The 57,671-nt window shown below is 63.2% G+C and carries 49 protein-coding genes and 1 pseudogene (1 of these 50 only partly in view); 25 read left to right on the forward strand and 25 right to left on the reverse strand.

The annotated features are described in order from the left end of the window. Window positions 1–638: 638 nt before the first annotated feature. Window positions 639–2,117, reverse strand: coding sequence for a hypothetical protein (locus QCE58_RS23360; RefSeq protein ID WP_250521862.1), 1,479 nt, complete (start codon window positions 2,115–2,117; stop codon window positions 639–641). Window positions 2,118–2,590: 473 nt separating this feature from the next. Continuing rightward, on the reverse strand, window positions 2,591–3,199 hold the full coding sequence (locus QCE58_RS23365; protein WP_250521861.1) for a hypothetical protein: 609 nt from the start codon (window positions 3,197–3,199) through the stop codon (window positions 2,591–2,593). Between the two features lie 669 nt (window positions 3,200–3,868). Between QCE58_RS23365 and QCE58_RS23370 the strand changes: the two genes are divergently transcribed. Then, complete coding sequence (locus tag QCE58_RS23370) at window positions 3,869–4,477, forward strand: hypothetical protein (RefSeq protein ID WP_250521860.1); 609 nt, start codon at window positions 3,869–3,871, stop codon at window positions 4,475–4,477. Between the two features lie 243 nt (window positions 4,478–4,720). Here QCE58_RS23370 and dcm read toward each other — a convergent pair whose 3' ends face one another. From dcm to QCE58_RS23385, 3 genes are all read right to left on the reverse strand, one after another. Next, complete coding sequence (dcm, locus tag QCE58_RS23375; protein WP_250521859.1) at window positions 4,721–6,082, reverse strand: DNA (cytosine-5-)-methyltransferase; 1,362 nt, start codon at window positions 6,080–6,082, stop codon at window positions 4,721–4,723. 791 nt (window positions 6,083–6,873) lie between these two features. Continuing rightward, window positions 6,874–7,356: a helix-turn-helix transcriptional regulator gene (locus QCE58_RS23380; protein ID WP_284502571.1), complete on the reverse strand. Its 483-nt coding sequence runs from the start codon at window positions 7,354–7,356 to the stop codon at window positions 6,874–6,876. Window positions 7,357–7,737: 381 nt separating this feature from the next. Continuing rightward, complete coding sequence (locus QCE58_RS23385; protein WP_008354257.1) at window positions 7,738–9,138, reverse strand: GntP family permease; 1,401 nt, start codon at window positions 9,136–9,138, stop codon at window positions 7,738–7,740. A 307-nt stretch (window positions 9,139–9,445) separates the two neighbouring features. Here QCE58_RS23385 and QCE58_RS23390 point away from each other — a divergent pair, with 307 nt between their 5' ends. Together QCE58_RS23390 and QCE58_RS23395 are read left to right on the forward strand one after the other, a co-directional pair. Then, window positions 9,446–10,900: a sigma-54-dependent Fis family transcriptional regulator gene (locus tag QCE58_RS23390; RefSeq protein ID WP_008354258.1), complete on the forward strand. Its 1,455-nt coding sequence runs from the start codon at window positions 9,446–9,448 to the stop codon at window positions 10,898–10,900. Between the two features lie 93 nt (window positions 10,901–10,993). Beyond that, the gene (locus QCE58_RS23395; protein WP_008354259.1) at window positions 10,994–11,260 is read left to right on the forward strand and encodes a hypothetical protein; all 267 of its coding nucleotides are present in this window, start codon (window positions 10,994–10,996) and stop codon (window positions 11,258–11,260) included. A 4-nt stretch (window positions 11,261–11,264) separates the two neighbouring features. Here the strand turns inward: QCE58_RS23395 and QCE58_RS23400 are convergent, their stop codons facing one another. Then, window positions 11,265–11,834, reverse strand: a complete 570-nt coding sequence (locus QCE58_RS23400; protein WP_250521857.1) for a lipocalin family protein — start codon at window positions 11,832–11,834, stop codon at window positions 11,265–11,267. A 648-nt stretch (window positions 11,835–12,482) separates the two neighbouring features. Beyond that, a complete protein-coding gene (locus QCE58_RS23405; protein WP_008354261.1) occupies window positions 12,483–12,722 on the reverse strand; it encodes a DUF4148 domain-containing protein in 240 nt (79 codons plus the stop codon). A 499-nt stretch (window positions 12,723–13,221) separates the two neighbouring features. On the opposite strand from QCE58_RS23405, the gene QCE58_RS23410 reads away from it, so the two are divergent. Further along, window positions 13,222–13,773 carry an NADPH-dependent FMN reductase gene (locus QCE58_RS23410; protein WP_008354262.1) on the forward strand — a complete coding sequence of 184 codons (552 nt, stop codon included), beginning with the start codon at window positions 13,222–13,224 and terminating at the stop codon, window positions 13,771–13,773. 65 nt (window positions 13,774–13,838) lie between these two features. On the opposite strand, the gene QCE58_RS23415 is transcribed toward QCE58_RS23410, so the two are convergent. Together QCE58_RS23415 and QCE58_RS23420 are read right to left on the reverse strand one after the other, a co-directional pair. Continuing rightward, complete coding sequence (locus QCE58_RS23415; RefSeq protein WP_250521856.1) at window positions 13,839–15,200, reverse strand: hypothetical protein; 1,362 nt, start codon at window positions 15,198–15,200, stop codon at window positions 13,839–13,841. Between the two features lie 178 nt (window positions 15,201–15,378). Beyond that, complete coding sequence (locus tag QCE58_RS23420; RefSeq protein ID WP_250521855.1) at window positions 15,379–17,637, reverse strand: hybrid sensor histidine kinase/response regulator; 2,259 nt, start codon at window positions 17,635–17,637, stop codon at window positions 15,379–15,381. Between the two features lie 784 nt (window positions 17,638–18,421). On the opposite strand from QCE58_RS23420, the gene QCE58_RS23425 reads away from it, so the two are divergent. The 8 genes from QCE58_RS23425 to QCE58_RS23460 all read left to right on the forward strand — a co-directional run bounded on the left by QCE58_RS23425 (window position 18,422) and on the right by QCE58_RS23460 (window position 25,986). Further along, window positions 18,422–18,790 (forward strand): response regulator, encoded by a 369-nt coding sequence (locus tag QCE58_RS23425; protein WP_008354266.1) that lies wholly within the window; start codon window positions 18,422–18,424, stop codon window positions 18,788–18,790. After that, on the forward strand, window positions 18,783–19,406 hold the full coding sequence (locus QCE58_RS23430) for a chemotaxis protein CheC (protein WP_008354267.1): 624 nt from the start codon (window positions 18,783–18,785) through the stop codon (window positions 19,404–19,406). Before QCE58_RS23425 ends, QCE58_RS23430 begins: the two co-directional genes overlap by 8 nt. A 3-nt stretch (window positions 19,407–19,409) precedes the next feature. Then, window positions 19,410–20,351 (forward strand): diguanylate cyclase, encoded by a 942-nt coding sequence (locus tag QCE58_RS23435; protein ID WP_008354268.1) that lies wholly within the window; start codon window positions 19,410–19,412, stop codon window positions 20,349–20,351. 248 nt (window positions 20,352–20,599) lie between these two features. Then, entirely contained in the window at window positions 20,600–21,448 is an 849-nt protein-coding gene (hpnD, locus tag QCE58_RS23440) for a presqualene diphosphate synthase HpnD (protein WP_250436266.1), read from the forward strand. Beyond that, on the forward strand, window positions 21,448–22,722 hold the full coding sequence (hpnE, locus tag QCE58_RS23445; RefSeq protein WP_250521854.1) for a hydroxysqualene dehydroxylase HpnE: 1,275 nt from the start codon (window positions 21,448–21,450) through the stop codon (window positions 22,720–22,722). The genes hpnD and hpnE overlap by 1 nt, the downstream gene beginning before the upstream one ends. Next, window positions 22,722–24,701 carry a squalene--hopene cyclase gene (shc, locus tag QCE58_RS23450; protein WP_250440822.1) on the forward strand — a complete coding sequence of 660 codons (1,980 nt, stop codon included), beginning with the start codon at window positions 22,722–22,724 and terminating at the stop codon, window positions 24,699–24,701. Before hpnE ends, shc begins: the two co-directional genes overlap by 1 nt. A 26-nt stretch (window positions 24,702–24,727) precedes the next feature. Continuing rightward, window positions 24,728–25,384, forward strand: coding sequence for a phosphorylase (locus QCE58_RS23455; RefSeq protein WP_051079095.1), 657 nt, complete (start codon window positions 24,728–24,730; stop codon window positions 25,382–25,384). Between the two features lie 128 nt (window positions 25,385–25,512). Next, window positions 25,513–25,986: an acyl-CoA thioesterase gene (locus QCE58_RS23460; protein WP_008354273.1), complete on the forward strand. Its 474-nt coding sequence runs from the start codon at window positions 25,513–25,515 to the stop codon at window positions 25,984–25,986. Between the two features lie 44 nt (window positions 25,987–26,030). On the opposite strand, the gene QCE58_RS23465 is transcribed toward QCE58_RS23460, so the two are convergent. Continuing rightward, window positions 26,031–27,005, reverse strand: a complete 975-nt coding sequence (locus QCE58_RS23465; RefSeq protein ID WP_175982338.1) for a VacJ family lipoprotein — start codon at window positions 27,003–27,005, stop codon at window positions 26,031–26,033. After that, window positions 27,002–29,662, reverse strand: coding sequence for an MMPL family transporter (locus QCE58_RS23470; RefSeq protein WP_250521853.1), 2,661 nt, complete (start codon window positions 29,660–29,662; stop codon window positions 27,002–27,004). The genes QCE58_RS23465 and QCE58_RS23470 overlap by 4 nt, the downstream gene beginning before the upstream one ends. A 213-nt stretch (window positions 29,663–29,875) precedes the next feature. Here QCE58_RS23470 and QCE58_RS23475 point away from each other — a divergent pair, with 213 nt between their 5' ends. After that, window positions 29,876–30,493, forward strand: coding sequence for a phospholipid-binding protein MlaC (locus QCE58_RS23475; protein ID WP_175982336.1), 618 nt, complete (start codon window positions 29,876–29,878; stop codon window positions 30,491–30,493). 27 nt (window positions 30,494–30,520) lie between these two features. On the opposite strand, the gene QCE58_RS23480 is transcribed toward QCE58_RS23475, so the two are convergent. Next, window positions 30,521–31,159 (reverse strand): response regulator transcription factor, encoded by a 639-nt coding sequence (locus tag QCE58_RS23480; RefSeq protein WP_008354278.1) that lies wholly within the window; start codon window positions 31,157–31,159, stop codon window positions 30,521–30,523. Continuing rightward, window positions 31,149–32,576 carry a cache domain-containing protein gene (locus QCE58_RS23485; RefSeq protein WP_250436190.1) on the reverse strand — a complete coding sequence of 476 codons (1,428 nt, stop codon included), beginning with the start codon at window positions 32,574–32,576 and terminating at the stop codon, window positions 31,149–31,151. Before QCE58_RS23485 ends, QCE58_RS23480 begins: the two co-directional genes overlap by 11 nt. 195 nt (window positions 32,577–32,771) lie before the next feature. Here QCE58_RS23485 and QCE58_RS23490 point away from each other — a divergent pair, with 195 nt between their 5' ends. From QCE58_RS23490 to QCE58_RS23500, 3 genes and pseudogenes are all read left to right on the forward strand, one after another. Then, on the forward strand, window positions 32,772–34,856 hold the full coding sequence (locus QCE58_RS23490) for a carbon starvation CstA family protein (RefSeq protein ID WP_008354280.1): 2,085 nt from the start codon (window positions 32,772–32,774) through the stop codon (window positions 34,854–34,856). An 11-nt stretch (window positions 34,857–34,867) separates the two neighbouring features. Next, a complete protein-coding gene (locus QCE58_RS23495; RefSeq protein WP_008354281.1) occupies window positions 34,868–35,062 on the forward strand; it encodes a YbdD/YjiX family protein in 195 nt (64 codons plus the stop codon). Between the two features lie 79 nt (window positions 35,063–35,141). Continuing rightward, window positions 35,142–35,249 (forward strand): annotated as a pseudogene (locus QCE58_RS23500) (PIN domain-containing protein); the annotation flags it as partial. A 66-nt stretch (window positions 35,250–35,315) separates the two neighbouring features. Here the strand turns inward: QCE58_RS23500 and hpnH are convergent. The 3 genes from hpnH to QCE58_RS23515 form a co-directional block, all read right to left on the reverse strand. Continuing rightward, window positions 35,316–36,470 carry an adenosyl-hopene transferase HpnH gene (gene hpnH / locus QCE58_RS23505; protein WP_250521852.1) on the reverse strand — a complete coding sequence of 385 codons (1,155 nt, stop codon included), beginning with the start codon at window positions 36,468–36,470 and terminating at the stop codon, window positions 35,316–35,318. A gap of 13 nt (window positions 36,471–36,483) precedes the next feature. After that, on the reverse strand, window positions 36,484–37,446 hold the full coding sequence (gene ispH, locus QCE58_RS23510) for a 4-hydroxy-3-methylbut-2-enyl diphosphate reductase (RefSeq protein ID WP_008354283.1): 963 nt from the start codon (window positions 37,444–37,446) through the stop codon (window positions 36,484–36,486). A 94-nt stretch (window positions 37,447–37,540) separates the two neighbouring features. Beyond that, complete coding sequence (locus QCE58_RS23515; protein WP_152563215.1) at window positions 37,541–37,861, reverse strand: hypothetical protein; 321 nt, start codon at window positions 37,859–37,861, stop codon at window positions 37,541–37,543. A 15-nt stretch (window positions 37,862–37,876) separates the two neighbouring features. Between QCE58_RS23515 and QCE58_RS23520 the strand changes: the two genes are divergently transcribed. Next, window positions 37,877–39,079: a glycosyltransferase gene (locus QCE58_RS23520; protein ID WP_008354285.1), complete on the forward strand. Its 1,203-nt coding sequence runs from the start codon at window positions 37,877–37,879 to the stop codon at window positions 39,077–39,079. Between the two features lie 10 nt (window positions 39,080–39,089). On the opposite strand, the gene QCE58_RS23525 is transcribed toward QCE58_RS23520, so the two are convergent. The 4 genes from QCE58_RS23525 to hpnA form a co-directional block, all read right to left on the reverse strand. Beyond that, window positions 39,090–39,608, reverse strand: a complete 519-nt coding sequence (locus tag QCE58_RS23525; RefSeq protein WP_008354286.1) for a hypothetical protein — start codon at window positions 39,606–39,608, stop codon at window positions 39,090–39,092. A gap of 104 nt (window positions 39,609–39,712) precedes the next feature. Then, on the reverse strand, window positions 39,713–41,224 hold the full coding sequence (locus QCE58_RS23530; RefSeq protein WP_250521851.1) for a tetratricopeptide repeat protein: 1,512 nt from the start codon (window positions 41,222–41,224) through the stop codon (window positions 39,713–39,715). Between the two features lie 148 nt (window positions 41,225–41,372). After that, window positions 41,373–43,619, reverse strand: a complete 2,247-nt coding sequence (locus tag QCE58_RS23535; RefSeq protein WP_008354288.1) for an NADP-dependent isocitrate dehydrogenase — start codon at window positions 43,617–43,619, stop codon at window positions 41,373–41,375. A 244-nt stretch (window positions 43,620–43,863) separates the two neighbouring features. Next, window positions 43,864–44,874, reverse strand: a complete 1,011-nt coding sequence (gene hpnA, locus QCE58_RS23540; protein WP_250521850.1) for a hopanoid-associated sugar epimerase — start codon at window positions 44,872–44,874, stop codon at window positions 43,864–43,866. Between the two features lie 161 nt (window positions 44,875–45,035). Here hpnA and QCE58_RS23545 point away from each other — a divergent pair, with 161 nt between their 5' ends. Genes QCE58_RS23545 through QCE58_RS23565 form a run of 5 tightly spaced genes read left to right on the forward strand, consistent with a single transcriptional unit; the run spans window position 45,036 to window position 51,130 of the window. Then, a complete protein-coding gene (locus QCE58_RS23545; protein WP_081851862.1) occupies window positions 45,036–48,182 on the forward strand; it encodes a response regulator in 3,147 nt (1,048 codons plus the stop codon). Then, complete coding sequence (locus QCE58_RS23550; protein ID WP_008354292.1) at window positions 48,179–49,024, forward strand: protein-glutamate O-methyltransferase CheR; 846 nt, start codon at window positions 48,179–48,181, stop codon at window positions 49,022–49,024. Before QCE58_RS23545 ends, QCE58_RS23550 begins: the two co-directional genes overlap by 4 nt. A gap of 2 nt (window positions 49,025–49,026) precedes the next feature. Then, window positions 49,027–49,623 (forward strand): chemotaxis protein CheB, encoded by a 597-nt coding sequence (locus QCE58_RS23555; RefSeq protein WP_250521849.1) that lies wholly within the window; start codon window positions 49,027–49,029, stop codon window positions 49,621–49,623. Window positions 49,624–49,645: 22 nt separating this feature from the next. Beyond that, the gene (locus QCE58_RS23560; RefSeq protein WP_175982330.1) at window positions 49,646–50,785 is read left to right on the forward strand and encodes a hybrid sensor histidine kinase/response regulator; all 1,140 of its coding nucleotides are present in this window, start codon (window positions 49,646–49,648) and stop codon (window positions 50,783–50,785) included. A 48-nt stretch (window positions 50,786–50,833) separates the two neighbouring features. After that, window positions 50,834–51,130, forward strand: a complete 297-nt coding sequence (locus tag QCE58_RS23565; protein ID WP_008354295.1) for an acylphosphatase — start codon at window positions 50,834–50,836, stop codon at window positions 51,128–51,130. Here the strand turns inward: QCE58_RS23565 and egtD are convergent. After that, window positions 51,127–52,095 carry an L-histidine N(alpha)-methyltransferase gene (gene egtD, locus QCE58_RS23570; protein WP_250521848.1) on the reverse strand — a complete coding sequence of 323 codons (969 nt, stop codon included), beginning with the start codon at window positions 52,093–52,095 and terminating at the stop codon, window positions 51,127–51,129. The genes QCE58_RS23565 and egtD overlap by 4 nt on opposite strands. A gap of 373 nt (window positions 52,096–52,468) precedes the next feature. On the opposite strand from egtD, the gene rarD reads away from it, so the two are divergent. After that, complete coding sequence (gene rarD / locus QCE58_RS23575) at window positions 52,469–53,446, forward strand: EamA family transporter RarD (protein ID WP_250521847.1); 978 nt, start codon at window positions 52,469–52,471, stop codon at window positions 53,444–53,446. A gap of 205 nt (window positions 53,447–53,651) precedes the next feature. Here the strand turns inward: rarD and QCE58_RS23580 are convergent, their stop codons facing one another. Continuing rightward, window positions 53,652–54,359 (reverse strand): hypothetical protein, encoded by a 708-nt coding sequence (locus QCE58_RS23580; RefSeq protein ID WP_250521846.1) that lies wholly within the window; start codon window positions 54,357–54,359, stop codon window positions 53,652–53,654. Window positions 54,360–54,510: 151 nt separating this feature from the next. Here QCE58_RS23580 and QCE58_RS23585 point away from each other — a divergent pair, with 151 nt between their 5' ends. Next, window positions 54,511–54,828 (forward strand): hypothetical protein, encoded by a 318-nt coding sequence (locus QCE58_RS23585; protein ID WP_250436180.1) that lies wholly within the window; start codon window positions 54,511–54,513, stop codon window positions 54,826–54,828. Between the two features lie 111 nt (window positions 54,829–54,939). Further along, on the forward strand, window positions 54,940–55,290 hold the full coding sequence (locus tag QCE58_RS23590) for a hypothetical protein (protein ID WP_175982327.1): 351 nt from the start codon (window positions 54,940–54,942) through the stop codon (window positions 55,288–55,290). A 91-nt stretch (window positions 55,291–55,381) separates the two neighbouring features. Here QCE58_RS23590 and QCE58_RS23595 read toward each other — a convergent pair whose 3' ends face one another. From QCE58_RS23595 to QCE58_RS23605, 3 genes are all read right to left on the reverse strand, one after another. Beyond that, window positions 55,382–55,957, reverse strand: coding sequence for a transglycosylase SLT domain-containing protein (locus QCE58_RS23595; protein ID WP_250457969.1), 576 nt, complete (start codon window positions 55,955–55,957; stop codon window positions 55,382–55,384). 105 nt (window positions 55,958–56,062) lie between these two features. Further along, the gene (locus QCE58_RS23600; protein WP_309780447.1) at window positions 56,063–57,472 is read right to left on the reverse strand and encodes a DHA2 family efflux MFS transporter permease subunit; all 1,410 of its coding nucleotides are present in this window, start codon (window positions 57,470–57,472) and stop codon (window positions 56,063–56,065) included. A 117-nt stretch (window positions 57,473–57,589) separates the two neighbouring features. Next, window positions 57,590–57,671, reverse strand: the end of a protein-coding gene (locus QCE58_RS23605; protein WP_250503169.1) for a phosphonate degradation HD-domain oxygenase. It continues 467 nt past the right edge of the window; the window shows 82 of its 549 coding nt (coding positions 468–549); the start codon falls outside the window, past its right edge; the stop codon is at window positions 57,590–57,592.

The raw sequence follows: 57,671 nt of genomic DNA on the forward strand, positions 1-57,671 counted from the left end.
GCTGGTTTCCGACTTCGACAATCAGATTCTCAGCTGAAACCACCACCGCCTTCAATTTCCCGCCTCAACTCCCCCGTACACCACTTCCGACTTTATCTCCGCATCGCCATCAATCATCGGCTATTTGGGCATCCGTGAGCTACGAATTGTAAGTCGTCTGTTATGTTATTCCGCGTGATATAACGAAATATATGGAAGTGGAGCGACGATGTCTCGTGCACTTTCGCGCCACTTCATGGGGTAGGTACGAACCGTACGACCCATCTAGCGTATCGAACGCTTCACAGATACGAGCCTTCGACGGCAATTAATCGTCACCTATAGCGTCGAGGGAGAACTTAAATTTGGGACAGCAGTGCAGGGCAGCTGGCCGGTGCTGCTGCAGTACGACAAGCCTCGCGACACGCCGTTCGCCGTCCGGCTCACTGTGAACTGTCGGCGTTCTGGGCAAACACCCGAGCGCCTGGAGTTCATGCCGTTGATGAGCGCCCGGGTGCCGGCCATCTTGATAAGGCCACGGAGCACACCCTTCCTGCAAGGCGCACTTCCGCACTTTCGAAATTGAGCTGGAGCGCGTCGCTCTGCCCACTCTCGTCAAATGCGTGATGACACGCGATTGAATGTGAGTCGGGAAGGCTCTAGTGTGCCGCGAGCTCTCGAACCTCATTCAGGAGCGCCGGCTTGACTTGCGTTCCGTCGGGCAAGCGCGACGCGTAAAAATTGGCCGCATAGCGCCATTCTCCGCATTCGATTGTGAGGCTGGGCAGATCTCGGCCTTTCATATCGAGTTTCTCCTGCAAATCTATGAACGGATTGAATGCGTAATGCATGACCACGCTGCATGCATCAAACACGTAGACGACTGTGAGTCGATTTGTAAATTTGTAAAGGTGAGGAAGAAGTTTCGACTCCGCGACCCAAAATGCGCGGTTGGGCGTCAAATGTAGATGAAGTTCTTCGCTCTCCGAGCTCCGCGAGAAAAATCGCTCTATGCCCCTATCTTCGGCGAGGTTTTCCATCAGTTGAAGCATAATTTCGGGGAGACGGACTATCAGGCACCGTTCGGAGGGCGACTGGTACGGGTCAACACACGCGACGTGCGTGATTCTTCCGATATAGCAAGTCTGTAATGCCGCAGGGTCGCGCCGAATTGCATCGAGCACTGGATTGCTGTCCCAGCATATCTGCGGCGGCACATGCTGTTCGGCTGCGAAGGTGAGTCTTCGACAGAACATCCAATACACTTCGCTGTCTAGTCCACATGGCGAAGCCAAGCTGGCGCTTGCCTTAATCGCGTCTCGGATAATTTCCTTCGCTTTGAGGCTACTGGCATGAATGGCTAGCAGTACACGGAGCGGAGCGCCCAGCGCCTGCCATACCTGTTCCGCCTCTCGTAATGCGCCGATGTTCCGTTCCAACTTTTCAGTCAATTCAGAAATACGGCCTTGTTGACGAACCTTTTCCGTCAAGATAGGAAAGTCATGGGAAGCGGCACTTACTACACGAGGCGCGGCGACTCTCGACCAATAGTCTTGGCGCCGTCCGGTATCACCGTCCATAAGGTGTCGCATCATTGAGTCGACGACGTCCGTGACAGGGTCGTCTCCTTGGTATGGTTCAACAAAATATCGGTAGTACTCGTACTCCTCGCGATGAAAATTTTCTCTTTCACCCACCAAGCTGTGGTCAGTAATAGGTTCTGGCGAGAAACCGTCCCAATCCAACGCATCCATCTGTGCGAGACGTCGACGGGTTGCCGGCGCAACTTCAGAAAATAAGTCGTTGAAAAGAAGCGTCGCAGACTGAGGGGCCTCGGAAAGAGTAGACTCAAGGTCATCAAAGGTGAGGCGGTAGGCAGTCGCCGTGTAGCCCGGCAGCGAAACTTCACCAGCGTGCGAATAGGCGCTTAACGCTTGATGCGCCTGCGCGCGCGACCTGAGCTCTGCATACGACTTGACCAATTCGGTCAGTGTGGGGAGAAGGCCCTCGTCGTTAATTCGAAGAAAGAGAACTGGAGTCGTCATCTCCAGCATCCAGACGATAGTCGAAGGGACGATTGGGTAATTGCCAGTGGCACTTGATTCGTCCAGGCCAGCGACAATATCGACGATTGTCATGAGCGCCTGTTCGAGAATCTCTCGATGGTGAGAAGAATGAGATTTCACAATAAAACGTGGGTAAGAGGTTTATCTGGCAGCGGTGACCTATCGGATTCACGTTCAACCGGCTGCGGCTCATGGATAAGAGGCCAATCTGTGCCGCTCGATGCGTGCGGATGCTCGGCTGTTCTACGCCTATGACTAAAGAGAGTAGCCTCGCTTTTTAACCGCTTTCGTGAATCGGTCGCATCGGGGCTCCGACATGGCCTTTTGCCGTAGACGCCGGCGCTGCCAGGACACAGACGACGAGCGGAGGCTTCGTCGCCGAGTGACATTCGTGCCGGTGATTGAGGCCGTCAAACGCGGCAGCATTCGCGGCTGTGCTTTCCGTGAAAGAATTCGCGTCCGCTAGCCATGCGGACGCTTCTCTCAAGTGGCTCTTGTGTCATGACGTTCGCGTCATACGTCGTCTTGCATGTGGCGAGCCCCTCTCAGGCTGTCTCGAAGCTTTCGAATGCACGTCTGTCTTCTTCGCGATTCAGGTCAATCACTTCAGAGACAACGATGTGACGGCTCTCCCTAGCGACTAGACACCATGCTTCGACTTCGGCTTGAGTCAGTGGATTGTGGTCTTCCTCAATCGCGGATGCAATCCACATGGATTCGTTGACGTCATCCGTGATGCTATAGATTGAGCCGAGCACGTCGCTGTCAAAAACCCAAAGGACTAGGAAATCGTCGCCAAGACTAGCGTCGGCGCAATGAGGCGCGTTAATTGTGAGCGCAACGACCTCGTTTGCAAGCATGAGGCACGCAATGCGAGTGCCGTCGAGTCGCGGATGAACGTCAGCGAAGATTCTCGAATGCCCGCTGTCTATCCGACTGGGATTGACACCTGGCATCGGTACGACGATGACATTTTCTGTGATGGACCGGGTGGTGACGATACCGAGCACCTTCGAAGGTAATACGTAGCACCGAAAGGAATTGCTTTGCTTCGATTGCTGCTTCATGCGGTTAAAAATGGCCGTGCGGACAGGGTCCTCATCTTGCTCAAACGAAACACCAGATTTGGACTTGCGAATTTGTGTACTAGACATATTTTTAAACGGCGATGCTGTTGAATTGAGTGACCAGGCGCAGATTAAAGGCAGCGGGAGATTTAATCAAGATGTTGAGTAAAATATCCAGATATTTATCTGTTCGCTCTAATTGCGGAGTCAAAATCGCGTTGGTGTTGTTTCAACTTGGCGAAACAATGCACGTTTGCGCGCGTGTAAGGGCGTTGTTTCGCTAAGGTGAAACAATCGGTGGGTCAAATCGAGACTCCGCATCCGTTGATGCGGACCGGCTGACTCCCAGGTTTGCTAGAAACAGGGCTCGAGCGCAGACGACGTCTCCCCACTAAAGGGTCCGTTTGTACAGAAACTTCAAAGGTCGAGCTCGACCGGGTCAGGGAAATGGGGCGGACGGGCCACTCTTTTCCTTGATCTCACCTTCGAATATCGATTAACAATTGTTTATCAATGGACAACCAATTTTGTAAGACCCCTCTGAGAGTAAAGGAATGGTTCTGTTGAAAACATTATTTTCTTCTCTTTAAAATTTGCGAAGAGTGTTATCAATTTGGTTTTGTATAAAGGTCGCCGACGAAGCATCCTCTTATTTGCAAATCAATGCGAATAAATCTATTGCAATGGGCGTTGTAGTTCAATATACTCGCCTCCTTTGGCGTTAGTTAGTGTCGCTGCATTAGTGGGATAAATGTGATGGACTTTAAAGAAACATTAGTTGGCAACGGTTTTACCGGCGTGAATATCGGGTCCATCGAGCGGGCCGGTGATTATGCCTCCCTTTATTTGGAGGCGAAGAGGCTGAAGGCTTCGGCGCCGGTTTTTGGCTCGTCGGTCGATCCGTCGATGCTGGACAGCCTGCAAGGCGCTTCTGTCTTTCGGGTTGGCGCCATTGAGTTTGACGAAATTACCGTCATGACATTGCGAATGCAAAAAGGGTCAGCGCAATTCATATGGCTTGCAGATGCAGCTGATCCAGAGTTTTGGACGATATTCGACAACTTTAAAAAGACAGGACAGGCTGGATTTGCGTTCCGATCTGGTCTCAGCGACCTTTGGTTCATGCCCTATCGCACGAAGGACGTCGGGACAACTGCCATCGACCAGTACCGCAGAAAGGTGGACGGCGGGGACAAGGGGTTTGTCCAGTTGGCTACAGTTCTTATCGCTCGGCAACTCATCTCGTTTGCTGCTGCCAGCATGATCCCAAGCGTTCCCGCCGAGTTTAAACAGGTCAATATCTTGGCGACGCGTCGTGTTAAGTCCGTAGTTAGGACCCTAGAGCGAAGAGCGCCCCTTGAGTGATGGAGAATCTCCGCATGGTGGAGCGGCCCGTTGACCGGCGACGCTGCTCGAGTAGATGTCGCGTCAGACTTCATTCTCGATGCTTTGAATCGAAGGCGGTCACAGGAAGGAAGACACAGTCGCTCGCGAAGGTCCTGTTCTACCGCCAATCAGCTGCGAGGGCGGGGCTGGGTGTTGATCGCCCGCTCTACACGAGGCGACCGGAGCACTCGCCCCTAGAACGTCGGAGTTGACGATGTTGGCTCAGTCGTACTCGGCACCGCTCATATGTCGTTTGAACAACGCTTCGCCGATTCGTGTCACCAGCCCAACAACCAGAGCATTACCCATTAAGAATGCTCGTTTTGTGTCGGAAACATTTGGGTGCTCAGTGAATCCGCGAGGGAATCCGTTGAGCTCTTCAAGCTCTTCGGGCACTAGCCTCCGAAGTCGACCAGCAGTGGTTGCAACAACGTGTTTGGTACGCGACGCAGCTGCTCCGCCTTCGGATGTGATGATGGTCCGAGAGGGAGCGTCAAGGCGGTCTGGAAAAGACATTGCGCCTTCTGTGAATTCGTACGAGAAGCCGTTCTTGTTACGCGGGACTCGTTTGGCGCCTTTGGCCGCCCGGAAGCGTTCTTCAGACTCGTTGCTGATATAAAAGGATTCCGGCACACCGACTGTTCTTCGGACAACGTCACCCAAAGTCATCGGCGTGCTTTTTCCGGTGTAGGGTTGATAGTCTTCGATATCAATCACGCGCGTCTTAGCGGTCCACACGTTTCCCTCGAGCATGAAGCCGCTGTTTGCAAAGCGTGACTTGCCGTTTGATAGCGGCCGATAAGCCATCTGGGTGGCTAAGGGTTCGTCCATCACTGCGAGGGCAGGTGTTGCGCCGTCCAAAGGCAGCACGAGCTTGCTCGGAAATGCTGACTGCAAAATGCCTTCGCGATGCCAGGAAAGTCCATCGATTGCGAGATGGCGTTGCATAGCATGGAAGGCCCCTGTCGAGCTATGATAGGCAACGATGAACACCCTCCGGCGCTTCTGTGGAAGGCCATAGTCTGCTGCGTTCACTACGCGCCATTCAGCAGCATATCCCAGCCCGCGTAGTGTGCTTAACACAGTCGCAAAATCGGCACCTTTGGACGTCGCCGGGGAGGCGATGAGTCGGTCGACGTTCTCCAAGATGAGGTAGCGGATTGGTTGCCCATCGTTTATCCGCTGGATAAGGAGCTGCGCAATAGCCCACCATAGAATTCCTTTTTTTCCGGCTAGACCTTTAGATAGAGATAGCGGCTTTGCGACTGAATAATCCTGGCAAGGAAATCCAGCCGCGAGCACATCAGGTGCGGCCTCGCGGACCATTCTCTGGCCGTCGGAGGACGCCAGGACAGAAAAGATATCTTGATTGATGTGATTCCGTTCGCCCCAACGCGCGACATAGACGTCAGACGCGTGCTGGGCTTTCTGACCCGGCTCAAATTGGTTGCTGAGCGATACCGCGAAGGGCTGTCCATGCACTTGCTCGAGCCCTAGCCTAAATCCGCCTACACCGGCGAAGAGTTCTATCACGTTAAGCCTGCATGCATATTCTGGTGAATCGTAGTTCTGCTGGTTCGACACTTTTCTTCCACGGGAGGATTGCGGAAAAAAGTGAAGAACCGGGTTTTAGCCATGCGAAGCGAAAAGGTGATTGCTTCGAAACTGCGAGTCGACCGATAGGAAGCCGAACGCGCGAAAACTTCGCGCGTCATTCAGGTGGAATCGTCGACGTGGAGATAAGGACAAAAGGACTCGGTGGCGAAGCTCAGCTTGCCAGTGCGTTGCCATAGCAAGCTCAGCGGCGTCATGAGAAATTCGCGTCGTCGACGTTGGGCGTCGTGGAAGGTCCTGGGTCGGTGTCGACTTATGGTCGCATCAGACGTACACGGGTCGGCTACATCAAACGTAAGCGCGATAGAGGAGGGGAAGCTTGCATTCGGCGGAGCCCAGATAGGCAAAATTCAGCGCCGATACTGAGCTACGTGTGCGAAGCCGCCATATTTCGGCTGCGCTCTAAGCGACAAGGCCCTGGTTGCGCCTGCGCTTTTGGCCGATTGAATGTGACTTGCGCCTTAAATCCGTCCAAGACCTCTCCTATGGTTCGCGCGGCGTGCGGACCCGCAGTTTGGACGAATTCTATGTCGGTCGCATGCTCGGCGACACATGGTCTGGGTCAGCAGAGGGCATTTGAGCCGCGTCCGACGACCGCTGGTAAATCTGTACACGACGGAGCTGAGGCGAAAGACGTAACTGGCTAGAGGCGGGTGCCATTTTCGAGGTAGAAGTGGAAAAGCTGCCCCGAACTACGTGTTTCGTCCGTGCGGATGTTTCATGTTAGGAACGGGGAAGTTCTCGTACCGAGCGGCGTCGGTTTATTTACCAGACCGCTCATCCTTGCGCGGCATCAAAAACTTGAACAAGGGCACGTGGAGGTAGGCGGCAATCCCCTCCAGCGTGTCTATCCTGAGATTGAGCGCCGAGCGCTCGATGAGGCCTAGATGCCCCTTTGCTAAACCGAGGTCGAGCGCCATCTCATTTTGCCCTTTGCTGTGTTCCTCCCGATACAGGCGCACGTTCGCAGCAACGCAAATCCGAAGACCGTCAATTCGTCTCTTCGTCGGTGGATCGAAATGTTGAGTCGAAAAAAACGAGCAAGGGTCAACTTTCAGAATGCGAGCGAGTTGACCAACCGTATCGAGCTGCACGTTTGACAATTCGCTCTCGATTCTGCGAATCGTATTGCGACTTATGCCGGTGGCGGCGGCAAGGCCCTGTTGACTGAGCCCGCAGTTGTTACGATGCTGCGAAACTGCATTCGCTAAGCGCGTTCGCGCCGACAGGGGAGCTCTGCCCATAATTGAAAAGGTTTGAAGATTTTCGAGATTTTACACGTGGCGTCTTGGCGCGAGGGGGTGGAGGAACGAGCACGGACGTCAGGGCAAAACTATCAGCGCCTACAACTTCGAAACGAGCGTAGCGCGTCAATCTTTATACGTAAGCGTCTAAGCGACGCATCGAACGCAGCGCTCAGGTGTTAGAACTTAGGGAAGCATTGGACTCGCGAAGCCGTGTCGCTTCGCGGACAGTAGTCGCGAGGGGACAATCAGAGTAAAAAGGGTCGGGATAGCGCGAAAAGAGGTAAGTTGTACCTCTCTTTTCGACCTCTCTTCACTTAAGTTTGACCGCAAACTCAAACTTAGGTTGCGCCGGCAGGATCCGGCATAAACCGAAAAAAATCAAACAATGCCGGTCGCGTAATAAACTGCGATAACAAAGAACACAGCCAAAGTCTTGATGATGGTCACAGCGAAAATATCGCGATAAGACTCGCGATGCGTGAGCCCGGTCACGGCCAGAAGAGTAATAACAGCACCGTTATGCGGCAGCGTATCCATACCACCGGAGGCCATAGCCACAACGCGATGCAGCACTTCCAAAGGAATATGTGCAGCTTGAGCGCCAGCGATAAACGTATCCGACATGGCAGCAAGCGCGATACTCATCCCGCCGGAAGCAGACCCCGTAATCCCCGCGAGTGACGAAACGGAGATAGCCGCATTGACGAGCGGATTGGGAATGCTCTTGAGCGCATCGCTGACCACGAGAAACCCTGGCAAAGCCGCGATCACACCACCGAAGCCATATTCGGAAGCCGTGTTCATCGCCGCGAGGAGCGCCCCCGCAACGGCCGCCCGCGTCCCCACCGCGAACCGCTCCTTCACGCGCGAAAACGCGGTCAGCAGAACGAGCACGATGCCAAGCAGCAACGCACCTTCCACCGCCCAGATCGCGACGACGGTTTTGACAGCCGTCGTGACAGGCGCATGCACGCCCGGCAGCACTTCCGGCGGCACGGTATAGCTCGCGCCATACCACGTCGGAATCCACTTCGTCAGCGCGAAGTTGGCAACGCCGACGAGAATCAGCGGCGCGATCGCGAGCATCGGATTCGGCAGCGACGTCGATTCCACACGCTCCGGCTCATTCACGAGCGACGTGCCGTAGCCTTCGCCCTTGGCCATCGCCGAGCGCCGGCGCCATTCGAGAAACGCCAGGCCGACGACGATAATGAACAGCGAACCGATCACGCCGAGCCACGGCGCGGCCCAGCCAGTCGTCTTGAAGAACGTCGTCGGGATGATGTTCTGAATCTGCGGCGTGCCCGGCAGCGAATCCATCGTGAACGAGAAAGCGCCCAGCGCAATCGCGCCCGGCATCAGACGCTTCGGAATATTGCTCTGCCGATACATCTCAGCCGCGAACGGATACACCGCGAACACGACGACGAACAGCGACACGCCGCCATAGGTGAGCAACGCGCACACCGCGACGATCACCGCATTCACGCGCGACTTGCCGATGTATCGAATGGCTGCGGCGACGATCGACTCCGAGAATCCCGACAGCTCGATGACCTTGCCGAACACCGCGCCGAGCAGAAACACAGGAAAGTAGAGCTTCACGAAGCCGACCATCTTCTCCATGAAGATGCCGGAGAAAACGGGCGCGACGGCAGCGGGATCGGTGAGGAGGACGGCCGCGAGCGCGGCGATCGGCGCAAAAAGAATGACGCTGTAGCCGCGATAGGCGGCGAGCATCAGGAACGCCAGGGCGGCGAGCACGATGATGAACGACATTGAGTCTCCGTGATGGTTGTTCTTTGAAACTGTCAGCGCGCCTCTTCTGGAAGCGCTGCCGGCGCATGGATAACGCACCGCGCGTGCAAAATGCACTTTCCGTGCCAGTGTGCTGAAACTCAGGCGCGACAGGCATCAGGGGAAGATGACATCGCAAGGTTTCAGGAAAATGTCTCCAAACGGAGACATCCTCGTCTATCGAAACAGCTGCATACAGCATTGAGAACTAGTGCAGATGCGGATAGCGGGCGCGTCTCCGGATTGAGATAGTCGTCTCGATATGGAGAAAACGGAGACTTCGGGCGTCATGCGCAACGACTGGATCAACGTGCCGGCGGACTACAGCGACGTGATGCGCCGCGCGATGGAGTCGCTTTTCAAGACCTTCGAGAATCTGAGCGAAGGCACCTTCATCGTCGACGCGGACGCGCGCGTCGTGTGGATCAACAAGCGCTACGCGGCGCGCTTCGGCTTCGACGATCCGCTCGACGCGATCGGACTCGACTGCGAAGCGGTGATTCCGAACAGCCTGATGCGCGAGGTCGTCGCGACCGGCAAGCCGATTCTGCTCGACGTGCTGGAAACGGATCGCGAGCCGCTCGTCGTCACGCGTCTGCCGCTAAAGGACGACTCCGGCGCGACGGTCGGCGCGATCGGCTTCGCGCTCTTCGACGAGATGAAGGCGCTCACGCCGCTGTTCGCGCATTACTCGCGCGTGCAGCAGGAACTGATCGCGACGCGCCAGTCGCTCGCGCAGGCGCGGCGCGCGAAGTATACGTTTTCGAGCTTCGTCGGCACGAGCCCGGTCAGTCTCGAAGTGAAACGTCAGGCGCGGCGCGCGGCGCTCGTCGATTCGCCCGTGCTTCTGCTCGGCGAAACCGGCACCGGCAAGGAACTGCTCGCGCATTCGATCCACGGCGCGTCGACGCGCGCGGGTAAGCCGCTCGTGACCGTCAACGTCGCGGCGATCCCCGACACGCTGCTCGAAGTCGAGTTCTTCGGCGCGGCGGCGGGCGCGTACACGGGCGCGGAGCGGAAAGGGCGCGTCGGCAAGTTCGAACTCGCCGATGGCGGCACGCTTTTCCTCGACGAAATCGGCGATATGCCGCTGCCGCTTCAGGGCAAGCTGCTGCGCGTGCTGCAGGACAAGGAGTTCGAGCCGCTCGGCTCGAATCGCATCGTGCGCGCGGATGTCCGCATCATCGCGGCGACCTCCGCCGATCTGCCCGCGCTCGTCGCGGCGGGACGCTTTCGCGCGGACCTGTTCTATCGGCTGAACGTGCTGACGATCCACGCGCCGCCGTTGCGCGACCGGCTCGCCGATATCGAAGCGCTCGCTTACGCGATCCTCGAAGACCTGTCCGCCGATACGCGGCCGGGGCACGTCGGCCATTTCGTGCTGCATAAAGATGGCCTGCAACTGCTCGAGGCGTATTCCTGGCCCGGCAATGTCCGCGAACTGCGCAACACGCTCGAACGCGCGTTGATGCTGTCCGAAACCGAGCACATCGACGCCCGCGCGCTCTCCGCGTTCATCGATGCGGGGCGAGTGGCGATCGCGGCGCAGGCCGAACCCGTCGCCCAGGAAGGCGACGAGCCGCCGAACGTGTCGTACGCCGACGCGATGGCCGATTTCGAGCGGCGCTTTCTCTCGGATGCGTTGCGCGCGAGCGGCGGTCGGGTCGCGGATGCGGCGGAGAAAATCGGCATCGGACGGGCGACGTTGTACAAGAAGATCGCGGCGCTCGGCATCGCCGTCTGACGCACTTTTGCGAACAGGCGAATTGTCGCGAAAGCTTCGCGTGGCATACTCCCGAAATCGAAAAATAACGACCAAGAATCAAAGGGGTAGCGGATGAAAAGCGCGACGGAACTCGGCAGAAAACTCGGCCTTTCGATCATGCTGGCGGGCAGCGCGTGGGCGCTCGCCGGATGCAGCAGCGCGCCGCCGCTTTTCTCCGCCGACGGGCGTCCGACGCAACAGATTCAATGCCCCGCCTACGGCGGATGGCGCAATTGCACGGACAACGCGAAGGCGCTCTGTCCGAACGGCTACGACGTGCTTGGCCAGTCGACCGAGAACAATCAGAACTCGCTGCTCGTCGCTTGCAAGGCAAGCTGAAAAGTCAGCCTTGCTGCGTTTCGCGCAGCATCGTGACGTCGTAACCGAGCGCGCGCGTGCGCTCGATCAGCGTGCGACGCAACTCCGCCGAAGGCTTCGCCTCGCGCGTCAAAATCCACAGATAACGCCCGGTCGGCTCGCCGACGATGGACCACGTGTAATCGTCGGCGTGATCGAGAATCCAGTAGTCGCCGACGTAGAACGGACCGAAGAACGACACCTTCAGCTTCGTCCCATTCGATCCGGGGACGATCTTCGCGCGTCCTTCCGCCGACCGGTACGGACCGCTCAGCCCGCCTTGCCTGCACGCGTTGACGACGGATACGAGCCCGTCCTCGCGACGCGCGTAGTTCGCCGTGACGGCTTCGCAATTGCGCTCGAAGCGATTTTCGTAACGCGCGAACTCGTGCCAGTGACCGAGATAGCGATCGATGTCGACGGCCTTCGACGGTTCGGGCACGTTGTCGTTGCCGCTTGGGCGCGGCCCGTTCGACGCGCATGCAGCCAGCGTCGCGACGCCGCCGATCAGAGCCAGCGCCGCAGCGCCGTATGCCCAAGGTCTTTTGATGGTCATGTTGCCGGGGTGGGTGAGAAGTACGAGGGCTGACAGAGCAGCAAGTGCCGTTCCGTCCGCCGAGTGGCTCCCGAATTTCCTCACCTCAAGGCATATCCATGACGCGGGTAAATAACCGCGGGAAGCGCAAGTAGCTGTGCCGACTGGGTTTTATTCCTGGGCCGCGGCCTGGCGACAAGGCCTTTTCCTGACTCCCGAATCTGCTCACCTTTAGCGGAGCGCGTCGCGTAGCCGAAGCCGGCGCGTTTCGAAACGATGACCGGGCGGCTCGAAGTACATGCCGCGCCGCATCGTGGTCAAGCAAGTCGAATGCGTTAAAGAACAATGGCTTGGGTGGTCCACTTAAGAATGTGACTGAGCTGCCGAAATTGCTTCGCGATCCCGATGATCCGGCTATAAGTGAGGCGCGGCTGTATCGGCTGGCTCACCGTGGGGAGGCTCCCGAAACGTCTCACCTTTTTCCCTCGGAGCTCACCATCATGCTGCCGGTCTTCGGTCTCATCATCGCGGGCTACGCGTACTGAACGCGGCTTTGCTCTGACCGCGAAAAAAAGCCCGGCGCGGGGGCACCGGGCGAACCACCTTCATTCCGACGGTGGAGGAGGGCCAGTTCAGACTGCTTCCTCTGATTATCGAAATCGCTGCTGTTCAGTGCGCGCTGGAACCGTCGCGCACGCCGGCCTGAAGCTGTGCGTGCCGTTCCTGATAAGGACGCAATTGCGGATAGCTCAGCGCGTTGACCGCATCCAGATCGCCCGCGCGACGCGCGCTCTGTAGCTCCGCTTTCACTTCGGCGCGGGTCTTGCCCACAGGCGTCGATTGCGCAAAAGCGGGCGCGGTGGCGAGAAGCGCCGACAAAACGAGACCGCCGATCAATGAGCTTTTCATTTGAATCTCCTGGATGCGTGTGCGTCGGGGCCGACGCTTGAGAGGCAGTCTAGGAGGATTCCTATTGGACAAAAATACTGATTGAGCCAACACATTGTTGTTCAGAGTGGATGAATGCGGGCCCGCGATGGCAAGTAATCGCTCACTTAATGCGGAGATTTTTACGCGATCAGCAAGGATGCGTTCCGATTCGTACGACCTTTTTGCGCGACTTGGGGCGCTTTGTTTCGTGGTTGAATCAGAAAATTATCGGAATGAAAGTTACTCTCGACTTATCCACAGAAACTGTGGATAACCATGGGGATAGCTCACTGTGAACCGCGTAGTGGCGCGGCGCGAGGTACATTGCTCGATTCATCGCAAAAATAGTCCCGATTGACTGCGCGCATGAAGACGGCCGACCCGCGATGCGCCTATCATGTGCACGCGCGTCGTCGCGAGGACGGCGTTGTCCGGAACGCTTCATCCGCCTTTTCATACCTTTGACGGGGAAGATCTCATGGCCTTAAAGATCGCGGTGGTCGTCGGCAGTCTGCGACAGGGTTCGTTCAACAAGCAGCTCGCGCATGCGCTGGTGTCGCTCGCGCCGGGCGATTTCTCGTTCGAGTTTCTCGACATCGGCAGCCTGCCGTTGTACAGCCAGGACTACGACAGCGACTTTCCCGAAGCCGCGCGCACGTTCAAGCAGAAGATCGCCGAAGCAAACGGCCTCTTGATCGTCACGCCGGAATACAACCGCTCGATTCCCGGTGTGCTGAAGAACGCGCTCGACTGGGGCTCGCGTCCGTGGGGACAAAGCGCGTGGGGCGGCAAGCCGGGCGCGATCATCGGGACGTCGGTCGGGGCGATCGGCACGGCGATCGCGCAGTCGCATCTGCGCGGCGTGTGCGCGTACCTCGACATCGTGCTGATGAATCAGCCGGAGATGTACATCAAGCACGACGAAAAGCGCATCGACGAAAACGGCAATATCGTGAGCGAAGACACGCGCAAATATCTGCAGACGTTCATGGACAAGTACGTCGCATGGGTGCGGGATCGGGCGGCCTGAGCGCTCACCGTTCACACGAAAAAACGGCCCGCGCAAGCGGGCCGTTGTCGTGAGCGGCTCGGAACTCAGACGTGATGATGTCCTGTCACACGATCCCAGCCGTGACGAATCGCCGCCTTGAAGCGTTCCCACGTATCGCCTTCGGGGTGCTTGCTCTCCCAGTCGCGGCGCGTTTCGTATTCCATCTGATCGTCCCAGGTGCGGCTGCGGAATCGATCGTCGTTGCCGAGCGTCGCGCCGTAGCGATACGCGCCCTGATAGTCCTCGTAAGGCTCGCCCGTCGCCGAATACTTCGATGCGTAATCGGCGCGGAAGTCGTCTTCGTACTCCATGAATTCATTGGGCACGTTTTGCGGATTTCCGATGGGTCCGACCGGACCGCCCGCCTGCGTTCCCGCCGAAGCGGCAACCGGATCGGGCGACGATCCCGCCGCGCGCGCCGCGCCCGCCTGAGACGGCGTCGCGGGTTCGTCGAGCGGGCTCAACGGTTCGACGGAGCGCCATTCGGACGCCGTGTCGGTACGCACGCCGGGCAACGGAGCGCGCTCGGGCGGCACCGCGCCGGTCGTGCGCAGCGGATCGCGGCCCGCGATGGCGTCGCGCTCCGATAGCGAATCGCCCGCGAGTTCGGTGCGCGCCGCGAGCGGATCGGCGAGCGGATCGGCGAGCGGATCGGCGAGCGGATCGGCGCCGGTCGTCGCGTACGGATCCCGGCCCGTGACCGGGTCGCGACCGGCGAGCGGATCGCGGGCGGTGCGTTCGGCGTCGCTCGTCATCGACTGGGATTGGGACTGCGATTGCGACATGCCGCCGCGCGGCATCAGCGGATCGTCGGCGGGATCGCTGACGTAATCGCGCGGCGTCAGCGCGGCCGGATCGCCGACATCGGCGTGCGGATAAGCCCGCGCACGCGACGGCGTCTGGTCGGGATCGTTCACCGGCTCGCGTCCCGGCACCGCGCTGCCGCGTCCGAGGCCCAGTTCGTCGAGCACCGAATGATCGCGGTCATCGGCGGCCGCCGCGGACGTGCCGTGTTCGAGCGTCGTCCAGCTTGCCGCGCGTTCATCGATATCGATCGCGCCCTGATCGGACAGCGTCGCGCGCGCGATGTCGGCTTGCTCGACGCTCGGCGTTTCGACGGCGACGAGGATCGCACCGCGCCGCACGGCCTCGGAATAGTGCGCGACTTCCGGCGGCTGATCGCGTCCGCCGAAGAGCATGCTGAAGAAGCGCTCGATGTTGGCGAGCACGCCCGGCTCCTGATGCGTGACGGCATCGGGCATGTCGGACGGCGCGGCTGCATCGTCGCGCTTGGGATTGGCCTGCAGTTCGATATCCGCGCGCAGGAAGCCGGCGGCGATCAGGGCCGAGCGCGCGTCCTCGGCCTGCGCATAGGTGTCGAAAACTCCGATGACGGTGTGTCGCATGTACGCCTCCTGCGGATGGGCGAATTCCGAAAATCGGCGACGTCGGTCGCCGCGCATGTCGGCATTCACGCAACTCGCGTGCCGGATGCGCGTGAACCGGCGCGAGCGGCACGGCGCGGGAAAAGGAGCCGGCGCTTTTACAAACGCGCGTGCAAAAGTCGATTGCAGCGCGGGCGGTTCAGCGATCGACCGAACGCGCCGCGCGCAGATCGGAAGGCGTCGCGCCGTCGCGGATCGCGCGCAGGAGCGCGTCGAGCAGCGCGATGTCGAACGGCTTGGACAGCACGCGCGCGCCGACCTGCCGCGCGCGGTCGAGCTCTTCCGCGTAACCCGTGACGAGGATCACCGGAATGCGCGGGTGAAAGCGCTGCATCATTTCGGCGAGATCGATGCCGTTCATCTGCCCCGGCATGTGAATGTCGGAGAGCACGACATCGAACGGAAAACCGGCCGATGCGTCGGCGCGCGCGGCTTCGAGCATCGTCGCGGCGGCATCGGCGTTGAAGAGGTAGGTGACGTGGTGGCCCATCATCGTGAGCAGCGCTTCGGTGCCGGCGGCGACTTCCTCGTTGTCCTCGACGAGCAGCACGCGCAAGCCGTCCGCTTCCTGCGACGCCGCTTGTTCGTGCTTCGCGGCCGCGCCGGGCGCCGCCGCCGTCGCGCGCGGCAGGTACAGACGCACGGCGGTGCCCGCGCCGATCGCGCTGTCGATGGTCGCGAGCCCGCCCGCGCGCTCGCAGAACGCGAACACCTGCGGCAGGCCGAGGCCCGTGCCCATGCCTTTCGGCTTGGTCGTGAAAAGCGGTTCGAACGCGCGCCCGAGCACTTCGGCGCTCATGCCGAAGCCGTTGTCTTCGAGCGTGATCTGCACGAATTCGCCGGTGATCGGAAAGCCTTCCTCGTGGCGAAAGCGCACGTTGCCGGCGCGCACGGTGAAGGTGCCGCCGTTGGGCATCGCGTCGCGCGCGTTCACCGCGACGTTGATGAGCGCGAGCTCCAGTTCCGCCGGATCGACGCGGATCGCCCACACCTCCGGCGCGACTTCGACGCTGAGCGCCACCTTCGCACCGAGCGATGCGCGCAGCAACTCGCGCCCCGCCGGCACCCATTTGCCGATCGCGATGATCTCGCTGCGCAACGGCTGCTTGCGCGCGACGCCGAGCAGTTGCCGCGTGAGCGACTGGCCGCTTTTCAGCGCGCGTTCCATCGCCGTGAGTTCGCGATCGAGGCCGGGCGCGCCGCGCCGCCGCGCGATCTGCACGTTGGTCGAGACGATCATCAGCAGATTGTTGAAGTCGTGCGCGACGCTGCCGACGAGATTGCCGAGCGCCTCCATCTTGCGCGCCTGCCGATACGCCGATTCGATCGAGCGGCGCATCGACGCTTCGGCCTGCCAGCGCTCCCATGCTTCCTCTTCGGTCGCGAGGCGCCGCAACGACTGCGCGATTACGCCCCACAGCACGACGCACGGCGCGAAGATCGAGAGCGCGAGCACGCTCAGATGCTTCCACCATGCCGACCAGATCGTCGCGATCGGATAGCCGCTCGATACATAGGCCGGATACCCGCCGACGCGCCGGAACGCGACGATCTTCAGCTGATCGTCCAGCCCCGAAACCATCCTGACGACGCCGCTTCGGCCGCCCGCGCGGTACGCCTCGCGCAGCGGCGAGCTGGCCGCGAGCGCCATGCGATCGGCCGGGCGCGGCGGATACCACGCGAGCACTTCGCCGTCCGCGCGCGTCAGACCGAGCGACACGCTCGGGTTATCGCCGATCAGCTCGCGATAGAACGCGCTGAAATACGATGGGCGCAGCGCGATCGTCACCATGCCGTCGAACGCGCCCGCCGGCGTGCGCCGCGCGATCGCCGTGTTGAACACCTGCTCGCCGGCGACGCGGCCGACCATCACGCGCGAAATCCGCTGGCTCTGGCCGGCGCGCAGGCCGCCGAAATCGTCGCGCTCGGCAACGGAGATGTCGGGCGTCGGCCAGATGCGGCTCGTCGCGAGCAGCTTGCCGTCGGCGCCGAACACGGATGCCGCCGCAACTTGCTGATAGGAGCCGCTGATCGCCTTGAGGCGCTGATGGATCGTGGCGCTTTCTCGCCGGATCGCGGCGGCGTCGAGGCCGTCGAGCAGATCGACGATGCGCTCGTTGAGCGTCACGTTCAGATCGAAGACTTTCAGCGCGTGTTCTTCCGCGACGCGGGCGTTGCGCGCGACCAGATCGGAGGCGTCGGCGACGCGCGCGTGGTAATCGGTGTATGCGGTGATGGCGACGTACACGCACGGCAGCACGACCGCCGCGACCAGCAACGCGTAGAGCGTGAGGCGCTGCGCGGCGAAGTTGCGCTCGGGCACCACCGGAAAAGGCGGTTCCTCCTGCCACGACTGCGCGGCGGGAACGGCGTCGGACTCCTCACGTTGCAGCGTCATTTTGGCAGCGAATTGGAAAACTTACTCATGGCCCGTACCTTTGGTACGCGGTAGCGGGCGTGGACGGTGCAACCGCAACTAGGACGCACGAAGCATGCCGGATCGGCGCGATTCAGCCTTCCCGGCCGTCGAACGAAGCTTGCACGCTGCGCGCAGTTAGCGAGATTCTTGGAAGCGCAAACGTACACAAAAGCATGGACTGACAGCGCATCGGAACACATCGAGCAGAATTCACCCGTATCGAACCTTATTTCATCATATTAATTCTCGCTTGGCGCCTCATCGAGTTGCTTTGACATTCTGATAATCAGACAATGCAATCCTCCGATCCGAAACGCCGCTGAGAGCGTCGGCCGGGGAATACAAGCAGCCTCCCGGCGCGCGTCGGGGCGAAGTACCGCTTGCCCGGCAGATGCGGGCAGGCAGCGCGACCGAGCGAGGAGAAAAAGGCCAAGGTCCGGGATCTCCGGATCACGCACGGGGCAGGCAACATGACGCCGATCGAGAGCCAGCATCCATCGCGCACTGGGCGCGCGCTGATTACACAGCGCCCGCCCGCCGCGTGGCGCGCCGACGTCGACAGGCGACGCGCCTGGCTCATCGCCGCCGACCTGCATCACCGACAGCGCCCGCATTCCCGCCGGGCCCAAGGGCTCACGCCGGTTCTTCCGTGAACATCGCTATAAAGATCGCTGCGCGGATGCCGTAATCCATACGAGAGCCCGCCGTGTCCGTCGACACGACCGTTCTCCGCCCGAAAACAGCCTAAAAGATCCTGCCGACCATGCCGTTGCCGATTGTCATTGCCGATGATTCACTGCTCGCGCGCAAGGTGCTGACGCGCGCGCTGCCCCCGGACTGGGACGTCGAGATCTCCTACGCGACCAACGGGCGCGAGGCGCTCGAGCACTATCGGGCCGGCCGCGCCTCGGTGATGTTCCTCGATCTGACGATGCCCGACATGACGGGCTATCAGGTTCTCGACGCCTTGCAGCACGAAGATCTGAATACGTTCGTGATTGTGGTATCCGCCGATGTGCAGCCGATGGCCCAGGAACGCGTACGCGCGCTCGGCGCGATCGCCTTCCTGCCGAAGCCGGTGACGCCCGAAGCGCTGCGCCCCGTATTGAAGGAGTACGGTCTCCATGCTTGAAACCGCCCTCAACGAAGATCAGCGCGACGCGCTGCAGGAAGTGGCCAACATGGCGATGGGCCAGGCCGCGACGCGTCTTTCGAAGCTGCTCGGCACGTTCATCGAGCTGTCGGTGCCGCGCGTGCGCGTCGTGAGCGTGGCGGAGGCATCCGCGGCGCTTTCGGAGATGACCGGCATCACCGATACCGTCACCGCCGTGCGCCAGGGCTTCCGCTCGGACATCAAGGGCGAGGCGATCGTGCTCTGCAAGAGCGGCAGCGTCGATCAGCTGTGCGCGCTCGTCGACGATCCCTACACGAAGTCCACGTACACGACGACGACGCGCACCGAGCTCGTCTTCGATATCGCGACGGTGCTGATGGGCGCGTGCGTGTCGTGCATTCTCGACCGCCTCGGCCGTTCGCCGATTTTTTCGCCGCCCGGCATGCTCGGCTCGGACATCGGGCTCGACGAGGTCTTTCAGCCCGCGATGCTCGCGTGGAAGACGGCGCTCCTGCTCGAAGTGAATTTCGCGCTCGAAGACCACAGTTTCCGCGCGCATCTCGTGATGCTGATGGCCGAGGACGCGATCGCGCATCTGAGCGAAGCGCTCGATGCGCTGCTGTCGAGCCTCTGACGAATGGAAGACCTGCGCCATCTGCTGAGCGAACTGGTGATCGAGCGTGTCGGATTCGGCATCTTCGTGCTCGATCGCGACCTCAACGTGCTGATGTGGAACCGCTTCATGCAGGACCACAGCGGCAAGACGGCCGAGCAAGTGATCGGCAAATCGATTTTCGCGAGCTTTCCGGAACTGCCGCGCGTGTGGTTCACGCGCAAGGTCGAAAGCGTGTTCCAGCTCGGCAGCTTCGCGTTCAGTTCGTGGGAGCAGCGCCCGTATCTCTTCAAGTTCGACCACGACCGGCCGATCACCGGCGGCGTCGATTACATGCAGCAGGACTGCACGTTCATGCCGCTCACGCTGGAGGGGGACGTGCGCGCCGTCTGCGTGACGATTTCCGACGTGACGCACGCGAGCATGATGCAGCGCGCCCGGGACGAAGCCGTCGCGAAACTGCAGGAATTCGCGGACCGCGACGGCTTGACCGGCATCGCGAACCGGCGCTATTTCGAGCTGCGATTGCGCGACGAATTCCAGCGCTGGCATCGCTACGGCGGCGAACTGTCGATGCTGCTCTTCGACCTCGACCATTTCAAACGCATCAACGACGATCGCGGCCACCTCGTCGGCGATACGGTCCTGCGCGTGATGGCCGAGCGCGTCGCCAAGGCCGTGCGCGTCCAGGACGTGTTCGGGCGTTTTGGCGGCGAGGAATTCGCGCTGCTCTTGCCGTGCACGAATTTCGACGACGCGATGATCGTAGCGGAGAAAGTGCGGAGGGAGATCGGCGAGACGCCCGTCGACGTGCAGAACGCGCGCGTGCCCGTGACGGCGAGCGTCGGCGTGGCGCGTGCGCGCACCGGCGTGACGTCGTCGTACGAAGCGCTCATCAACGAGGCGGATGCGGCGCTTTACACGGCCAAGCGCGAAGGGCGCAATCGCTCGGTGGGATTTGCCTGAAAACGCGCCTGAATCCGCCCCTGAAACCGCGCCCGATGCGCCGCGCCATGCTCCGCGCGGCTCCGGCGCAATCGGGCAAAGTATTGATATACTCTTTGCCGCTTCCGGCGCAGTCGCAGCCGGCTCGCGCCGGCTTTCTTCCTTGATCGTCCCGCTCAGCGCCAGGTGGTTCCGCGCGCGCCGGGCCGCGTCGGGTCCGGCGCCCGATCTCTTAATTTGCCCGTGGGGGCGCCACAGCGGAGTTCGTCTTGGCCGTTTCCAACATCATCGCTGACGATCCTGCCCCCGACGCCGCGAAAACGTCGTCGGGAAGCTCGTTTTATCTCGCGATGCGTATCCTTCCGGCTGCGCAGCGCGACGCGATGTACCAGATTTACGCGTTCTGCCGCGCGGTCGACGACATCGCCGACGAAGGCACGCTGCCGCGCCGCGAGCGCGCGCTCGCGCTCGACCAGTGGCGCGAGGACATCGATGCGTGCTACGCCGGCGCGCCGAAGAAATCGCTCGAAGCGCTCACGCAGCACATCCAGGCTTTCCGGCTTTCCCGCGACGACTTCCACGCCGTGATCGACGGCATGGCGATGGACGCCGCCGGCGATATCGTCGCACCCGACGAAGCCACGCTCGACCTCTATTGCGACCGCGTGGCGAGCGCCGTCGGCCGGCTGTCGGTGAGGATCTTCGGGATGCACGAGGACGCCGGCCGGCGGCTCGCGCATCATCTCGGGCGCGCGCTGCAACTCACCAACATCCTGCGCGACATCGACGAAGACGCCGAAATCGGCCGCGTGTATCTGCCGCGCGAGTTGCTCGCGCGCGAAGGCATTTCGACGAGCGATCCGGCGAGCATCGTCGGCGACGCACGCCTGCCGCGCGTGTGCGCCGTGCTGGCCGAGCGCGCGAAGGGCCACTACGCGCAGTCCGACGCGATCATGGCGGCTTCGCCGCGATCGCAGGTGCGCGCGCCGCGCATCATGTCGGCGGCGTATCGCACCGTGCTCGACGCCAATCTCAAACGCGGTTTCGACCTGCCGCGCACGCGCGTGCGGACGCCGCGCTCGCGCCTGCTGTGGATCGTGGCGCGCAATCTGATCTGATGTCCCGGCGGGTTTTCGTCGTCGGAGCGGGCATCGCCGGTCTTGCCGCCGCGGTCGAGGCGCAACGGCGCGGCGCGCGCGTCGTGCTGCTCGACGCCGCGCCTCACGCGGGCGGACGCTGCCGCTCTTTCTTCGATACGAAGCTCGGCGTCACGCTCGACAACGGCAATCATCTGCTGCTTTCGGGCTACCAATCGACGATGGCGTACCTGCGCGCGATCGGCGCAACCGATACGCTGATCGGCCCGACGCAGCCCGACTATCCTTTTTTCGATGTCGCGAGCGGCGACGCGTGGACGATCCGCATGTCGTCCGGACGCCTGCCGCGCTGGATCTTCGATGCCGACGCGCGCGTGCCCGGCACGCAGCCGGCCGACTACCTGCCGTTTCTGCCGCTCCTGTGGGCGAAACCGGGCCGCACGGTCGAAGAATGCGTGCGGCGCAAGGATCGCGTATGGAACCTGCTCGCGCGCCCGCTCTTGCGCGCGATGCTCAACGCCGATCCGTCCGAGGCGAGCGCGGAACTCGCGGCCGGCCTGCTGCGCGAAACCGTCGCGCAAGGCGGCCAGGCGTGCCGTCCGCTCATCGCGAGAAGCGGGTTGTCGCACGCGTTCGTCGAGCCCGCGCTGCGGCTCTTGCAGTACGGCGGCGCGGAGATCCGGCTCGGCTCGCGCGTCGCGGCCGTCGGGGTATCCGGCACGGATTCGACGGAGCGTGTAAGCTCGCTCGCTTTCGACGGCGCAGACCCGCTGACGCTCGCGCCGGGCGACGGCGTGGTGCTCGCCGTGCCGCCCGATGGGGCCCGGCGCCTCGTGCCGGGTTTGAGCGCGCCGGACGCATCGCGCGCGATCGTCACCGTGCATTTTGCCGTCGATGCACCCGTGGGCTTCGAGCCGCTGACGTGTCTCGTCAACGGCATGTCGGACCGGCTTTTCGCGGCCGACGGACGGCTCTCGGTCACGCTGTCGAGCGCCGGCCAATGGCTCGCGACGCCGCACGAAGAGCTCGCGCAGGCGGTCTGGCGCGAAGCGGCGAAGGCCGTGCGGATGCCCGCCGTGCCGACGCCGCCCTGGCAAGTCGTCGTCGATGAACATGCGACGTTTGCCGCCGTGCCGGCGCAGGAAGGCTTGCGGGCCGCCACGCGCACCCGCTGGCGCAATTTCACGCTCGCGGGCGACTGGACGGCGACCGGCCTGCCCGCGACGATCGAAGGCGCGATCCGCTCCGGCCAGAAGGCCGCAAATGCGCTGTTGAATCAATCGATGGAACGCTGATGAACGATTTATCCCTTTCGGCCGTGGGCGCGCAGGTTTCGGGCGCGCCGCTCGACGCCGCCGTCAACCACGCCACCGATGCGCTGCTCGCGGCGCAACATCCGGAAGGCTACTGGCTCTACGAACTCGAAGCGGACGCAACGATTCCCGCCGAATACGTGCTGCTCGTCCACTATCTCGGCGAGACCGCCGACGAAAAGCTCGAAGCGAAGATCGGCCGCTATCTGCGCCGCATTCAGCGCGAGGACGGCGGCTGGCCGCTTTTCACCGACGGCGCGATGGATGTCTCCGCGACCGTGAAGGCGTATTTCGCGCTGAAGATGATCGGCGATTCGCCCGACGCACCGCACATGGAGCGCGCCCGCGCAGCAATCCTCGCCGCGGGCGGCGCGGAGAAAGTGAACGTGTTCACCCGTATCCTGCTCGCGCTGTTCGGCGTCGTGTCGTGGCGCGCGGTGCCGATGATGCCCGTCGAGATCATGCGTCTGCCGATGTGGTTCCCGTTCCATCTGTCGAAGGTGTCGTACTGGGCGCGCACGGTGATCGTGCCGATGCTCGTGCTCAACGCCAAGCGCCCGCGCGCCCGCAATCCGCGCGGCGTGCGTATCGACGAAGTGTTCACGAACCCGCCGGTCAATACCGGGATGCCGTCGCGCGCCGGGCACCAGAGCCGCGGCTGGTTCGCCTTTTTCCGCGTGGTCGATTCGATTCTGCGCGTCGCCGATCCGCTTCTGCCGAAAGCCGGCCGCGAACGCGCGATCGATGAAGCCGTGCGTTTCGTCGACGAGCGGCTGAACGGCGAGGACGGCCTCGGCGCGATTTTCCCGGCGATGGCCAACTCGGTGATGATGTACGACGTGCTCGGCTATCCGCCCGAGCATCCGAACCGCGCGATCGCGCGCAAGTCGCTCGACAAGCTGCTCGTCATCGACCCGGCCGACGACGGCGAAGCGTATTGCCAGCCGTGTCTGTCGCCGGTGTGGGACACGTCGCTCGCGGCGCACGCGCTGCTCGAAACCGGCGTGCCGAAGGCGCGCGCGGCGGTCCGGCGCGGCCTCGACTGGCTGGTGCCGCTGCAGATTCTCGACGTGCGCGGCGACTGGATTTCGCGCCGCCCGGACGTGCGGCCCGGCGGCTGGGCGTTCCAGTTCGCGAACCCGCACTATCCGGATGTCGACGACACCGCCGTCGTCGCGATGGCGATGGAACGCGCCGATCGCGAAAACGGCACCGCGTTGTACGGCGAGTCGATTGCGCGCGCGCGTGAATGGGTCGTCGGCATGCAGAGCAGCGACGGCGGCTGGGGCGCGTTCGAGCCCGAAAACACGCAGTTTTACCTGAACAACATCCCGTTCTCGGATCACGGCGCGCTGCTCGATCCGCCGACCGTCGACGTTTCCGCGCGCTGCCTGTCGATGCTCGCGCAACTCGGCGAGACGTCGTTGAACAGCGAGCCGGCGCGTCGCGCGTTCGAGTACATCGTGCGAGATCAGGAGCGCGACGGAAGCTGGTACGGGCGCTGGGGCATGAATTTCATCTACGGCACCTGGTCGGCGATGTCCGCGCTGAACGCGGCGGGCGTCGCGCCGACGGACACGCGCATGAAGCGCGCGGCGGACTGGCTCATCGGCATCCAGAACGACGACGGCGGCTGGGGCGAGGACGGCGACAGCTACAAGCTCGACTATCGCGGTTATGAGCAGGCGCCGAGCACCGCGTCGCAGACGGCGTGGGCGCTGCTCGGGCTGATGGCGGCCGGTCTCGTCGAGCATCCGGCGGTCGCGCGCGGCGTCGGCTATCTGCTGAAGACGCAGCAAAAGCACGGCCTGTGGGATGAAACGCGCTTCACCGCGACCGGTTTTCCGCGCGTGTTCTATCTGCGATACCACGGCTATCGCAAGTTCTTCCCGCTGTGGGCGCTCGCGCGCTATCGCAATCTGACGCGCGACGGGCTCACGCGCGTGACGGCGGCGATGTGAACGCGCCCGTCGTCGCCGTGACCGGCATGGCGTTCGAGGCGAAGATCGTGCGTGGACGCGGCGTCGATGTCGTATTCGCGGCGCGCGCCGATCTGCTCGAGCGCGCGCTGTCCGATGCGCTCACGCGCGGCTGTTCGGGGATCGTCAGCTTCGGCACGGCGGGCGGGCTCGCACCGGATCTGAAGCCGGGCGCGCTGATCGTCGCCGACAGCGTGTGCGGTCCTTTCGGCGAGCTGCATACCGATGCGGCGTGGTCGGCGCGCATCGTCGATGCGTTCGCGGGCACGCCCGTCGAGCGCGTCACGCGGCGCGGCAAGACGGCTGGCGTCACGGCGCCCGTCAAGACCGAGGCGGAAAAGCGCTCGCTGCATTCGTCGACGGGCGCGCTGGCCGTCGATATGGAATCGCATATCGCCGGGGCCATCGCGACGGCGCGCGGCTTGCCGTTCGCAGTGTGCCGCGCCGTGGTCGATCCCGCGTGGCGAACGTTGCCGACCGCCGCGACGGCCGGTTTGCGCGATGACGGCACGACGGCGATCGGTCCGATTTTGCGCGAATTGGTCCGCGATCCGGCGCAGTTGGGCGCGCTTCTGCGCCTTGCATCCGATGCCCGCGCCGCCCGCGCGACGCTCGTGCAGGCGCGGCACGCGATGGAATCGGCGCGGGCGTTGGCGGTGGCATAACGCTTCGGTCTCATCCCTTGCTTTCTGCGGGTTAACCCTCATCTCGGTATAATCAGGGAAAACCCTGATCGAGCGCGCGTCTACAGGAACTCCGCGACGCGCGCAGCAATGAAAGCGAGGTACCGCAAATGAATTTCCACACCCGTAAATGGGTCAAGCCCGAAGACCTGAACCCGAACGGCACGCTCTTCGGCGGCAGCCTGTTGCGCTGGATCGACGAAGAAGCCGCGATCTACGCCATCTCGCAGCTGGGCAATCAGCGCGTCGTGACCAAGTTCATGTCGGAAATCAACTTCGTGAGCTCGGCGCGGCAGGGCGACATCATCGAACTCGGCATCACCGCGACGCAATTCGGCCGCACGTCGATCACACTGCGCGCCGAAGTGCGCAACAAGATCACGCGAAAAAGCATTCTGACCGTCGAGAAGATGGTGTTCGTCAATCTGAACGAACAGGGCGAGCCCTCGCCGCACGGCCGGACGCAAATTCGCTACGCGGATGAATTGTTCGAAGCCTATCGCCGCGATCAGGGCGTCGTCGAAGCGCCGAAAGTGTCGGGCGACGACTTGCTCGAAGAAGTCGCGGAAGAAGCCGCACATTAAAGAGAAAACGGGCGCCGAAGCGCCCGTTTCGTTTTACGAGCTCGTCACTTCGCAGGCTGCGCTGCGGGATCGTCGTACTGCGGCAATCCCTGCGCCTTGCTCGAACTCGGCGACGGCTGAGTCTTCGGCGCATTCTCTTCCGGCGCAGGCGATTTCCCGCCGACGCCACCGGCCGGCGATGCCGCCGCGCCCGGATCCACATACGTCGGCAAGCCTTGCTCCGTGCTGCCGCCGCCGGTTTCGCCCGGCGCGCTCGCGCCTTCGGGCGCCGATGCGCCTTCGTCGCCGTAGTCGGGCAGCGAGCTCGCGCCGCCGCCCGTCAGCAGATACTGACGCCGCTGCGTATACGCGTCGCGCACGAACGCGTATTTGTCGAGGGCGGCAGCGGAAAGCAGATCGGTCGCGCCGATCAGGTCGGCCCGCGCGCTCACGAAGTTCAGGCCGAAGAGCGGCCAGCGAATCTCCGCATCGGAATAGCTCAACGGATTCACGCGCCAGTCGACGAGCCACGTCGTCGAGTCGCGGAACGAGCTCGGGCCGAGCAGCGGCAGCACCAAATACGGTCCCGATGGCATGCCGTAGTGCCCGAGCGTCAGCCCGAAATCCTGATGATGCTTCGGCAGACCCGCCGGCGATGCGATATCGATCAGACCGCCGATGCCGAATACCGAGTTCATCGCGATACGCATCAGATCTTGCGTCGCATCGGTGATCTTCAACTGCAGCAGGTTGTTCGCGAAGTTGGAGAAATCGCCGAGATTCGAGAAGAAGTTGCTGACGGCCGTGCGGAACGGGCTCGGCGTGTAATCGACGTAGAACTGCGCGACCGGCTTGGCGACATAGGTATCGAGCGTGTCGTTGAACGTGAAGATCTTGCGGTTCATCGGTTCGAGCGGGTCCTTCGGATTGCGATCCGGGCCGGTCGCGCATCCCGTCGTCGCGAGCGCGCCCACAATCGCGAGACTCAAGCCCAATTTACGCACAGCACGAGCGGTCAAAGCCGTCGATCCCGACTTCATTCTTCAATTCCTCTTAGGTTGTCATGTCGTTGCGCCGCCCTGAGCTTCGCGCGCGCCGCCGCGCGCACCTTGCGCGGCTTGCCCATCAATACCGGCTGAAAGACCACCGCGCCGATCAGCGTGCAAAAGAGCGACAGCGCCAGCAGCCGTCCCATGCTGGACGTGCCCGGATGATGGGAAAACCACAGGCTGCCGAATGCGGTCGCGGTCGTGGCCGCACTGAACATAACGGCATGCGTGAGACTGGACTGAAGCAGCCGGGTCTGGCCGGAACGCCACGCCATCACGAAATAGATCTTGAAGGCGACGCCGACGCCCAGCATCAGCGGCAACGCGATGATGTTCGCGAAGTTGAGCGGCATCCTGAAGACGACGCACAATTCCAGCGTGACGATCGCGGAAACGAGCAACGGTACCAAAGTTCTCAGAACGTCGCCAAAACGGCGCAGCGCGATCCACAGCAGCACCGCGATCGCGATCAGCGAATAGAGCGCCGCCTGCTCGAACGCTTTGATGATCGTTTCCGCCGAATGACGCACGGAGATCGGCCCGCCGATCGCGTTCGGCTCGGCTTTCTGCACGGCATCGGCGAAGTGCGCGAGCAGCGCGTCGTCGTTGGGATCGACGCCAGGCGGAATCTTCGGCGCGACATCGACGAGCGCCTGGCCGTTCGGCGTCACGAACGACGCGACCATGTGCGGCGGCAGCGTTTCGCGCGTGATCTCCGCCGGCGTGAGCAGCGCGCGCAATTGCGCGAGCGCGATACGCAGCGGCTCGGCCATCGCATGCTCGGCGCGATCGCGCGTCGCGGCGTCGGCTTGCGCCAGCTTCGCGAGCGTTTCGGACAGATGCTTCGCTTCCTTATCGCCCGGACCGGGATGCTCGTCGGCGGCGAGCGAGAGCTGGCTCGATACGCGCTTCAACGCCGCCACGCGCACGGCGTCCGTCACGGGCGAGGCCGTCTGCTGATCGAGCGCGGGCAAAAGCTGATCGGCGGCGGCCTCGATCAGTTCGAGCTTCTTCGGCTGATCGCCGGGAATGAGCGACGAGAGCGTCGTGGCGCTGCCGACTTCCGGCAGCTTCTTCAGCTTCGCGGCGATGGCATCCGCATCGGCGAGCGAGGGCGCGAGCACGGCGACGTCGTTCACCGCGCCTTCCGGCGAGTCCTGCAGCGAGATGAGCGTCGCCATCGACTCGGTGTGCGGATCCTTCAGATGCAGCGGATTGAAGTCGAATCGCAGATTGAAGAGCAGCGGCAGCGCGCCGATCACGATGACGAGCGTGCCAATCAGCACCGGCTTGCGATGCCTGTCGAGGAACTCGTCGACGGGCGCAAGAATCGGAAAGCCCGGCGATTGCGCTTCGCCCGGCGGCGCGAACACCTTGATGAGCGCGGGCAGCAGCGTCATGTTGGTGGCATACGCGACGAACATGCCGACGCCCGCGATCAGCCCCAGCTCCGACACGCCGCGATACGCGGTCGGCAGAAACGAGAAGAAGCTCGCGGCGGTCGCGGCGGCGGCGAGCGTGAGCGGCACCGCGACATGGCGCGCGGTTTCCGCCAGCGACACATCGAGCCGCTTGTGCTTGTAGCGCTCTTCGCGATACTTCACGCCGAACTGGATGCCGAAGTCCACGCCGAGTCCGACGAAGAGCACCATGAACGCGACCGAGATCATGTTGAGCGCGTGGACCATCATGAGTCCGAGCGCCGCCGTGATCGCGAGCCCGACGAAAAGCGTGATGAACACCGCGAGGATCATGCGCTTCGAACGCAGCGCGACCCAGAGGATCATCAGCACGACGAGGAAGGTCAGCACGCCGTTGAGCACGGCGCCGTCCTGCACGGACGCGAACTCTTCGTCGGCGAGCGGCTGCGCGCCCGTCAGATGCAGCGTCGCGCCGTACTTCTTGTCGATGCCGAGTTCCGCCGCCTTCGCGCGAATCTCTTCCGAGGTGCCCGCCGCCGCCTTCAGCGCGTTGAAGTTCAACTCCGGCAACACGGTGACAAACGCGCGCCCGGGCGCATCGTTCGGCGACGAATCCGCGAGGCCGCGCCATGAGAACGCCGCCGGCTGATTCGCCAGCACGCGATCGAGCACGGTCGCGCTCTTGCCGAGCAAGCCGGCCATCTGGCCGAGATTGACCTGTCCGAGCGTCAGCGGCAGGTTGAGCGTGGTGTTGAGCGTCTGCGCGAGGCCGGTGAGCGTCGGGTCGTGCGCGAGCGTATTGATGAGCGGACGCGCCTGCACGAGCTGTTTCGTGACCTGCTCGACCTCCTCCGTCGGGAGATAAAGCAGTCCGTTGTGCTCGAAGAACTCGCCGCCCGCCGGTTGCGACACCGACCTGAAGCGCTCCGGCTCTTTCGCGAGCGCGGCGGCGAGCGCGCTTGCGGCGGCATCGGCGAATTCCTGCGCGGGCGCCTGAACGACGATCAGCAATGCCGCGCCGCGCTGCGGAAACGCTTCCTCGATGGCCTTGCTGCGCGCGGCCCACTCCGGCTCCGTCTCGATCAGCTGGCTGACGTCGGTGCTGATCTTGAAGTGATGGACGACATAAATCGTGGACAGCACGCCGAGCAGCAGCGAAACGGCGATAATCCACGCCGGCCGGCGAATGGCGAGGGTGACGAAGCGAGTAATGTTGGACGTCAGCATGAAGACGTTACCTGGAGTGCCTGTTATTTTTGCGCGCGCGAGCGCGTGAATCGCATGATGCCGCGCAAGTATACCGGGCGCACTGAACGGTCCGTCCTTGAACTGTTACGCTGGCAAGGTGTCGATATACTGACTCGCAGCCGCCTGGCCGCTCCTGCAACGTCCGAAGGCCGCACTACCCGCGCCACCAAACCTGATTAGAGAACGGGTGCCATGAAACGCTATCTGTCTATTTGCTTCGCTTTCCTCCTTGCCTCGATGTCTTTCACAGGCGAGGCATTCGCACAAACGAGTCCCGATGCCGTCGTCAAGAATGCCGTCGAAGGCACGGTCAAGGCCATGAAGGCCGACCCGCAGGCGCGCGGCGGCGACATGGCGAAGATCACGCAACTCGTCGAGACGCGTTTCCTGCCCGCCACCGACTTCCAGCGCACGACGCGCATCGCGGTCGGCAAGGCGTGGGCGACCGCCACGCCCGAGCAGCAGAAGCAGCTTTACGACCAGTTCCAGACGCTGCTGGTCCGCACCTACGCGGCATCGCTCGCGCAGCTCCGCGATCAGGACGTGACCTTCAAGTTCGACGCGCCCAACGTCGACGCCAACGCGAAGGACACCGTCGTCGAATCACATGTCATTTCCACGGGCGGCGACAATCCGGTGCGCTATCGCCTGCAGAAGACACCGCAGGGCTGGAAAATCTACGACATCGACATGATGGGCGCATGGCTCATCCAGGTCTATCAGCAACAATTCGTCGGTCAGCTGCAAAAGGGCGGCGTCGACGGTCTCATCAAGTTCCTTTCCGAGCATAACGCCCGTTCCGCGGGCTGATCGCTCTCTGTCAGGCCGGGCCGGGATTCAGGTGCGGCGGTGCTCCACCGCGAATTTGATGAGTTCGGCCTGTCCGTCGATATCCAGTTTGCGCTTCATGTTCTGTCGATGCGTTTCCACCGTCCGCACCGACAGCCCATGCTGCTGCGCAATCTGCTTGCTCGATAAGCCTTCGGCGAGCGCATCCAGAATGTCGAGTTCGCGCGGCGTCAGGCGTTCGAGCGGCGTCTGCATCGACTGTGCCTGGATCATGCGCGCGGCCAGCCCGGCACTGAAAAACGTCTTGCCGGCGAGCACCGCGCCGATCGCCTGAATGATCTCGGCGGCGGGCGAATCCTTCAGCACGTAGCCGCTCGCGCCCGCGCGCACCGCCTGCTTCACGTATTCCACGTTGTCGTGCATCGACAGCATCAGCACGCGGATACCCGGATGCCGCTCGTGGAACAGCGCCGCGAGTTCGATTCCGCTCATGCCGGCCATGCCGACGTCCATTAGCGCGAGATCGGGCGGATTCGCTTCGTCGGCGGCGAGCGCGAGCGCTTCCTTCGCGTTGCCGGCCTCGCCGATCACGCGCAGATGCGGCACGGAGTCGAGCCGCGCGCGCAAGCCGTCGCGCACGAGCGGATGGTCGTCGACCAGAATGATGCGGGCAATTTCAGCGCTCATCGGTATGTCCTTGAAGATTCGGTGCGGCGAGCGGCAGCGGTACGCGCGCCACGATAGACGTGCGGCCCGGCTGCGAGTCGATCGCGAGCGTGCCGCCGAGCGTGTCGAGCCGCTCGCGCATGTTGCGCAGGCCGATGCCGCTCGCCGGATCGGAAAACGCGTCGTGCGCGTCGAAGCCCCGGCCGTTGTCGGTGATGTCGAGCGTGACGGCGTGCGTCGCGATATCGAGCGTGACCGCCGCGCGCGAAGCCTGCGCGTGCCGCGCGACGTTGGTCAGCGCTTCCTGCGCGATGCGGAAGAGCACGGTATTGACGGGATCGGGCAGCGTCGCGCGTTGCGGTGCACAAGGCTTGCCCTCGGCGGTCGCTTCGAAGCGCACTTCGGGGCCGTCCTGTCCGTCGAATTCGCGCGCGAGCTGTTCGAGCGCGGCGGCGAGGCCGAGATCGTCGAGCATCGCGGGACGCAGCGCGTGCGAGATGCGGCGCACTTCGCGCAGCGTGCCGGAAAGGCGTCCGAGGCTCGTCGCGAGCGCGGCTTCGGCGGTCGGTTCGCGCGCCGCGCTCCGTTCGAAACGCGCCAGCGCCGATTCGAGCAGCAGCTTCACGGAGACGAGCATCTGGCTGATGCCGTCGTGCAATTCGCGCGATAGCCGCGCGCGTTCCTGTTCCTGCGAATCGACGACTTGCCGCGCGAGGCGCTTCAACTTCGCGTCCGCGCTGCGGTGCTCGCTGATGTTGAGCACCGCGCCGCACACCGCGATGATCGCGAGCCCGAAAAGCGCGATCGCGCCGATCCACATGAGCGTGCGGCGGATATTCCCGGCTGCCTGCGAATCGATGCGCGCGAGCGTCGTCTCGACATCTTCCAGATAGATGCCCGTGCCCATCATCCAGCCCCAGCGTTCGAGCGGCACGACATAGCCGAGCTTCGGCGCGATCAGTCCGGTCGACGGACGTCGCCACACGTAGCGCACATAGCCGCCGCCTTTCGACGCCTGTTGAATCAGCTCCTGGATGGTCAGCGCGCCGTTCGGATCGCGCATGAGCCAGAGATCGCGTCCGACGAGATCCGGCTGGCGCGGATGCATCAGCGACGTGCCGCGCATCGTGTAGACGAAAAAGTAGCCGTCCTGCCCGAAGTCGAGACGTTGAAGCGCGTCGAGCGCGAGGCGGCGGCGTTCGTCGTCGCTGCGCGGATCGTCGGCGGGTGCGTCGTAATAAGGCGCGATCGCGCTCGTCGCAATCTCGACGTAATGGCGCAGTTCGATCTCCTTGCTCGACAGGTACGCGGCCTGCGTCGTGTCGTGCTGCGCTGCTGCGAGCGCTTGCGCCTGCTGGCGCACGCCGTAGGTGATGCCGCCGATCGCAAGCGCGAACGGCACGATCGCGAGCAGGAAGATCTTTGCCTTGAGATTCATCGATACAGGGTGTTCACATTCGAAGCCGCGGCGCGCCGCTTGCTGGAAACACAGGGTTTTCCGCTACGTGAAGCCACGTAGCGCGCATAAGTAGTTATGCGCTTGTAAGCGCCCGGGCGAAAGCGAATACTACCGCCCAATGCGCTATCACGGCGCAATCATCGGCCCGGAAGGGTCAATAACTAAGGAGACGCCATGAATCGGGCTTCCGGATTCCTGGTCTGGATCGCGCTCGCGCTACTGGGCGCGTTCGCATTCGGCACCATCGCGCTCGCGCACGGCGAGCGGATCAGCGCACTATGGATCGTCATCGCGGCGGTCTGCGTCTATCTCATCGCTTACCGCTTCTACTCACGCTTCATCGCGACGAAAGTGCTGCAGCTCGACGGCCTGCGCATGACGCCGGCCGTTCGTCACAACGACGGTCTCGACTACGTGCCGACCAACAAGTACGTGCTGTTCGGCCATCACTTCGCGGCGATCGCGGGCGCGGGTCCGCTCGTCGGCCCGGTGCTGGCGGCGCAGATGGGCTACACGCCCGGCATGCTGTGGATTCTCGCGGGCGTGGTGTTCGCGGGCGCGGTGCAGGACTTCGTCGTCCTGTTCATCTCGACGCGCCGCGATGGCCGCTCGCTCGGCGATCTCATCAAGATGGAACTCGGCACCGTGCCCGGCGTGATCGCGCTGTTCGGCGCGTTCCTCATCATGGTGATCATTCTCGCGGTGCTCGCGCTGATCGTCGTGAAGGCGCTGACGAATTCGCCGTGGGGCACGTTCACGGTTGCCGCGACGATTCCGATCGCGCTCTTCATGGGTGTCTATACGCGCTACATTCGCCCGGGACGCATCGGCGAGGTTTCCATCATCGGCTTCGTCGGTCTGATGCTCGCGATCGTGTACGGCGGACAAGTCGCCGAATCCGCGACGCTCGCGCCGTACTTCACGTTCACCGGCGTGCAGCTCGTGTGGATTCTGATCGGCTACGGTTTCGTGGCGTCGGTGCTGCCGGTATGGCTGCTGCTCGCGCCGCGCGATTATCTGTCGACGTTCCTCAAGATCGGCACGATCCTCGGCCTCGCGATCGGGATTCTCATCGTCGCGCCCGAACTGAAGATGCCGGCCTTCACGAAGTTCGTCGATGGCACGGGTCCCGTGTGGTCGGGCAATCTGTTCCCGTTCCTCTTCATCACGATCGCATGCGGCGCGGTGTCGGGCTTCCACGCGCTGATCTCGTCGGGCACGACGCCCAAGATGATCGACAACGAAGTCAACATGCGCTTCATCGGCTACGGCGCGATGCTGATGGAATCGTTCGTCGCGATCATGGCGCTCGTCGCCGCGTGCGTGATCGAACCGGGCGTCTACTTCGCGATGAACAGCCCGGCCGCGCTGCTCGGCTCGACGCCCGAAGCGGTCGCGCAGACCGTCTCGGGCTGGGGCTTCGTGCTGACGCCCGACATGCTGACGTCGACGGCGAAGGCGGTCGGCGAGACGACCATCGTCGCGCGTGCCGGCGGCGCGCCGACGCTCGCGGTCGGCATGGCGCACATTCTTCATCAGGTGATCGGCGGCCCGGCGATGATGGCGTTCTGGTATCACTTCGCCATTCTGTTCGAGGCGCTGTTCATCCTCACCGCCGTCGATGCGGGCACGCGCGCCGGCCGCTTCATGCTGCAAGACTTGCTCGGCACGTTCCACCCGGCGCTGCGCCGCACGGAATCGCTGCCGGCCAACCTCGTCGCGACGGGCCTGTGCGTCGCCGCGTGGGGCTACTTCCTGTATCAGGGCGTGGTCGATCCGTTCGGCGGCATCAACACGCTGTGGCCGCTCTTCGGCATCTCGAATCAGATGCTCGCGGGCATCGCGCTGATGCTCGGCACCGTGGTGCTGTTCAAGATGAAGCGCGAACGCTATGCGTGGGTCACGCTGGTGCCGACTGCGTGGCTGCTCATCTGCACGTTGACGGCCGGCTGGCAGAAGATTTTCGATGCGAATCCGAAGGTCGGCTTCCTCGCGCACGCCGGCAAGCTGAAGGACGCCTACGACGCGGGCAAGGTGATGGCGCCGGCGAAGTCGCTCGCGGAGATGCAGCGCATCATCTTCAACGATTACGTCGATGCGGCGCTTGCCGGCCTGTTCATCTTCGTGGTGTTGAGCATCGCGGTATATGGCGTGCTGGCCGTGCTGCGGGCGCGTCGCGAAGCGAAGCCGACCGTGCGCGAAACGCCGTTCGAAGCGATGCCTTCCGGCGCTTCCACCGCGGTGCGCGCGGGCCACTAAGGAGTCGAGCGATGTTCAGCGATCTTCGGCAGGCAGGACGGTATCTCGGCCAGACGATGCGTCTGATGGTCGGGATGCCCGATTACGACGCGTATGTCACGCACATGCAGACGACGCATCCCGACAAGCCGGTGATGAGCTACGCGGAGTTCTTCCGCGAGCGGCAGGAGGCGAGGTACGGGTCGGGAGCGGGGAAGTGCTGCTGAGTTGATGCTGCTGGGTGGTGATTGAAGATAACGCGACGGTGAGAGCCGTCGCGTTTTTTTTGGGCGCTGCGCGAGGTGCGATCCAGCCGACCGCATGATAGTCGCGACGGCGCGTTCGCTATCCGCTCCGCTGGTGACCAAGGACCGGCAGATTCGAAGGTACGAACACGTCAGGACGATCTGGTAGCAGAGAAAACAAAAAGGGCGAATGACCCAAGCCATTCGCCCTTTCCACGCTCCGTTCAACCGAAGCTCAATTCACCGCCGCCGCCGTCTTCGCGCCCTTGTTCTTCTGCGCGCGGCCGATCTCTTCCAGCTTGATCTCGACGTGCTTCGAGAACACATACTCGGCCGGACGCTGCTTGTCGATCGGCAGATCCTTCGCGAACGCGCCCGTCGTGCGCGGGCCCGACAGCGCGATCTTCGCGGCCTTCAGCGGATGCGCCACCGTGTCCATCACGGCGGTCGCCTCGAAGCCGCAGTGGACCATGCAGTCCGCGCACTTCTCGTACTTGCCCGTGCCGTACTTGTCCCAGTCGGTGGTTTCCATCAGTTCCTTGAAGGTCTTCACGTAACCTTCGCCGACCAGATAGCACGGCTTCTGCCAGCCGAACACCGTGCGCGCCGGGTTGCCCCACGGCGTGCATTGATACGTCTGGTTGCCCGCGAGGAAATCGAGGAACAGCGTCGACTGGCTGAACGACCAGTTCTTGCCGTTGTTGCCGCGCTTGAAGATTTCGCGGAACAGGTTCTTCGTCTTTTCGCGATTCAGGAAGTGCTGCTGATCCGGCGCGCGCTCGTAGGCATAGCCCGGCGAAACCGTGATGCCGTCCACGCCGATCGGACCGAGCGTGTCGAAGAACTTCCCGACGCGTTCCGGCTCCGCATCGTTGAACAGCGTGCAGTTGATGTTCACGCGGAACCCGCGGCGCTTCGCTTCCTTGATGGCCGCGACAGCCTTGTCGTACGTGCCCGGCTGCGAAACCGAGTGATCGTGCGCCTCGCGATCGCCGTCGAGATGCACGGACCAGACGAAGTACGGGCTCGGCTCGTAATCGTCCATCTTCTTTTCCATCAGGAGCGCGTTCGTGCAGAGATACACGAACTTCTTGCGCGCCATGATGCCCTTCACGATCTGCGGCATTTCCTTGTGCAGCAGCGGCTCGCCGCCCGCGATCGACACGACCGGCGCGCCGCATTCGTCGACGGCTTCGAGGCATTCCTGCAGCGACAGACGCTGGTTCAGGATCGGATCCGGATAGTCGATCTTGCCGCAGCCGTTACAGGCGAGATTGCAGCGGAACAGCGGTTCCAGCATCAGCGCGAGCGGGTAACGCTTGGTGCCCGTCAGGTGTTGCTTGAAGATATAGGCGCCAACGCGGGCCTTCTGGAGCATCGGGATAGACAATTGTGTCCTCTCCTTATTCTTCGCGAACCGCGGCTGCCGCAACGGCGGCGACCGGCTGAGTGAGCTTCGCGGGGAGTTTGAATTCGACCTTTTCCTCGCGGCCGTTCATCGTCGTGACTTCGACGTGTCCGAACGCGCGCAGGGCATCGATCACATGTTTGACCATTTCCTCGGGCGCCGAAGCGCCCGCGGTGATGCCGACCGTTTGCACGTCGGCAAACCATTCCGGCTTGATCTCCGAACCGTCCGCGACGAGATAGCTCGGAACGCCGCTCTCGGCGCCGATTTCCCGCAGGCGGTTCGAATTGGAACTGTTGGTGGCGCCGACCACGAGCAGCACATCGACTTGCGTGCTCAGCTCGCGCACGGCGGCCTGGCGATTCTGAGTCGCGTAGCAGATGTCGCGCGTGTCCGGGCCGACGATATCCGTGAAGCGGCGCTGCAAGGCATCGATGATGCCGCGCGTGTCGTCCACGGAAAGCGTCGTCTGCGTGACATAGGCGACGGGCGTATCGGGCGCGAGCGTCATTGTCGCGACTTCGGCTTCGCTCTGCACCAGCACGACGACGCCGGGAATCTGCCCGATCGTGCCTTCGACTTCCGGATGACCCGCATGGCCGATCAGAATGAGCGTGCGCCCCTGCGATACATACTGGCGGCCCTGCACATGAACCTTGGTGACGAGCGGGCAGGTCGCGTCGAGCACGTCGAGCCCGCGCGTCCGCGCATCTTTCTCGACGCTCTGCGCGACGCCGTGCGCGCTGAAAATCGCGACCGCGCCGTGCGGCACTTCATCGAGTTCTTCGACGAACTTTGCGCCCTTGCTGCGCAGGTTGTCGACCACATGACGGTTATGAACGATCTCGTGACGCACATAAACCGGTGCGCCATGCCGTTCGAGGGCCCGATCGACGATTTCGATCGCACGGACCACGCCCGCACAAAAGCCGCGGGGTTGAGCAAGGATGATACGCATATTCGAACGAACTCCGACTGGCGCGGGTCTCGGGTTAGCCGGCGCGAAGCTCGCACTTTCCCGAAGACCTGGCCACGAACGACGCTCGGAAGCGTCAGGAAGGCCGGGGAAAGCAGACCGGAAAAAAAGACACGGTGGGATCGGTCTGCGCGCCGAAGTTGACCGCGTATTCTAACGCGTTCCCTTTTTGGGTGCTCAATGCCCGCTTCACTTCGCGACGCGCTTCGGCACACGCAAATACGGCGATTTTGAGAACCCAGTAAACTGTCGGACGCTTCGGACCGCATGGCGTCGAGATCCGCGCCACGCGCCCTTGCCGCGCGGCCTCGCGGAGCGGCTCGCCGCGCTGTTTCCCTGGTGTATTTTTCGCGCAACGCCGGGTCGATCGCGCCATCGGCTGCGCCACTGTTTTCAAGCTAATCGTTTACTCATGCTATTGATCGCCTGGCTGTCTTTCTTGATCTGGATCGTGCTGCTGTTCGCCCGCGGCGGATTCTGGCGCGCGCAACCCGCGCCGGCGCTATCCGATACGACGATCCACGCTGTCGGCAACGCCGAGATCGCGCGGCGCGGCGCATGGCCCGCGCTCGTCGCCGTCGTGCCTGCGCGCAACGAAGCCGACGTCATCGGCCGCGCGGTCGGCTCGCTGCTCAAGCAGGACTATGCGGGCGCGTTCCATGTGATCGTCGTCGATGACCACAGCACCGACGGCACCGCGAACGTCGCGCTCGCCGCCGCCCGCGATCTCGGCCTCGAAGACCGTCTGACGATCCTGACCGCGCAGCCGCTGCCGCCGGGCTGGTCGGGCAAGGTGTGGGCGCAGTCGCAGGGCATCGGCGCGATCGACAAGCTCGGCCTGCCGGCGGAATTCCTGCTGCTCACGGACGCGGACATCCACCATCCGGCCGATGCCGCCACGCAACTCGTCGCGCGCACGATTCTCGAAGACCGCGATCTGGTCTCGCTGATGGTCCGTCTGCGCTGCGATTCCCTTTGGGAAAAGGCGCTGATTCCGGCGTTCGTCTTCTTCTTCGCGAAGCTTTATCCGTTCGAATGGGTCAACGACGCGAAGAAGGCGACCGCCGGCGCGGCAGGCGGCTGCATGCTGGTGCGCCGTTCGGCGCTCGTGGAGGCGGGCGGGATCGAATCCATCCGGCAGGAACTGATCGACGATTGCAGTCTCGCCGCGCGCATCAAGCATCGCGCGGGCCGCAACGACGCGCGCCCGATCCGCCTCGATCTCGCCGAGCACAGCGTGTCGCTGCGTCCGTACGATAGCTGGCGGGACATCTGGAACATGATCGCACGCACGGCGTTCACGCAATTGCGCTATTCGCCTCTGCTGCTTGCCGGCACCGTGCTCGGCATGGCGGTGATCTATCTCGCGCCGCCGGTGCTCGCGCTGGCATACGGCGCGAGCGCGTGGCCCGCATGCGCCGCGTGGGCGCTGATGTGCATCGCCTATGGTCCGATGCTGCGCTACTACCGCAGATCGCTGTTGTGGGCGCCGCTCCTGCCGCTCGTCGCGTTGTTCTACGTCAGCGCGACGATCGGCTCGGCCGTGCGGTACTGGAGCGGGAAGGGCGGGCAATGGAAGGCGCGCGTGCAGGCGCCGACGCAGGAAGGTTCGTAAACGCGGCTTCTCACTTCTTCGTCAACATGGCATACAGCTCGATGACCATGTTCGGCGAGAACGTGAACGGCACCCAGCCGTGCCCGGCGTGGCGCAAGACCAGCAGGCGGTCGCCGTTCGCGTATTTCTGCGTCGCCATGACGGGATTCTTCGTGGCGGCGAAGCGCCATCCCGGTGCAATGCCCGCAGGCTGATCCGGCGACATCGACGCGCGCACGTTCGACAATTCCTCGATCAGTTCCGACACACCTTCCGGGCTCAGCTTCACCGTCTTGCCCGCGATCGTCATTTCGACCGCATCGCGCTCCGGGCGCGACACGACGAGCGTCGGGGGCTCGTTCAGCGCGGGCGGTTCGGCGGGCGCGTCGGCATCGACCGGTTCGCGCACATCGCGCAAAGCGGGCGGTTCGTCCGATACGGCGGGCGGAGCGGCAGGCGAGCCGGCGGATGAGCGCGCAGATGCGGCAGCGGTCTGAAGGAGCGTATCGAGGCTCGACTCCAGCGCGCCGAGCTGGTCTTGTAGATTCATGCGAGTGTGTCTGTAACGTGCGTGCTAGCAGTGAGGCCCCGATTCTACCCGCTGGACTTCTCCGATACCGCCACACCTTGTAACGAAATGCACGCAACCGTGTGTCAGACGACGCGCTCGCCGAGGTTTTCGAGTTCGGTGCGCACGCGCGTCAGCACGTCGGTCCAGTCGCCGCGCTTCGTCTGCGTGAAGAGGCGCATGTCCGGATACCACGGCGTGTCGTCGCGATCGCGCAGCCACCGCCAGCAGCCCGCGAAGCGATTCAGCAGCCAGACGCGCTTGCCCATCGCGGCGGCGAGATGCGCGACCGACGTATCGACCGCGATCACGAGATCGAGTCCGTCGATGAGCGCGGCCGTGTCCGCGAAGTCGCCGACGCCGTCCATCCAGTCGGCGATCTGGCCGGCGAACGCGGGCGGCAGTTGCTTGTCGGCGTGCTCGGCCTTTTGCAGGCTGATCCATCGCACGCCGCGATACGAGAGCAGCGGCGCGAGCGTTTCCGGCGCGATGCTGCGCCGTTTGTCGCCGCGCGAATGCGTGTGGCCGCCCGCCCAGACGAGACCGACCGCCGGCATCGAGCGCTCGCCGATTCGTTCCGCCCAGAAACGCGCGCGTTGCGAATTGGCGCGCAGATAGGGCGTCGGCGCGGGAATATTGCCGATGCGCGTGCCGAAACACATCGGCAAGGACATCAGCGGGCAATGGTGCGTCCACACGGACAGATCGACGGCGTCTCCGTCGACGAGAACGATGTTCGGCCAGCGCGCGCACAGCGATTCTTCGAAGAGCCGCCGCAGCGGCGCCGGACAGACATAGCCGACGCGCGCGAAGCGTTCCAGCGCCATCGGCAGGTAGCGGCAGAATTGCAGCGCATCGCCGAAGCCTTGTTCGTGCAGCACGAGCAGGCTCGCGCCGGCGGGAAGCGCGCCGCCGCGCCAGAGCGGAATCGGCAACTCGGGCGCGCGTGCGCCGAGCGTCTGACCGTCCGTCTGAAAGCTTGCCCAACGGTGCTCGAAATGCGGCCACGCTTCGTCGTAGCGTCCCGCCGCGAGCAGCGCATGGCCGAGATTGCTGTGCGCTTCGAGGTTGTCCGGATCGAGCGCGATGGCGGCTTTCGTATGCTCGATTGCCGTGTCGAGATCGCCCAGACGGTTGAGTACCGCGCCCAGATTGTTATGCGATGCCGCGTGATCCGGCCGATGCCCGAGCGCTCGCCGATAACTCTGCGCCGCCGCTTCCATCTGCTCGTCGAGTTGCAGCGCAAGTCCGAGGTTGAACCAAAGCAGGGCGATGTCGCCGTAATCCGGAAAGCGCACATCGGCGATGCGCAGTCCGAGGCGCGCGCTTTGCGCCGCGGCCGGGAAGTCGCGCAGGTGCATCTGCGTCACGCAAAGCGAGTTGCAAAAGCCCGGATGCGCGGAAAGTTCGATGGCGCGTGCGAGCCACGTTCGCGCGTCTTCCGGCTTGCGCAGCGCCAGCGCGATCAGGCCGCGCAGATGAAGCGCATCGGCGTTGCGCGGATTCTCGGCGATGGCTTCATCGGCCAATTCGACGGCGATGCCAAACGCGTGCTCCGCATAAGCTCGACTGGCGCGCTGGATGAGATCGTTCTGCATGAGGTTTCCTGTCGGGGCGGACAGTGTATGCAGAGGCGAACCGGCGTCTGTAAAGATCGTTGGATGCGGCGCGCGCAAAAAAACCGGCATGCCCGAAGGCGATGCCGGTTTCATCACCGAAGCGCGAATGAACGCGCTTCAGCCCAACTTACTTCGCGCGCACCTGTTCGAGCGCGGCATTGAACGTCTTGCTCGGACGCATCACGGCTTCGAGCTTCTTCTCGTCCGGCTTGTAGTAGCCGCCGATATCCACCGCATTGCCCTGCACGGCGGCGAGTTCATCGACGATCTTCTGCTCGTTCTCGGCCAGCGTCTTTGCGAGCGGCGCGAACTGCTCGGCGAGCGCCTTGTCTTCCGACTGCGACGCGAGTTCCTGCGCCCAGTACATCGCGAGATAGAACTGGCTGCCGCGATTGTCGAGCTGGCCGGTCTTCGGCGACGGGCTCTTGTTGTTGTCGAGCAGCTTGCCGGTGGCCGAATCGAGCGCCTTCGCGACGAGCTTCGCACGCGCGTTGTCGTTCTTGATGCCGAGCTCTTCCAGCGACACCGCCAGCGCGAGGAATTCGCCGAGCGAGTCCCAGCGCAGATGGTTTTCCTGCACGAGCTGCTGAACATGCTTCGGCGCCGAGCCGCCCGCGCCCGTTTCGTACAGGCCGCCGCCCGCCATCAGCGGAACGATGGAAAGCATCTTCGCGCTCGTGCCGAGTTCCATGATCGGGAACAGGTCGGTGAGGTAGTCGCGCAGGATGTTGCCCGTGACCGAGATCGTGTCCATGCCGCGGATCACGCGTTCGAGCGTGTAACGCATCGCGCGCACTTGCGACATGATCTGGATGTCGAGACCGGTCGTGTCGTAATCCTTCAGGTACGTCTCGACCTTCTTGATGAGTTCGGCTTCGTGCGGACGATACGGGTCGAGCCAGAACACGGCCGGCGTGCCCGAGTTCTTCACGCGCGTGACGGCGAGCTTCACCCAGTCGCGGATCGGCGCGTCCTTCACGAGGCACATGCGCCAGATGTCGCCCTTCTCGACTTCCTGCGTCAGCCCTTCGAGGACTTCGCCCGTCGCGTTGTCGACGATGCGCGCCGTGCCGTCTTCCGCGATCTCGAACGTCTTGTCGTGCGAGCCATACTCTTCCGCCTTTTGCGCCATCAGGCCGACGTTCGGCACCGTGCCCATCGTCTTCGGATCGAACGCGCCGTTGGTCTTGCAGAAGTTGATGATTTCCTGATAGATGCGCGCGAACGTGCTTTCCGGAATCAGGCACTTCGTGTCTTGCGGACGGCCGTCGGCGCCCCACATCTTGCCGCCCGCGCGGATCATCGCGGGCATGGATGCGTCGACGATCACGTCGTTCGGCGCGTGCAGGTTCGAGATGCCCTTGGCCGAATCGACCATGGCGAGCGCCGGGCGCTTCTCGTGGCACGCGTGCATGTCGCGGATGACTTCATCGCGTTGCGATTCCGGCAGTGCTTCGATCTTCGTGTACAGATCGACGAGACCGTTGTTCACGTTGATGCCGAGTTCTTCGAAGAGCTTGCCGTGCTTGGCGAACGCGTCCTTGTAGAACACCTTCACGGCGTGGCCGAAGACGATCGGGTGCGAGACCTTCATCATGGTCGCCTTGACGTGCAGCGACAGCATGACGCCCGTGTCGAACGCATCCTGCATCTGGTCTTCGTAGAACTCGACGAGCGCCTTCTTGCTCATGAACATGCTGTCGACGATCTCGCCTTCCTGCAGCTTGACCTTCGGCTTCAGCACGATGGTTTCGCCGCGCTTCGTCACGAGTTCCATGCGCACTTCGCGGGCTTTATCGTTCGTGATGGACTTTTCGCCGTGATAGAAGTCGCCGTGTTTCATGTGCGCGACGTGCGTGCGCGACGCCATGCTCCACTCGCCCATGCTGTGCGGATGCTTCTTCGCGTAGTTCTTCACGGCGAGCGGCGCGCGGCGGTCCGAGTTGCCTTCGCGCAGCACCGGGTTCACGGCCGAGCCGAGGCACTTGCCATAGCGCGCGCGGATGGCCTTTTCTTCGTCGTTTTTCGGCTCTTCGGGATAGTCGGGCAGCTTGTAGCCCTTGCTTTGCAGTTCCTTGATCGCGCTCGTCAGCTGATGCAGCGACGCGCTGATGTTCGGCAGCTTGATGATGTTGGTGTCGGCGTCCTGCGTGAGTTCGCCGAGCTTCGCGAGGTTGTCGGGGACCTTTTGCTCGTCGGTCAGGAATTCGGGGAATTCGCCGAGGATGCGGGCCGCGACGGAGATGTCGCTCGTCTCGACGTTGACGCCCGCCGGCGCGGTGAAGGCACGGATGATCGGCAGAAAGGCGCTGGTCGCGAGCAGCGGAGCTTCGTCGGTCAGGGTGTAGATGATGGTGGGTTGCTGATTACTCATCGCTTGTCTCGACATCCGAAAACAGGTTGGAAAAAACCGCCGGCCTCGTCACCCCTCCGGCAACAAACCGCTATTCTGCCTGATTTTGCAGGGCGCGCGTGTGAATTTCGGCTTGCGAAATTGGCCAAAACGGGCGTTTTTCGCGCGAATTCAATGACTTAATTTTTTTCGAGTCTTATACAAGAGTTGCTGTCTTCCGGCCGCGTCGCGATGGCCGGAACGTTTCACGAAATGATTTGGCGCTTCATCCAGCGAGATACCCGTTCTCCCGGAACCAGTCCAGCGCGTCCTTCAGACCTTGCGCGTACGGCCGCGCGGCGTAGCCCAGCTCGCGCTCCGCCTTCGCCGACGTGAAGTACATCTTGTTCTTCGACATGCGCAGCGCGTCGACGGTCACGAAAGGCTCCTTTCCGCTCACTTTCGCGAACAGCTCCGCGCCGATCGCGAGCGGATAAAGCGGCCCGCGCGGCAGCTTGATGGTCGGCGGCTTGCGCCCGACGAATCGGGCGATGTCCGCCAACATCTGCTGCAAGGGCAGATTCTCGCCGCCCAGGATATATCGCTCGCCGATCTTGCCGCGTTCGAGCGCGAGAAAGTGCCCGTTCGCGACATCGTCGACGTGCACGAGATTGAGGCCCGTATCGACGAACGCGGGGATCTTGCCCGTCGCCGCTTCGACGATGATGCGCCCGGTCGGTGTCGGGCGCACGTCGCGCGGGCCGATCGGCGTCGACGGATTCACGATCACCGCCGGCAGCGCGTTCTGCGCGACCATGCGCTCGACCGCGCGCTCCGCGAGCACCTTGCTGCGCTTGTATGCGCCGATGGTGCTCTGCGCATCCGACGGCTTCGTCTCGTCGACGATCGCGCCCGAGCTCGTCACCTTGAGCGTCGCGACGCTGCTGGTATAAACGATGCGCTCGACACCTTCGGACAGCGCCGCGCGCATCGTCGCTTCGGTGCCTTCCAGATTCGCGCGTTCGATTTCGGCCGGATCCGGCGCCCAGATGCGGTAATCGGCGGCGACGTGAAACAGGAAGCGGCAGCCCCTGAGCGCGGCGCGCATGGACGCTTCGTCGCGCATGTCGCCGACGACGATCTCCGCGTCCAGCGATTCGACGTTCTTGCGCGGGCTGGTCTTGCGCACGAGCACGCGCACGTCGAAACCGCGTTCGATGGCGAGCCGCGCGACCGCGGAACCGACGAACCCCGAAGCACCCGTGACGAGCACGCGAGAGCCGGAAAAATCAGTCATTCTTACCTCGTTGAAAACGTCCGCGCGGCCTCGATTGTAACGATTGCCGCGCCGAAAAAAGGCTGCAAAGCCCGATGTGACAAGGGCTTGCGGCTCATGCTATGGTCCTCGCCTGCCGCGGCCGCGAGGACTGCGCAAAACATGGACACAACCGGTAAGCGATGCCTCAAGACACTCGAAACCTAAGCGCCTGGATTTACCTCGCAATCGCAATCACGCTCGCCGTGGTGTTCTGCATCGACGTGCTCACGCCGATCCGCATCGCGATCTGGGTGTTCTACGTGCTGCCCGTCGTGCTCTGCGTCTGGGCCGACCGCCCCGCCGTGCCGATCGTCACGGCGGGCGTCTCGACCGTGCTGACGCTCGCAGGATACGCACTCGCCGCCACCGATCCGAACACGAGCCGCGACGTGCTGCAGATCAACCGCGCAATGGGCATCGTCGTCATGCTCGCGCTCGCAGCGGTGGCGCATCTGTATATCAAATCGCGGCTCGCCGTACAACGCACGACCTGGCTGCAACAGGGCATCGTGCAACTCGCGCAGAAATTGCGCGGCGAGCAGTCTCCGGCTTCGATCGGCGTGAGCATCCTGCGTTCGATCATTCCGTACGTGAATGCAAAAGTCGGCGTCGTCTACGCGCTCGAAGGCGATGCGCTCGTGCGGGTCGCGTCGTGGGCGCTGCCGGACGATGCCAGCGCGCCAGCGAGGATACCGCGCGGCCAGGGACTCGTCGGACAGGCAGTCGAAGAGGCGCGCGTGCTCGAATTGCGCGACGCGTCCGCGCACTATCTGAAGGCCGGTTCGGCGCTGGGATCGGCGGCGGCGTCGCGCGTCGTGATCGCGCCGCTTCTCGCCGATGGCGACGTCGTGGGCGCGATCGAACTCGGCTTCGTCGGCAACGAAGGCCGTTTCGACGATACCCGCGCGCTGCTCGACATGGCCTCGGAACCGATCGGCATGGCGCTGCGTTCGTCGCGGTATCGCGCGCGTCTCGTCGAACTGCTCGAAGAAACGCAGCGCCAGAGCGAGGAATTGCAGGTCCAGCAGGAAGAGTTGCGCGTGTCGAACGAGGAACTGGAGGAGCGCGGCCGCGCGCTGCAGGATTCGCAGGCGCGTCTCGAACAGCAGCAGGCCGAGCTCGAACAGACCAACGTGCAGCTCGAAGAGCACACGCAACATCTGGAGCGGCAAAAGTCCGAGCTGATGCAGGCGCAGCAGGAACTGACCGCGAACGCGCTGGAAATGGAGCGCGCGAGCCAGTACAAGTCGGAGTTTCTCGCGAACATGTCGCACGAACTGCGCACGCCGCTCAACAGTTCGCTGATCCTCGCGAAACTCTTGCAGGACAACAAGCAAGGCAACCTGACCGAGGAACAGGTGCGCTTCGCCGCGACGATCCATTCGTCGAACAGCGATCTGCTTTCGCTCATCAACGACATTCTTGATTTGTCCAAGGTCGAGGCCGGACAGATGGACGTGCAGTTCGCGCACACATCCGTCGATGCGATCCTGCAGACGTTGCAGCAATCGTTCGCGCCCATCGCGGCGAACAAGGGCGTCGAATTCGTCACCGCGCACGGCGAGAACGTGCCGCAATACTTCGTCACCGACAGCCAGCGGCTCTTGCAGGTGCTGCGCAATCTGCTGTCGAACGCATTCAAGTTCACCGAGCGCGGCCGCGTGACGGTCGCGGTCGAGCGCGCCGGCGACAACGCGCTGCGTTTCGATGTGCGCGACACGGGCATCGGCATCGCGCGCGACAAGCAAGAGATGATCTTCCAGGCGTTCCAGCAAGCCGACGGCACCACGAGCCGCAAATACGGCGGCAGCGGCCTCGGATTGTCGATTTCGCGCGAGTTTTCGCGACTGCTCGGCGGATCGGTGTCCGTGTCGAGCGAACTTGGGCAGGGCAGCGTGTTTTCGGTGACGCTGCCGATCGCGGCGCACGAAGGCACCGTCACCGCGAAGCTCGATACGATCGGTCACATGCGGGAAGCGCAGCCCATGGCCGCGCCCGCGCCCGCGCCTGCGCCAGCGCCTGCGCCTGCGCCGGTACAGCCGATGCCGGCGCCCATGGTCAGTCCGGAGCCGCTCGGCATCGCCGACGACCGCGCCGACCGCAAGCGTCCGGATCGCGTGATTCTCGTCATCGAGGACGATCAGCCGTTCGCGCGCATCCTCTACGATCTCGCGCACGAACTCGATTTCGACTGCGTGCACGCGGCGACCGCCACGCAAGGCGTCGAGCTCGCGCGTTCGCTGCAGCCGAACGGCATTCTGCTCGATATCGGCCTGCCGGATCAGTCGGGCCTCACCGTGCTCGAATGGCTCAAGCACGATCCGCTCACGCGTCACATTCCGATTCACATCGTCTCCGCGACCGATCACGCCGATGTCGCGCTGCATCTCGGCGCGATCGGCTACACGCTGAAGCCGAGCGCGCGCGAAGAACTGGCGCACGCGATCCGCAAGCTCGAAGCGCGCTCGTCGCAGGGCATGCGCCGCGTGCTCGTCGTCGAGGACGATCCGGCGTTGCGTCAGAGCATTCACGCGCTGCTCGCGAGCGACACGGTGGGCATCGTCGAGGCAGGATCGATCGCGGAGGCCATCGAGGAGATGCAGCGCGTGCCGTTCGATTGCGTCGTGATGGATCTCGCGCTGCCCGACGGCTCCGGTTACGAACTGCTCGAACGCGTGTCGACGAGCGGCGGGCACGCGTCGCCGCCGGTCATCGTCTATACGGGACGCCTGCTGTCGCAGGAAGAAGAGCAGCGCCTGCGCCGCTATTCGAAATCGATCATCATCAAGGGAGCGAAATCGCCGGAGCGTCTGCTCGACGAAGTGACGCTGTTCCTGCATAGCGTGGAAAGCGCGCTGCCGCCGGAGCAGCAGCGCATGCTGCGCGCGGCGCGTCAGCGCGACGACGTGTTCGAAGGCCGCACGATCCTGCTCGCCGAAGACGACGTGCGCAACATCTTCGCGCTGTCGCGCGTGATCGAGCCGCTCGGCGCCACGCTCGAGATCGCGCGCAACGGACGCGAAGCGCTCGAAGCGCTCGCGCGCCGCAGCGATATCGACCTCGTGCTGATGGACATCATGATGCCCGAAATGGACGGCCTGACCGCGATGACCGAAATCCGCAAGCGCACGGAGCACGCGCGTCTGCCGATCATCGCGCTGACGGCGAAAGCGATGCCGAGCGATCGCGAGAAATGTCTCGAGGCAGGTGCGGACGATTACATATCGAAACCCATCGACGTGGATAAGCTCGTGTCTTTATGTCGGGTTTGGTTGCGGCAGCGATGAACATGGCGAACGACGGCAGTCACGACGAAGAAGCGACGTTCGACATCGAACTGAAGCTGATTCTGGAAGCGATCTACCTGCGCTATCAGCACGACTTCCGGCATTACTCGATGAGTTCGCTGAGAAGACGCCTCGCGCAAGCCGTGAACGATCTCGGCCTGCCGACGCTCTCGCATTTGCAGGAGCGCATTCTGCGCGATCCGGCGCTGTTCGCGCGGCTGTTCCAGTACCTCACGGTGCAGGTGAGCGAGATGTTCCGCGATCCGCACTACTTTCGCGCGATTCGCGAGCAGGTCGTGCCGATTCTGCAGACGTATCCGTCGATCAAGGTCTGGGTCGCGGGATGCAGCACCGGCGAGGAGCTGTGGTCGCTCGCCGTGCTCTTCGCCGAAGAGAAGATCGCGGATCGCACCGTGTTCTACGCGACCGACATCAACGCCGAAGCGCTGCGTCAGGCCGAGAGCGGCATCTATCCGCTGGAACGCATGGCGAGCTTCAGTCAGAACTATCTGGCGGCGGGCGGCAAGCGTTCGCTGTCGGACTACTATCACGCCGCGTACGGCGCGGCGAAGTTCTCGCAGACGCTCAAGTCGCGCGTCGTGTTCGCGGATCACAGTCTCGCGACCGACAGCGTGTTTCTCGAAGCGCATCTCGTGTCGTGCCGCAATGTGCTGATCTATTTCGATCGCGCGTTGCAGGATCGCGCGCTCGGTCTGTTCAGCGATTCGCTCGTGCGGCGCGGATTTCTCGGGCTCGGCAGCAAGGAAAGCCTGCGCTTTTCCACCTATGCAGACCGCTTCGCGGATTTCAATGCGCGCGAGCGGCTTTACCAGAAGGTGTGACGATGTTCGACGCGCATCGCATCGGAGCAGTCGTGATCGGCGCATCGGCGGGCGGCGTCGAGGCGCTCAATCATCTGTTGCCCGCGCTGCCGAAGACGTTCGTGCTGCCCGTGCTGATCGTCGTGCATGTGCGGCAAGGACAGCCGAGCCTCTTGCCGGGATTGTTCGCGTCGCGCTGCGAACTGGCCGTCGAAGAGCCGTTCGACAAGGACGAGATCGCGCCCGGCACCGTGTATTTCGCGCCGCCGGGATATCACATGCTCGTCGAGGCGGAAGGCGGCGCGGCGCCGGCGATCGCGCTGTCGGTCGATCCGCCGGTGCGCTTCTCGCGGCCATCGGTGGACGTGCTGTTCGAATCGGCGGCGCATGCGTATGGCGAACGTCTGCTCGGCATCGTGCTCTCCGGCGCGAACGACGACGGCGCCCGCGGCACGCGCGCGATCCGCGAGGCGGGCGGCGCGTGCTGGGCGCAGAACCCGGAGACGGCCTCGGCCCCGGCCATGCCGCTCGCGGCGATCGCTGAGGACGCGGTGAATGAAGTACTGACGCTCGATGAAATGGCGTTGCGGCTGTCGCAATGCATCGGCCGGCAGCCATGAAAAGAAGGCAAGGAGTCACCAGATGACGCAACCCATCCACGTGCTGATCGTCGATGACATTCGCAACAACATCACCGCGCTCGAAGCGTCGCTCGCGCGGCCGGATCTGTCGGTGCTGAAGGCCGAGTCGGGCCCCGCCGCGCTGGAGCTGCTGCTCAAGCACGAAGTCGCGCTCGCGATCCTCGACGTCAACATGCCGGGCATGGACGGCTTCGAGCTCGCCGAACTGATGCGCGGCAGCCCGCGCACCGCGCACGTGCCGATCATCTTTCTCACGGCGACGGCGCAGGACGCGAGCCGCACGTTTCGCGGCTATGAAGCGGGCGCGGTGGATTTTCTCTACAAGCCCTTCGATTCGCGCATCCTCAATTCGAAGGTCGATGTCTTCATTCAGATGGAGCGTCAGAAGCAGCAACTCGCGACGCAGCTCGCGACCGTGCAGCAACTGCTCGATGCGAACGAAATGCTGATGGCCGTGCTCGGTCACGATCTGCGCACGCCGCTTTCCGCGGTCATCGCGTCGGCGGAATATCTCGCGCGTTTCGTGCAGGACGAGAACGTGGCGAACATCGGCACGCGCATCAAGTCGAGCGGCATGCGCATGGTGCGGATGGTGGATCAGTTGCTGAACCTTGCGCGTCTGCGTGGCGGGCGCGTGACGCTGCAGCCGCGCGCCGTCGAGTTGATGACGCTCGCGAAGAATATCGTCGATGAATACGAGGCGCGCGTCGGCAAGGGGCGCATCTTCGTGCTGCGTCAGGGCGACACGCTGTTGCAGGGCGACGGCGATCTGCTGTCGCAGGTGTTCTCGAATCTCATCGGCAACGCGCTGCAGCACGGCCACGAAGGCTCGGCGATTCAAGTGCGCCTCGACGGCAACGCCGAGGACATCACCATCGCGGTGCAAAACGCCGGCGAGATTCCCGCGGACGTTCTGCCGACGATCTTCGCGCCGTATCGATCGGGCCGGCGTCAGAACGAGTCGAGCGGCCTCGGGCTGGGGCTTTACATCACGCGTGAAATCGCGCAGATGCATGGCGGCGACGTATCCGTGCGCTCGACGTCCGAAACGGGCACGGTGTTCGAAGTGAGGTTGCCGCGCGTGCCGCATCCGCGCTCGGGCGAACACGCCGACATGGCGCAGCCCTTTCGCCTGAGTTGAAGCGCGTGTCTACAATGCGCCTATGAACACTGGAAAGGAGTAAGCGCGATGCCGGGCCCGGATCTGGATACGAGAATCGAAACCTATTACGTGCGTGTGCGCGGCGTCGTGCAGGGCGTCGGTTTCAGGCATCACACGGTGCGCAAGGCGCATGCGCTGGGCGTGCGCGGCTGGGTCGCCAATCTTGATGACGGCTCCGTCGAAGCGGTCGTGCAGGGCGCGGCCAATCAGGTCGATCTGATGCTCGAATGGCTGCGACGCGGGCCGCCGCATGCCCGCGTCACCGAGTTTCACAGCGAGGAGCGCCACATCGAGAAACGCTACGAGCGCTTCGAGCAGCACTAACGCGCGACCAGCAGGCTCTCCGCGAACTGCCATTTCTCGTCGCGCCACTGATGCGTGCATTCGAAGCCCGCATCGGCGGCGATGGGCGCGACTTCATCGGCCGCATATTTGTGGCTGCTTTCCGTCCAGATCGTTTCGCCTTCGCGGAAGTCCACGCGCAGATCCGCGCCGCGCACGCGTACGGAAAGCGCGCGCTTCGCACGCAAATGCATCTCGACGCTGCGCGCATCCGGATTGAAGCGCGCGACGTGCTCGAAGGCGTCGATCGGAAAGTCGCCGCCCAGTTCGCGATTGATGCGCGCGAGCATGTTCAGGTTGAACGCGGCCGTCACGCCGATCGGATCGTCGTACGCGGCGATCAACACCGGCAGCGGCTTGATGAGATCGGTGCCGAGCAGAAGCGCGTCGCCAGGTTGCAGCATGCCGCGAATCGAGCACAGGAACTTCGTCGCCGCAAGCCGCGCGAAATTGCCGATGGTGCTGCCGAGAAACAGCACGAGCAGTCTTTCGCCGTCCTTGCGCTTGGCGCTGACTTCGGAGAGTCCGGCGAGGTAGTCGCGTTCATGTCCGACAATCGACACGCGCTCGATATCGCTCAGTTCGCGCCGGCACAACTGCAATGCGGTGCGCGAAATTTCAATCGGATGATAGGCGGTCGGCTGCTTCTTACACAGCGCTTCCAGGATGCGGCGCGTCTTGCGGCCGCTGCCGCTGCCGAGTTCCGCGACCTGAATGTCGCCGGGCATCGCCGCGACGATATCCGTCGCGTGGTCCTTCAGCACGCGCTCTTCAGCGCGCGTCACGCCGTACTCGGGCAGCGCGGTGATCACTTCGAAGAGGGCCGAACCCACTTCGTCATACAGATACATCGACGGCAGTTCTTTCTGCGGACGCTTGCTGAGTCCTGTGTGCACAGCCTCTGCGAAGGCATTGTTGAAGCGGGGGGAAAGGGCAGCTTGAGTCATGACGTCTCCATCGATGCGGCGTTTTCTTCGCGTGCCACCGGGAAACGATGGCACGGCGCGTTGTTGCAGCGGATGCTTCGACGTGAGCGGCGGATGATCGCGCGGTATGCCGCTCGGACTGAGGGACAGGCCGGCTGAACGCGCCGGACCGACAAGGGTCGCCGATCAACATGACCGGCAAAAGACAACCGCAAGAGACAATGTTCACGCGGCAGAGTTCATGCCGAATGCGAAGCATGAGGGAAGCAAAAAGCGGCGCGCGCGGCAGTTATCTTTGCAGCGCGTTCCGAAAACAAAGCGCTCGCGGCGTTTAGAATGCGCAGTTCACGTTGTGTCCGGCTTGCATTCACCTTCAACGCGCAGCGACTTCCCGATGAATCAGCATGACCTCGCGCGCGGCATCGCGCTGTCCGTCGCGGCTTCCGCGCTCTTCGCGCTCATGTCGGGCTACACGAAATGGCTCGCGCCGCTCGACGGCCTCGACATCTTCGCGTGGCGTATCGTGTGGACATTGCCGGGCGCGCTCGCGCTGGTCGCGGTGAGAAAGCGCTGGCCGCAATTATGCGCGCTCGTCGCGAGGCTCGCCAAAACGCCGCGACTGCTGCTGATGTTCGCGATCACGGCCGCGCTGCTCGGCCTGCAATTGTGGATCTTTCTCTGGGCGCCGCTGCACGGGCGCGCGCTCGAAGTATCGCTCGGCTATTTCCTGCTTCCCCTCGCGATGGTGCTGCTCGGACGCTTTCACTACGGCGAGCGGCTCGATGGATTCCAGTGGGCAGGCGTCGCGGCGGCGACCGTCGGCGTTGCGCATGAGTTCATCGCCACGCATGCGTTCGCATGGCCGACGCTCGTCGTGATGCTCGGTTATCCGCCGTACTTCATGTTGCGTCGACGGCTCAACGCGGACCCGCTCGTGTCGTTCGCGGTGGAGATCATGCTGATGTCGCCCGTCGCCGCGCTCATGCTGTTCGCGCGCGGCGCGTTCACGGAGGTCGCGGGCGCGCCGCATCTGTGGCTCGTGCTGCTTCCCGGACTCGGCGCATTGAGCACGATCGCGCTCGCGTCGTATCTGCGCGCGAGCCGTCATCTGCCGCTCGCGCTCTTTGGCATTCTCGGCTATGTGGAACCGGTGCTGCTCGTCGGCGTCGCGGTGCTGCTGCTCGGCGAGCCGTTTTCAGCGCACCAGCTCGGGACTTATGTGCCGATCTGGATCGCTGTCGTGCTGACGGGCGTGCATAGCGCGCGTCTTCTGATGCGCTCGCGCAAAAAGGCATCGCCGATGCCGATGAGCGAGCATCACGCGAGCGTCGAGCATGAAACCGTCGCGGATGAAATCGAGCGCGTGGATTGATCAGCGCGCCCCGTGCGTTTCGATGGGGGCGTCGTGCGGATCGCGCATGAGGTCGAGCCCGAACACGACGCCATCGAAACGCGTGCCGCGCTGATCCGAGAACATAGGCAAGTAAAAAGGCGAGCCCGAAGGCTCGCTTGAATCGAACGCACCGGTTTGTTGATATGCAATGCCCGATGCGCAATGCGAGGGACGCTCGCCTCCCTTACTTCTTCGCCGCGTCGACCTTCGCATCGGCGGCCGACTTGTTCGCGTCGTTTTGTGCTTCGACTTTTTCCTTGTCGGCCTTCGCTTGTGCCACGTTGGCATCCTTCGCTGCGTCCTGCTTTTTCTTGTCGGCCTTGCTTTGCGCAGCGTGCTTTTTCTTGTCGGCTTTCGCCTGTGCCTTGGCGGCATCACCGCGAGCGTCGGAAGCCTGTTCCGGCGTGGTCGCCTGCGCTACCTTCGCGGCTTCCTTGTTGGCGTCGGCTTGCGCCGATGCCTTGTCCTCGTTCGCCGATGCCTGCGCCTTCGCGGCGTCGTGCTGTGCTTCGGCCTTCTTCTTGTTGGCGCTCGCCTGCGCCTCGGCCTTTTCGTTGTTCGCCTTCAGTTGCGCTTTGCCGGCGTCGGTGGCGGCGGTTTGCGCGAATACGGTGGAGACCAGCATGGCGGATGCGAGAGCAGCGACGATCTTCTTCATGGTTTGAAACTCCCTTGATCTTTTATTTGAGGACGCGTGGCGCGCAGTGCGCCGCGCTGACGATGAAAACGCCGCGTGCTTCGATCCAGTTGACGTTCTTCTGGTGACAAACAGTAACCAGTGGCGAGCAAATGAAACGGCATGCGGTAAAAGCGGCGGGATTGCTTGGGCGCGAGCATTTGCATTACCGAACCGGCTGAAAAAGCTGTTACGTCGTAGCGAATTCGCTTCCATTTGTAACTGTGGTTTTAACGATTGGGAATCCGAACGAATCAGCCTATTTGTAATCGTTGAAATGCGCGGTTACCAAGTAATGCAGTTATTTCTTAGCTGTCTGCTTAAGATGACTTCCACGAACCCGGCTAAACGGGAAATGGAGAAGCTCATGAAACGCACAGCACTTGTCTTGTTGATGATCGGTAGTCTGACGATGGCGGGCCAAGCCTCGGCGCACGGACACGGCGGTGGCCGCGGCCACGGCGGCGATGGCGGTGCGATCGTCGGCGCGCTGATCGGCGGTGCGGTGCTCGGTGCGCTGGTCACATCGGTCGCCAATGCTCAACCGGCTTACGCGCAACCCGTCTATCAGCAACCCGCGTATGCGGAGCCCGCATACGCACAGCCTGTTTATGCGCAGCCGACGCAGCCGCCTGGCTACTGCTACGACAACTATCGCAATGCGTACGTGCCGTGCGGCTACTGATCCTCTGATCGTCTGACGCGATGAGACTCGCGGCACGTGCCTTGCGCTAATGCGGACACGGTCGTTGCACGACATACGCGACGACCGATACGCAAACTCGGGAGACTTGCAATGAACGCGACTACGAAGAAGTTGGTGATTTCCGCGCTGGTACTCGGTTTATCGGGCGGCGTCTATGCGCAAGCGGGCGGCGGCGGTTCGATGGGCGCAGGCGGCAACGGTTCGGCCGGCGCAGGTTCAGCTGCGGGCGGCAAGGGCGGCGGCGTCGGTATGGGCGGAACGGGAATGGGCGGCTCGGCGGATGGCACGACCGGCACCGGCGCGAAGAGCGGCATGGGCAACGACGCGACCAACGGCATGAGCCAGGATCAGGGCACGGTGCAACGCAGTGCGCCGAACAACGGCAACATGAATTCGGGCGGCATGAAGTCCGACGGCAGTGGCACCAAAAAGGCCTATTGAAGCGAGGCCGGCGCGCAGTCGGGTGCGATCGCCGCGACGTCCTCGGGACGTGTTGCGGCATCCGCCCGGCGGCGGCGCGCGAGATTAAAGCTTATTGAGGGCTCGCCGACGCCGCATCGACGGATGCGGCCGGTTCGAACGCCTTTGCGCGCACGCTGACCTTCTCGGCGTAGGCGCGCGAACCGCCGTAGCTTTTCAGCGCGGCATCGACATCGCCCTGAGCGGACTTCACATAGCCGTGCAGGATGGCAGAGCCCGTCTCGATGTTGTCTTCCGGATCCGTCAGATCGACGTTGCGCACCAGTTTCTTGTGCGCCGACGGCACCACTTGCATGAGGCCCGTTGCATTGTTCGGCCCTCGGGCGGTTTCCTTGAAGCGCGATTCGATCGAGATGATGGCGAGCAAAAGCGCCGGAGGCAGCGAATATTTCGACGCGGACGACATGACCGCCGTAGCGATGGTTTCCGCCTTTTGGCGCGCCACGCCGAATTTGCGCGTGAGCATTTCCGAAATCTTGTGACTTGCCTGCTCGGCCTTCGGGTCTTGCGCGACGGCGGACTGCGCGACCGGATTGCTGGCGGCGAGCGGATTGTCCTGTGCGTGGGCGGCAGGCGCGCCGTTCAGCGAGAGGGCAAGGGCGGCAAAGATGACAAGTACACGACGCATCGGATGGCCAGATCAAAGCGGAATCGCATTATAGCCACATAAAAAAGCCTTGTGGATCATGTACTTGTCTTAAATCTGATGTTTTGTTTCGCGGATCGGAAGGAATTACGTGCGTTCGGCACGCTTGGAAGCCGGCGCCGATATGCCTTCGCCCGCATCGTCCGAGAGACGCGCGAACATCGGGAGCGAGGCCAGGACGACCAGCGCCGTCACGATGAAACCGCACGCCAGTTGCCAGCGCTCGGTATGCGCGCTGCCGGAAACGAGCATCGTCGCCTGAATCGTGCCGGCGGCGACCGTCACGCCGACCGCCTTCATCAACTGTTGCGCGGTGCCCTGGAACGAGGTCGCGGCGGCGAGGCGCGGCTTGGGCACATCGGCGAAGGCGAGCGCGCCCATCGTCGCGAAACTCAGCGACCGGCCGAGTCCGCCGAGCAGCAGGAGCAGGAAGATCGCGGCGGCGGGCCAGGCCTGCGACATCGTCGAGCAGACGAGCAGCACGGCCGCGAACACGACGCTGCCCGCGCATAAAACCGTCCGCACGGAGAAGCGCCGCAGCGCGAGCGCGGTCATCGGGCGCATGCAGAACGAGCCGAGCGCGCTCGCGAACGCGACGAGGCCGCTCGCCGTCGCGCTGTAGCCGAAGCCCGTCTGTAGCGTCAGCGGCACGAGAAAGGGCAGCGCGCCCGCGCCGGCGCGAAACAGGCTGCCCGCGACCGTCGCGGCGTGGAACGTGGGGATCGAAAGCAACGAAAAGTCGATGGCCGGATTCGGCGCGCGCCGGCAATGCAGCACGGTCGCGCGAAAGAGCAGCAGGCCGACGGCGACGCAAATCCACGGCACGCCGGCCGGCAGCACGCCGCGCCCCGCGCTCTCGATGCCGATCATGAACAGACTCAGCGACGCGCCCGACATCAGCATGCCGCGCAGATCGGGCGGCGTGCGTTCTTCGGGCGGCGAAGGCGGCAATAACTTCCAGGTGAGAAAGAGACCGGCGACGCCGACCGGCACGTTGACCCAGAAGATGCTGCGCCACGAGAGCGCGTCGGTGAGAAAGCCGCCGAGCGGCGGGCCGAGCAACGGACCGACGAGCGCGGGCATCGTGAGCCATGTCGTCGCTTGCAGCAGTTCCTCGCGTTTGACGCCGCGAAACAGGATCAGACGGCCGACAGGCACCATCATCGCGCCGCCGAGGCCTTGCACAACGCGCGCGGCGAGCAGTTGCGGCAGGTTCATCGCCGCGGCGCACGCGACGGACGCGAGCGTGAACGTCGCGATCGCCCACATGAACACGCGGCGCGCGCCGAAACGGTCGGCGACCCAGCCGCTCGCGGGAATGAAGACGGTCAGCGCAACGAGATAGGCGGTGATTGCGCTGGACAGATGAACGGCGTCGACGTTCAGATCGCGGGCCATCGCCGGGATGGCGGTCGCGACGATCGTGCCGTCCATGTTTTGCATGAAGAGCGCCGAAGCGACGACGGCGGCGGTGATGCGGAAGTTGCCGCCTTTCACGATGCGGCGCTCGTATGCGCGCTGAAGGCTTGTTGCAAGGCGCTTTCGAATGGGAATGGACGCATGGCGCACAGTCTAGCGCGATACGCGAACGTGCGTTCTTCGATGCAGCGACGCCTAACTCAGCGCGACGCTCGCCACGATTTCCATGAAGTGCGGCAGCGCGGGCGTAACGCGCCGCGCGTCCTTCGCTTCATCG

Source organism: Caballeronia sp. LZ028 (assembly GCF_031451415.1).
Classification (GTDB): Bacteria; Pseudomonadota; Gammaproteobacteria; order Burkholderiales; family Burkholderiaceae; genus Caballeronia; species Caballeronia zhejiangensis.

Bases quoted from the DNA above. Each gene is read 5' to 3' on its own strand.
- QCE58_RS23360 (WP_250521862.1), bottom strand. From the start codon at position 2,117: ATGACAATCGTCGATATTGTCGCTGGCCTGGACGAATCAAGTGCCACT.
- QCE58_RS23365 (WP_250521861.1), bottom strand. From the start codon at position 3,199: ATGTCTAGTACACAAATTCGCAAGTCCAAATCTGGTGTTTCGTTTGAG.
- QCE58_RS23370 (WP_250521860.1), top strand. From the start codon at position 3,869: ATGGACTTTAAAGAAACATTAGTTGGCAACGGTTTTACCGGCGTGAAT.
- QCE58_RS23380 (WP_284502571.1), bottom strand. From the start codon at position 7,356: ATGGGCAGAGCTCCCCTGTCGGCGCGAACGCGCTTAGCGAATGCAGTT.
- QCE58_RS23385 (WP_008354257.1), bottom strand. From the start codon at position 9,138: ATGTCGTTCATCATCGTGCTCGCCGCCCTGGCGTTCCTGATGCTCGCC.
- QCE58_RS23390 (WP_008354258.1), top strand. From the start codon at position 9,446: ATGCGCAACGACTGGATCAACGTGCCGGCGGACTACAGCGACGTGATG.
- QCE58_RS23395 (WP_008354259.1), top strand. From the start codon at position 10,994: ATGAAAAGCGCGACGGAACTCGGCAGAAAACTCGGCCTTTCGATCATG.
- QCE58_RS23400 (WP_250521857.1), bottom strand. From the start codon at position 11,834: ATGACCATCAAAAGACCTTGGGCATACGGCGCTGCGGCGCTGGCTCTG.
- QCE58_RS23405 (WP_008354261.1), bottom strand. From the start codon at position 12,722: ATGAAAAGCTCATTGATCGGCGGTCTCGTTTTGTCGGCGCTTCTCGCC.
- QCE58_RS23410 (WP_008354262.1), top strand. From the start codon at position 13,222: ATGGCCTTAAAGATCGCGGTGGTCGTCGGCAGTCTGCGACAGGGTTCG.
- QCE58_RS23415 (WP_250521856.1), bottom strand. From the start codon at position 15,200: ATGCGACACACCGTCATCGGAGTTTTCGACACCTATGCGCAGGCCGAG.
- QCE58_RS23420 (WP_250521855.1), bottom strand. From the start codon at position 17,637: ATGACGCTGCAACGTGAGGAGTCCGACGCCGTTCCCGCCGCGCAGTCG.
- QCE58_RS23425 (WP_008354266.1), top strand. From the start codon at position 18,422: ATGCCGTTGCCGATTGTCATTGCCGATGATTCACTGCTCGCGCGCAAG.
- QCE58_RS23430 (WP_008354267.1), top strand. From the start codon at position 18,783: ATGCTTGAAACCGCCCTCAACGAAGATCAGCGCGACGCGCTGCAGGAA.
- QCE58_RS23435 (WP_008354268.1), top strand. From the start codon at position 19,410: ATGGAAGACCTGCGCCATCTGCTGAGCGAACTGGTGATCGAGCGTGTC.
- hpnE (WP_250521854.1), top strand. From the start codon at position 21,448: ATGTCCCGGCGGGTTTTCGTCGTCGGAGCGGGCATCGCCGGTCTTGCC.
- shc (WP_250440822.1), top strand. From the start codon at position 22,722: ATGAACGATTTATCCCTTTCGGCCGTGGGCGCGCAGGTTTCGGGCGCG.
- QCE58_RS23455 (WP_051079095.1), top strand. From the start codon at position 24,728: ATGGCGTTCGAGGCGAAGATCGTGCGTGGACGCGGCGTCGATGTCGTA.
- QCE58_RS23460 (WP_008354273.1), top strand. From the start codon at position 25,513: ATGAATTTCCACACCCGTAAATGGGTCAAGCCCGAAGACCTGAACCCG.
- QCE58_RS23465 (WP_175982338.1), bottom strand. From the start codon at position 27,005: ATGAAGTCGGGATCGACGGCTTTGACCGCTCGTGCTGTGCGTAAATTG.
- QCE58_RS23470 (WP_250521853.1), bottom strand. From the start codon at position 29,662: ATGCTGACGTCCAACATTACTCGCTTCGTCACCCTCGCCATTCGCCGG.
- QCE58_RS23475 (WP_175982336.1), top strand. From the start codon at position 29,876: ATGAAACGCTATCTGTCTATTTGCTTCGCTTTCCTCCTTGCCTCGATG.
- QCE58_RS23480 (WP_008354278.1), bottom strand. From the start codon at position 31,159: ATGAGCGCTGAAATTGCCCGCATCATTCTGGTCGACGACCATCCGCTC.
- QCE58_RS23485 (WP_250436190.1), bottom strand. From the start codon at position 32,576: ATGAATCTCAAGGCAAAGATCTTCCTGCTCGCGATCGTGCCGTTCGCG.
- QCE58_RS23490 (WP_008354280.1), top strand. From the start codon at position 32,772: ATGAATCGGGCTTCCGGATTCCTGGTCTGGATCGCGCTCGCGCTACTG.
- QCE58_RS23495 (WP_008354281.1), top strand. From the start codon at position 34,868: ATGTTCAGCGATCTTCGGCAGGCAGGACGGTATCTCGGCCAGACGATG.
- ispH (WP_008354283.1), bottom strand. From the start codon at position 37,446: ATGCGTATCATCCTTGCTCAACCCCGCGGCTTTTGTGCGGGCGTGGTC.
- QCE58_RS23520 (WP_008354285.1), top strand. From the start codon at position 37,877: ATGCTATTGATCGCCTGGCTGTCTTTCTTGATCTGGATCGTGCTGCTG.
- QCE58_RS23525 (WP_008354286.1), bottom strand. From the start codon at position 39,608: ATGAATCTACAAGACCAGCTCGGCGCGCTGGAGTCGAGCCTCGATACG.
- QCE58_RS23530 (WP_250521851.1), bottom strand. From the start codon at position 41,224: ATGCAGAACGATCTCATCCAGCGCGCCAGTCGAGCTTATGCGGAGCAC.
- QCE58_RS23535 (WP_008354288.1), bottom strand. From the start codon at position 43,619: ATGAGTAATCAGCAACCCACCATCATCTACACCCTGACCGACGAAGCT.
- hpnA (WP_250521850.1), bottom strand. From the start codon at position 44,874: ATGACTGATTTTTCCGGCTCTCGCGTGCTCGTCACGGGTGCTTCGGGG.
- QCE58_RS23545 (WP_081851862.1), top strand. From the start codon at position 45,036: ATGCCTCAAGACACTCGAAACCTAAGCGCCTGGATTTACCTCGCAATC.
- QCE58_RS23550 (WP_008354292.1), top strand. From the start codon at position 48,179: ATGAACATGGCGAACGACGGCAGTCACGACGAAGAAGCGACGTTCGAC.
- QCE58_RS23555 (WP_250521849.1), top strand. From the start codon at position 49,027: ATGTTCGACGCGCATCGCATCGGAGCAGTCGTGATCGGCGCATCGGCG.
- QCE58_RS23560 (WP_175982330.1), top strand. From the start codon at position 49,646: ATGACGCAACCCATCCACGTGCTGATCGTCGATGACATTCGCAACAAC.
- QCE58_RS23565 (WP_008354295.1), top strand. From the start codon at position 50,834: ATGCCGGGCCCGGATCTGGATACGAGAATCGAAACCTATTACGTGCGT.
- egtD (WP_250521848.1), bottom strand. From the start codon at position 52,095: ATGACTCAAGCTGCCCTTTCCCCCCGCTTCAACAATGCCTTCGCAGAG.
- rarD (WP_250521847.1), top strand. From the start codon at position 52,469: ATGAATCAGCATGACCTCGCGCGCGGCATCGCGCTGTCCGTCGCGGCT.
- QCE58_RS23580 (WP_250521846.1), bottom strand. From the start codon at position 54,359: ATGGAAGCGAATTCGCTACGACGTAACAGCTTTTTCAGCCGGTTCGGT.
- QCE58_RS23585 (WP_250436180.1), top strand. From the start codon at position 54,511: ATGAAACGCACAGCACTTGTCTTGTTGATGATCGGTAGTCTGACGATG.
- QCE58_RS23590 (WP_175982327.1), top strand. From the start codon at position 54,940: ATGAACGCGACTACGAAGAAGTTGGTGATTTCCGCGCTGGTACTCGGT.
- QCE58_RS23595 (WP_250457969.1), bottom strand. From the start codon at position 55,957: ATGCGTCGTGTACTTGTCATCTTTGCCGCCCTTGCCCTCTCGCTGAAC.